The organism is Bradyrhizobium sp. USDA 4504 (genome assembly GCF_054063995.1).
Genome location: NZ_JBSSGV010000001.1, coordinates 7,111,029 through 7,167,833, shown reverse-complemented (window position 1 = coordinate 7,167,833; position 56,805 = coordinate 7,111,029). Strand labels below are relative to the sequence as shown.

Genomic DNA, 56,805 nt, shown 5'->3' with positions numbered 1-56,805 from the left:
ATTGTCAACGGAGGGGATATGCGCGTGAGAGTGACTTTGAGCGCTGCGCTTGCAGCATGCGTCCTTGGGAGCGTTCTTGGGCTGACCGGATCGGCGGCGCTCGCCGACGGCTACAAGAATTGCACCAAGCTCGACAAGGCGTCGTGGAAGCCGGCAAGCGAGGCCGAAGCCAAGGCCAAGGCGCTCGGCTACGAGGTGCGCCGGTCGAAAATCGAGGGCTCCTGCTACGAGGTGTACGGCGTCAAGGAAGGCAAGCTCTACGAGCTATTCTACAGCCCGGAAGACCTCAGCCTGAAGCACACGATCGCGAAGTGAAGCAGGCGCGATGACGGAGGCGGCGCGGGGCGCCCGCGGCGCGACCAGCCTGCAGGTCTGGGACCTGCCGCTACGGCTGTGGCACTGGGCGCTCGCCATCCTCGTCCTGGTCGCTTGGGTGACGCCCAGCACCTATGACCGGCTGCACCGGCTGGCGGGTTATTCGGTGATCGCCCTGCTGGCGTTCCGGCTGATCTGGGGCTTTGCCGGCACGCGCTACGCGCGTTTCGGCAGGCTCGGCGTCCGCCTGCGCGCCGCGCCGCGCTACATCTGGAATCTCCGGCGCGGCATCACCGGGCGCTACATCGGACTCAATCCGGCGGGCACCGTGATGCTGGTGGCGCTGCTGTTCCTGCTTGCGATCTCGACAATCACGGGCGTGATGGAGGTCACCGTGACCTTCTTCGGAGTCTGGTGGGTCGAGGACACCCACGCCTATGCCTCGGATGCGGTCATGGTGCTGGTCGGGCTGCATGTGCTCGGCGTCGTCGTGGTCGGTTTGCTGCAGCGTCAGAACCTGGTGCGCGCGATGTTCACCGGCCGCAAGCAGCTGCGCAATCGTTCTTAAGCTGAAGCCGCAACGGAAGTTTACCTCTCCCCGACGGGGAGAGGTGGACGATCGCGGGCCGAGCCGATCCAAACAACAAACGTCTGATCCCGGTCGGTAGCTACTGCACCGGCGGGTCGCCCGAGGTGCGCTTCTTGGCGAGGTCCATCTCGGTGACCGCGATCAGGATCTCGGCGCGGGTCTTCAGGTCCGGCGCCTCGAGCATCGCCTGCTTCTCGGCGGGACCATAGGGCGACATCATCGCCAGCGCATTGACCAGCGCCTCGTTGGGCGCGGACTCGATACCTTCCCAGTCGACCTTCAGATTGTTGGCTTCCAGGAAATCGGCCAGCACTTCGAGCAGCGCCTTGCGGTCGACGGCCTCCTCACCCTTGCGCGCCGTGAAATCGCCGACGAAGGAGAAGAAGTCGACCTTGCACTGCCGGTACGGCGTCTGCACGGTCAGCTCCTCGACCACCTTGAAGCGCGCGACGCCGGTCAGTTCGAGGATGTAGCGGCCGTCGCCGGATTCGGCGAGCTGGGTGATGCGGCCGACGCAGCCGATCCGGAACAGGACCGGCTTCGCCTCTTTCTGCGAATGCGCCACGTCGGGCTGGATCATGCCGATCAGGCGATGGCCGTCGCGCAGCGCGTCGTCGATCATCGCGAGATATCGCGGCTCGAAGATGTTGAGCGGCATCTGGCCGCGCGGCAGCAGCAACGCGCCGGGCAGCGGGAACACCGGGATCACCTCCGGGAGCTCGCCGGGCCCGCGATATTCGGCATTGATCGGCATCTGCGGTCCCGCTGCTGTGACGGGCGTGCTTTACGAGAACAGGATGGTCGACAACCGCTTGCGCCCCTCGACGGTTGCCTCATCGGTGCCGCCCCACGCCTCGAAGAACTGCACCAGCTGCTTGCGCGCGCCGTCGTCGTTCCACTTGCGGTCACGCCTGACGATGGCGAGCAATTGCTCGGTCGCTTCCGTGCGCTTGCCCATCGCATTGAGCGCGGTGGCGAGATCGAATCGGGCCTGATGATCGAGCGGGTTTGCGGCGACTTTCTGTTCCAGCTCCGCGACCGGGCCGACCGCTTCCGCCTGTTCGGCGAGATCGATCGCCGCCTGCACCGCCTTCACCGCGGCGTCGTTGCGCTTGGATTCCGGAACCATCGCCAGCGTCTGCTTGGCCTGCTCCATCGCACCCGACGTGACGTAGCACTTGGCGAGGCCGGCGAGCGCCGCGATGTTGGTGGCGTCGTGCGCCAGCACCTCGGCATAGATCTGCGCGGCCTGGGCGGCGTCGCCCTCGGCAAGCACGGCGTCGGCCTCGGCCAGGATCTCGGTGAGATTGGGCTCGCCGGCGGCCGGCACGCCCTTGGTGATCTTCTCGATGAAGGCGTTGACCTGGCTCTCGGGCACCGCGCCCATGAAGCCGTCGGCGGGTTGGCCGCCCACGAAGGCGATCACGGCCGGGATCGACTGGACGCCCATCTGGCCTGGGATCTGCGGATGCTCGTCGATGTTCATCTTGACCAGCTTGACCCGGCCCTTGGCGTTACGAACCGCCTTTTCCAGGATCGGCGTGAGCTGGCGGCAGGGACCGCACCACGGCGCCCAGAAGTCGATCATGACCGGCTGACGGCGCGATTCCTCGATGACGTCCTTGACGAAGGTCTGGGTCGTCGTCTCCTTGATCAGATCGGGCGCTGCCTCGGGCGTGGGGCCGCCCTGCTCCATTATCGTCACGTTGTCCTCGCCTGCTTCTGAGGTCGGAAATCCGGTGGGCGTTCTAGCACGCCCGGAACGGCACGTTCAGCCGTTCTGTCAGCTAGAGCATGATCCCGGAAAAGTGGGAACCGGTTTCCGGGATCATGCTCCGTAAATGGCAGTCAGCCAGCAAAATTCAATCGCTTGGCCGCCTGTCCCGTTCCATCGGAGATCGGGTGGGCTGGGTGCCGCGGAACGGCCGATGATGGCGATCCGTCATGACATCAGGGGAGCGCCCGTGGCAAAGGCCTATTACAGCACGGTGTTCGAGCAGCCGGCCGGCGAGGTCTGGAAAATCATCCGCGATTTCAACAATTACCCGGTCTGGGTCCAGGGCGCGGGGGCGAGCCAGATCGAGGACGGCAAATCCGGCGATACCGTCGGGGCCGTGCGCAATGTGCTGTACCGGGGGCGGCGGATCCGGCAGCGGCTGCTCGCGCAGTCCGACGTCGAGCGCTTCCAGACCTACGAATTCGTCGACACCCCGACCCTGCCGGTGACGGATTTCAGTGCGATCCTGCGGGTAACCCCGGTGATCGACGGCGACCGGGCCTTTATCGAATGGTGGGCCGTGTTCGATTGCGACCCGACCCGCCGCGTCGAGCTGACGCGGACGCTGACCGGCTGGTTCGAGACCTGGCTCGAATCGCTCCGGGACGAGATTGCCCTGAGGCCGGTTCCGGCGGAAATCTAAAAAGAAATCGGCGGCGCAGCCGGTTTCGGCCGATTCGGGGTCAATTTTTAGAGAAACCGTGCGATTTCGTGAGGTTCGGACCGCGCTCTTGTGTTGCATTCACAGACAGCTTTTGGCATAGGTCTGCCGTTGCCGGCGAGCGATCGCCGCCATTTCGGATGCGGGTGTAGCTCAGTGGTAGAGCACGACCTTGCCAAGGTCGGGGTCGAGGGTTCGAGCCCCTTCGCCCGCTCCAAAACTTCTCGCTGACCGAGCTGACAGTCTGATGAAGGCCCGCTATTGGCGCGGGCTTTTTGCTGTCCGGCCCGAGGTCGCGTCTCCACGGCGCGATTGCGAGGTCAAGATGCCGCGGCCCGCCGTGGCGGTTTCCGGCCTTTGTTAACCGGCAAACGTTGCATTCTCAAAACTGATAGAAATCTGTGGTTGTGTTGGCGCTGGAATGGTTGCCGCCGGTTTTGCCGGCGCGGCAAGCGCGTGAACGATGTCGATCTGTTGGAAGCCGGCTCCGGGTTAAGTCGCCGCTTGGCTCGCGCAAACGTCGCTGCGCTGGTCGTGCTGGTCGGCGTCTGGACATGTTCGGGCGCATCAGCGCAGCAATTGCCGAGCGACTCGGCGTATGCCCCGGCGCCCAGCTTCTCTCCCATGCCTGGCTTTGGGCCGGCGCCTGACTTCGAGCCGGCCGAACGGCCGCGAGCGCGGGTCTACATCACGACGCGGTCGCACCGGGGCGGCCAGCAAAACTTCTGCGTCAGGACCTGCGACGGCCGCTTCTTTCCGTTGCCGCGCGTCAGCGAGACGGCGGACGTCAAGGCATGCGAGGCGGCCTGTCCCGCCGCCGAGGTGAATCTGTACTCCAGCTCCGATATCGACAGCGCCAGAACCGAAGCCGGCGAGACCTACAAGGCGCTCGCCAATGCATTCCGCTTCCAGCGCGAGATGGTGCCGCAATGCTCGTGCAGCGCCGGCGCGTCCACCGGCCTTTCGCCGATTGCGATCGAGGACGACATGACGCTTCGCACCGGCGACATCATCGTCGCCGATGACGGCTTCAAGATCGCGGCGATCACGAGCGGGCAGCGGCGCAGCGTGTTGTTCAGGCCGCTGTCGAAGGCCAAGGCGCAAGCGCTCGGTCTGGCGCGCCTGTCGTCGCGATAGAGGCGATCACGAGCGTTAGCTTCATTCGAATATCACGCTGCGGTGCAGAATGCCTTGTTATCAGGCAGGCTGCTCAGGAAAATTTCGTCTCAAATATCGTCTCAACTAGTTTTGACGCAGCGCACACCGGCGGACGCGCTTTTCAGCGTCGATGGATGTGCTACCATTTTGCCGTCTGACCTACCTCACAGACCGCCACCATCATCTCTCAGGGCGTTCAAAATCAATAACAGGCAAGCTGCAACGGCTTGCGTAGGGGAGTGACGCGATGAAATCCGCTTTCAATCGATCAATACTTGCGTTCGCGGCGATCGTGCTGCTGGCGGGGACGACCTTCGCCAGTGCGCAGCAACAGACAGACAAGAATCGTGCGCTGAAGAAGTACGAATCGGGCACCAAGGAATTCTGGACCCATCCGCCGGACGACTGGTTCCTCGGCGACGAGACCGAAGCGCAGAAGGGCCTTGCCCCGCCGTCCGGTCCGCCGACCGGTGCGTCGGATTCCGAGCTCGCGACGATGATGAAGAAGATCAAGCTGCCGCCGGGCTTCAAGATCGAGGTCTATGCCTCGAACGTGCTCGCCGCGCGGCAGATGGCCTGGGGTGACAAGGGCACGCTGTTCGTCGGCTCGTTCGGGCTCGGCAACGTCTATGCGATCAAGGACAACAACGGCAAGAAAGAGGTCAAGACCATTCTCAAGGGCCTCAACATGCCGACCGGCCTCGCCTTCCGCGACGGCGCGCTCTACGTCATCGCGGTCGACAAGCTGATCAAGTACGACAACGCCGAAGCCAATCTCGACAATCTCGGCAGCGGCAAGGTGGTGTATGACGACATGCCGTCCTACGCGGCGCATGGCTGGAAATACATCGCCGTCGACAAGGAAGGCTGGTTCTACATTCCGTTCGGACCGCCCTTCAACATCGGCATTCCGCCGACCTCGGTGTCGCAGATCCGCCGCGTCGATCCGAAGACCGGCAACGCGGAAATCTGGGCGCTCGGCGTGCGCAACTCGGTCGGCGGCGACGTCGATCCACGCACCGGCAAGTACTGGTTCACCGAGAATGCCCGCGACTGGATCAGCGACGATCTGCCGAGCGACAAGCTCAACATGATCTCGAAGATCGGCGAGCACTTCGGCTATCCCTATTGCCACCAGGGCAACCTGCCGGACACCAAGTTCGCGATGGGTCACAAGTGCTCGGAGTTCACCCCGCCGGTGTACAATCTCGGTGCGCACGTCGCGCCGCTCGGCATGAAGTTCTATACCGGCAGCCAATTCCCGGCCGAGTACAAGAACAGCATCCTGATCGCCGAGCACGGCTCCTGGAACCGGCATAAGTACCAGGGCGGCCGCATCGTGAAGATCACCGCGAGCCCTGACGGCAAGAACGCCAAGCAGGAGATCTTCGCCGACGGCTGGATCGAGGGTGACCAGGGCTATCTCGGCCGTCCCGCCGACATCCTGCTCGACAAGGATGGCTCGATTCTCGTCGCCGACGACTGGGCCGGTGCGATCTATCGCATCAGCTACAGCAAGAAGTAACGGTTGAAACAATGCGGGGCTGCGGTGGCCGATCAGGCAGCCGCAGCCCCGTTTACGTGGTTCGGCAAGCCCAACGACGGAACAGACTCGTCATGCCCGGACTTGATCCGGGCATCCATCCAAACAAAAACCCTTCTGCAAGCCAGATGGATTACCGGGCCAGGCCCGGCAATGACCCGTGGAGAAAACTGGCAATGCGTGTTGCGTCCTTTGCAATCCTGTTCGCGGCGGTGATCGCAGTTGCGTCGTCCGCCAATGCCGCCGATGTCGCCGCCGGCAAGGCGAAGGCCGAAATCTGCGCCGCTTGCCACGGCGACAACGGCATCTCGCAGACCGAGAACATTCCCTCGCTCGCCGGCCAGCTCGACCAGTACGTTCAATGGCAGCTGGTGTTCTTCCGCGCCGGCGCGCGCAAGAACGAGCAGATGCAGCCGATCGTCGAGCAGCTCAACAACGACGACATCCGCAATCTCGGTGCCTATTTCGCGTCGCTGACGCCGTTCAAGGGCGGCAAGGACGACAATCCGGACTTGTCCGAAAAGGGCAAGCAGGCCGCCGCCGGCCGCCGCTGCGCCTCATGCCATGGCGATACGTTTGCCGGTACCAAGGCGGTGGCCCGCATCGCCGGCCAGCGCGAGGAATATCTCGTCAAGGCGCTGCACGATTACAAGTCGGGCCAGCGCTCCGGCGGCGCCCAGGCCGCGATGGCCGATGTTGCCTATCCGCTGAGCGACGAAGAGATCACCGCGCTCGCGCATTATCTGGCGCATTTGTAGGTACGAAAAATGTGCGTAGCCCGGATGGAGCGCAGCGCAATCCGGGGCGCTCTATCTGCCGCGAGATGATTCCCGGATTTCGTTCCGCTCCATCCGGGCTACAAGATCACCCAGCCCGCTGCTTCTCATACGCCTTGAGATGCGTGTAGGCCGTGCGCAGCTTCGGCACCGGGATCTTGGCGGCGTCGGCGCGCACGATCAGGTCGCCGATCACGTGATCGGCCTCGACCGGCAGCCCCGCCTTGATGTCGCGGAACATCGATGCGGTCATCGGCGAGCCCTCGGTGGTCAGGAGCCCGCGGGTGCGCTGGAAGAACGGTCCGCCCGGGCCATGGCCGGCGTCGGCGGCGATCGCGCTGCATTCGTCGAGGATGCCGAGCAGGAAATCCTTGCCGCCGGGCGCGGCCAGGATGTTGCCGACCGAGGTCCGCATCAGGCTGGTGGAGGCGGCGAGCGAGGCCAGGAACACCCACTTCTCCCACATGTCCTGCATCACATGCTCGCTGGCGTTGGCGCCGTTGATCGCCGAGAAAGTTTCAGCGATCGCGCGCACCCGGTCAGACAGGCCGCCGGCGCGCTCGCCGAAGCCGAGCGACTGCATCGGCTGCAGCTGCACCACCTCGCGCTTCTCGTTCAGCGTCGCCGCGATCGCGCACAGGCCGCCGAGCACATGCTGAGCTCCGAACGTCTTGTCGAGCGTATCGAGATGCAGCATGCCGTTGAGCAGCGGGATGATCGCGGTCTTGTCGCCGACGGCGGGCGCAAAGGACTTGATCGCATCCTCGAGATCGAACGCCTTGCAGCTCAACAGCACGACGTCGAACTTGTCCGACAGCTTGTCGGCCTGCACGGTCGGCGGGTTGTTCAGCGTGACATCGCCGTTCGGGCTCTTGATCACGAGCCCGGCGGAGGCGAGCTCGGAAGCGCGGCGAGGGCGCACCAGGAAAGTGACGTCGCGGCCGGCCTGAAGCATCCGGCCACCGAAATAACCGCCGATCGCACCGGCGCCGACCACGAGAACGCGCATGGGAATTTGTCCTTCTTTGTTGTTGCCCGAGGAGGCGAGCGAATAGGGAGTAGCGAATAGATAAGGATACTGTTCGACTATTCGCTACTCGCTATTGGCCATTCGCTCATCTCACTTTCCCGATACCATTTCCTCGACTTCGCGCAGCTGCTCCTTGCCGAAGAAGATCTCGTTGCCGACGAAAAAGGTCGGCGAGCCGAACGCGCCGCGCTCGACGGCGGATGAGGTATATTCGATCAGCTTGGCCTTCACATCCGCGTCCTGTGCGCGGGCGAACAGTTTCGCGGCGTCAAGGCCGGAGGAGGCGATGGCTTTACCGGCGACCTCAGGATCGTCCATCTTCTTGGGCTCGACCCACATGTGGTGGAAGGCGGCCTCGATATACTTCTCGAACACGCCCTCAAACTGGGCGGCGACCGCCGCGCGCATCAGGTTCAGCGTATTGACCGGGAAAAACGGGTTCCAGGTGTAGGGCTTGACGTTGAAGCGCTTGAGAAAGCGTTCGGTCTCGATCTTCTGAAACTCCGGCTTGTTCCTGACGCCCGCCAGCGTCTCGGCCGGCGACTTGTTGTTGGTGGCCTTGAAGATGCCGCCGAGCAGGATCGGGACATATTCGAACTTGACGCCGGTGCGCTTTTCGATTGCCGGGATTGCTTCATGGCTGAGGAAAGCGTTGGGGCTGCCGAAATCGAACAGGAATTGCGGATTTTGGCTCACGGCGGTCTCTCCCTCGGCCTGTCTAGTTTGGGCTTATTTAGCATGGACCGGCTGTCGCAGGCGCCATCTGTAGAATATGATAGTCATCATGTGAGCCGCGGCGCGCGATGTCAAATCAGCCGCTTGATGGTCTGCTTGCGCCATACCAGGGCGTAATAGGCCATCTGCAGCACGAACATGGTTGCGAAGGTGACGGGATAGGCGATCCAGATGCCGCTGACTCCGATGGAGCGGCTGAGCAGGATCGCGACCGGCACCTCGACCACCGCGATCGCCAGCGTCGAGAGCAACAGCGGCATCCACACCGTGCCGCCGGCGCGCATCGCGCCCGAGAACACCGTCGCCATACCGAACAGCACCATGCTCCACAGCACGATGTACAACAGCTGCTGCGCCAGCCTGAGCACGGCATTGTCGACGATGAAGAAGCCCATCAGCGGCCGCGCGAAGAGATAGCCGAGCACGACCAGCCCGCCGGTCAGCGCGAGATTCATCTCGATCCCGGTCCGGACGATGGCGCCGACCCGGGCGGAATCGCCGCGGCCGATCGCCTGCGCGCCGAAGATCGACACCGATATCGCGATCGAGATCGCCGGAAACTGCACATAGCCGATCACCTGGTTAACCGCGCCATAGGCCGCGGTGGCGTCCGAGCCGAAGCCGTTGACGAGGCCGAGCAGCACCAGTTCGGCGAGCGAGACCACCACCATGCCGATCGCGGTCGGAATGCCGAGCCGCAGCACGATGCGCAGCAGGGCGCCGTTCGGCCGCATCGCGCGCAGGAACGCGGCGTCGAAGGCCAGCGCATGGCGGTGCCGCAGCATATGGACATGCAGCCACAGCAGCGTGACCACGCCCGAGACCGCGGAGGCGACCGCAGCGCTGGCGACGCCGAGCATCGGCAGGCCGAGCCAGCCGCGGATCAGCGCCGGCGTCACCACCAGGCCGATGGCGGTCGAGACCGTCAGCGCGACCAGCGGCGTCACGGTGTCGCCGACGCCGCGCATCATCGCCGTCAGCAGCAGGAATGCGAAGGTTATGGGCATCGTGATCATCATGATCCGCGCATAAGCCACGGCAGCGTCGAGGACGTCGGATGGCGTCGCGAGCGCGATCAAGAGCGGGCGGGCGAACAGGCCGCCTGATATCGCGATCGCCAGCGCGAGCAGCAGCGTCACGGTCATGGTCGTGCCGGCGACCGCTTTCACCCGGTCGGGCTCGCCGGCGCCCCAGGCCTGGCCGATCATGACCGAGGCGCCGGCGCTCAGGCCGATCACGAAGGAAATGAAGAAGAACATCACCGGAAAGAACACCGAGACGGCGGCGAGCGCGTCGACGCCGATCATCTGGCCGAGATAGACGCCGTTGATGGTGCCGAACAGCGACTGCAGCACGTTGCTGAGCAGCATCGGCGCGAGGAAGGCGAGGAAGGCTTTGCGCAGGGAGCGAGGGTTGGACACGTTCAACTTCCAAAAATTGCGACGTCAGGGACGGCGGCGGACGAGGGGCTGCGGTTCAGTTCGATCAGAACCGAATCGCCGGCAGGCCGGGCCGCCATCCATGTCACTCGAAACCAGTCAGTCCGCTTGATCGCTATAGGCGAGCCGGATCGCGTGATCGCGGATGTCGGCCGGCCAGTCCGCGATCAGCGTCGCAAAGCGGCGCCGGTCGTGGGCGAACAGCGCGCGGATCGCATCTTCATAGTTCGGCCGGTTGCCGGCCATGACAGTCATGAAGCGATAGGCGGCGTCCTGCGCGCTGCGCGTGCGATCCTTGTCGCCGCTCGCGCGGCGCGCCTCGTCGACCAGCTTGCGGATCGCAACCGATGCACCGCCCTTCTGCTGCGCGAGCCAATCCCAATGCCGTGGCAACAGCGTGATCTCGCGCGCGACGACGCCAAGCTTCGGACGTCCCGGGCCGCGCGGCGCGGTCGGCGTCGGCTCCTCGTCGCGCGCAGGTGCGGGCTGCGGCAGCCGCGCCAGCACGTCGTCGACCGAGCCGCGGAAATCGATATCGACCAGCGCCGAGGTGCGGCCGTTGAACACCAGGATCGCGGCGTCCTTGCGTTGGTCGAGGTGTTGCTTGGCGGCGCGCGCAACCTCCGGGAGGTCGCCGGCCCCGATGCGGTGCTCGCCTTCGAAGGCGACATAGGCAGGATTCATGGTAGACCTCTCAGATTGCGCGACATACTGCCCGGGTAATTCTTGGCAATCGCGGCGCGTGGATCTCGACTTTCTGGTTTCCCGCTGGCACCAAACGCCGCCCGATTGCGCTGATCTTTCAGAGGATGCCATGCTGACGGTTCATCACCTCAACAATTCCCGCTCGCAGCGCGTGCTGTGGCTGCTCGAGGAATTGGGCGTGCCCTACGAGATCGTGCGCTACCAGCGGCAGCCCGACATGCGGGCGCCGAAGGAGCTGCGCGCGATCCATCCGCTCGGCAAGTCGCCCGTCGTCACCGACAACGGCCACACGATCGCGGAATCCGGCGCGATCCTCGAATACATCATCGCGACCTACGGCAACGGGCGCCTGATCCCGCCGGCCGATACGCCGGAGCGGCTGCGCTACACCTATTGGCTGCACTACGCCGAGGGTTCGGCGATGACGCCGCTGCTGCTGAAGCTCCTGTTCACGCTGATGCCGAAGCGCGCGCCGGCGCTGCTGCGGCCCTTGGTGCGCAAGGTATCCAACACGGCGCTGTCCACGCTGGTCAATCCGCAGCTCAAGCAGCACATGGCCTATTGGGAAGGCGAGCTCGGCAAGAGCGAATGGTTCGCCGGCAGCGAGTTTTCCGGCGGCGACATCCAGATGAGCTTTCCGCTCGAGGCCGCCGCGGCGCGCGGCGGGCTCGAGGACGGCCATCCCAAGTGTGTCGCGTTCCTGGAGCGTATTCACGCCCGCCCGGCCTATGCGCGGGCGCTGGAGAAGGGCGGGCCGTACCAGGTCGGCCGGTAAATTCGCGGTCATCGCGGCAGCTCGACCCGCGGCAGCAGCCGCGAATCCGCCAGCGCCGCGGTGCGGTGTCCGATGCCGGCGAGGTAGGCCTCCGCCACCGCGAAGGCGAGGAACGCGCCACGGCTCTTCTGCCGGATCAGCATCGCGCGGTCCCAGCGCTCGCCCTCGGGCCCGATCAGGAACGGGCGGCCTTCACCCCTGAACAGGATGTCGCCGCCGCTCTTGCGCAGATGCGGGAGCGTGTGCGCGACATAGCGGTCGTAGGCCGCAGCTCCCGCGATCGGCCGCGGCGGGGCGAGCTCCGGGCTTTGCGAATAGTCGGCGATCGCGCGGAAGCGCAGCAAATTGAGCATCACCAGCTCGCCCGCGATCTCGCGCTGGGCAAAGTCGCGCCCGGCGTTCCAGGTCGGCTCGAGATAGCAGGCGGCGGTGTCCATGTCGGTGTCCCATCGAAGGTTGATGGCACTTTTTACCCGGGCATAATTGCTTTGTCAATAATACCCGGATATAAATAGCCCGACAGAACGACAGGAGTCACCATGAAGACCGAGGACCGCAAGCAAGCCATCGCCGACTACAAGAAGCGCGCGAGCGTTGCCGGCGTATTCGCGATCCGCTGCCGCGCGACCGGTGAGGTTTGGGTCGGGCAGGCGCTCGACCTCGACAAGATCGAGAACCGCATCTGGTTCACGCTGCGGATGGGCAGTCATCGCAACGCCGAGCTGCAGCGCGCCTGGTCGGGGCATGGCGCGGACAATCTCTCGCTCGAAACGCTGGAGCGGATCGAGGACGAGGAGCTCGCCTATGTGCGCGACACGCTGCTGAAGGAGCGCGTGCAGCATTGGCGCGCGGAGCTGAATGCGTTCGCGGTGTAGCCTAGTGTGACGGCAGCGGCTGCACGGTGACGCCGGGCGGCGGCACGTCGTCGTCGGGCACGAAGAAGTCCGACATCAGCGGCACCGAGGGATCGACGCGGTAGCGCTCGAAGTCGCGGACGCCATTGGCATAGAGCACCTTGTCGTCGATGCAGAAATGCCCGGTGAATTCGCGCGACGGCCGGGTGATGATCGCGTAGGCCGCATCGCCCATGATCTCGGGCGTGCGGCTCGCGCGCATCATGGCGTCGCCGCCGAGCAGATTGCCGACCGCGGCGGTCGCGATCGTGGTGCGCGGCCACAGCGCGTTGACGGCAATGCCGGCCGATTTCAATTCGCCCGCGAGCCCGAGCACGCACATGCTCATGCCGAACTTCGCCATCGTGTAGGCGGTCGAGTGCTCGAACCATTTCGTCTTCATGTCGAGCGGCGGCGACAGCATCAGGATGTGCGGATTCTCCGCCTTCTTCAGGTGCGGGATGCAGTATTTCGACACCATGAAGGTGCCGCGGGTGTTAATCCCCATCATCAGGTCGAACCGCTTCATGTCGGTCGCCTGCGAATTGGTCAGGCTGATGGCGCTGGCATTGTTGACGCAGACGTCGATGCCGCCGAACTCGGCGACGGTCTGCTCGATCGCCGCCATCACCTGCGCCTCGTCCCTGATGTCGCAGAGCACCGGCAGCGCCTTGCCGCCGGCGGCGCGGACCTCGTCGGCGGCGGTGTAGATCGTGCCCTTCAGCTTCGGATGCGGCTCGGCGGTCTTCGCCGCGATCGCGACATTGGCGCCGTCACGCGCGGCGCGCAGCGCGATCGCCAGCCCGATGCCGCGGCTCGCGCCCGAGATGAACAGCGTCTTGCCTTTGAGCGACGTCATGAGAATGGCCTCCAGTTAGGGACGCACCATTGTCAGGCTCCCTCTCCCCTTGGGGGAGCCCGAGGCGAGCGAAGCTCGCTCTCGAGGTTGGGGTGAGGAGTATCTTTCCGCCTACCCATCCGCATGCAGCACGCGGCCGCGGGTTTCCGGCAGCGCGTAGGCGGCAATGAAGAACACGCCGTAGGCCGCCACCGCGAAGATCGCGATCGCGTTGGCGAGCGTGGTCGTGGTCGACAGCGCGCCGACCAGGAACGGGAACAGCGCGCCGATGCCGCGGCCGAAATTGTAGCAGAAGCCCTGGCCGGAGCCACGCAGCCGGGTCGGATACAGTTCGGTCAGGAACGCGCCCATGCCGGAGAAATAGCCCGAGGCAAAGAAGCCGAGCGGGAAGCCCAGCACCCACAGCACCTCGTTGGACAGCGGCAGCTGGGTGTAGAGCAGCACCACTGCGATCGCGCCGATCGAGAAGATCAGGAACAGGTTGCGCCGGCCAATCCGGTCGGCGAGCCAGGCGCCGACGAGATACCCGATGAAGGAGCCGATGATCAGCGTCGCGAGATAGCCGGTCGAGCCGACCACCGAGAGCTTGCGCTCGGTGGTGAGGAAGCGCGGTACCCAGAAGGTGATGGCGTAATAGCCGCCCTGCATGCCGGTGCCGACCAGGGAGGCCAGCAGCGTGGTCTTCAGGATCGGTCCGTGGAAGATCTCCCACAACGCGGCGGGGCCGCTGCCAGAGGCCTGCGCCTGCGCCATGGTCGCGGCGGAGATTTCCGGCTCGGTGACGTAGCGGCGCAGGTAGAACACGAGCAGCGCCGGCAGTGCGCCGATCACGAACATCCAGCGCCAGGCGTTCTCCGCCGGCAGCACCGAGAACAGGATCGCCTGCGCCAGCACCGCGAGGCCCCAGCCGACCGCCCAGCCCGACTGCACCGAGCCGACCGCACGTCCGCGATACTGCGGCCGGATCGCCTCGCCGATCAGCACCGCGCCGGCGGCCCATTCGCCGCCGAAACCGAGCCCGAGCAGCGCGCGGGCGATCAGGAGCTGATCGAAATTCTGCACCAATGCGCAGACCAGCGAAAAGAACGAGAACCAGACGATGGTGAGCTGCAGTGTCTTCACCCGGCCGATCCGGTCGGACAGATAGCCGCCGAGCCAGCCGCCGACGGCCGAGGCCAGCAGCGTCACGGTGCCCGCGAGGCCGGCGGTGCCGGGGTCAACTTTCCAGAGCGTGATGATGGTGCCGATCACCAGCGGATAGATCATGAAATCCATGCCGTCGAGCGTCCAGCCCGACGCGCAGGCCCAGAACGTGCGCCGCTCCTGCAGGTTCATGTCGCGATAGAAGGCGAGGAGGCTGGTGTCCTCGATCTCTGCGACTTCCATTGACTTGGATTCGGCCGTGCTCATGCGCGTTCCCCGGAGAAATCTTTCACCGGCTGTTTGCGATCCGCGGCCGGAGGTGCGCGGACCGCCAATCTATCGCGATGTTGCAGGCGGGGCAAAGCCGCGTTTGCACGCCTTAGGTGCGGATCATCCTTTAGTACCCCGCGGCCTCCGAGCCGCGCGTGCGCGGATCCGGCGCGCCGAGCAGACCGTTGGTCGTGACGAGGATCGAGTTCGCGGAGGAGTAGCCGAGCGGCTCGACCAACTTGTGGCCCTTGGCCTTCAGCTCGGTCAGCACCCCGTCGGGAAAGCCGCGCTCGATCCGAACCTCGTCGGGCAGCCATTGATGGTGCATGCGGGGCGCGGCGACCGCGGCCGCGATGTCCATCTTGTAGTCGATCACGTCGACGATGATCTGCGTCACGGCGGAGATGATGCGGCTGCCGCCGGGCGAGCCCGTCACCAGCACCGGCTTGCCGTCCTTCAGCACGATGGTCGGCGACATCGACGACAGCGGACGCTTGCCGGGTCCCGGCAGATTGGCCTCGAAGCCGACCAGGCCGAAGGCGTTGGAGGCGCCGGGCGCTGCGGTGAAATCGTCGAGCTCGTTGTTGAGCAGCACGCCGGTGCCGTCGGCGACGAGGCCGACGCCGTACGGGAAGTTCAGCGTATAGGTGTTGCTGACGGCGTTGCCGCCGGCATCGACGACAGAGTAATGCGTGGTGTTGTCGCCTTCGTGCGGCTGCTTGGCGTTGCGCACATCGGTCCAGGGCGTGGCGCGGGCAAGATCGATGGTGGCGCGCTGTTTGGCGGCATAGTCCTTGTCGATCAGCAATTGCGTCGGCGCGTCAACGAAGGCGGGATCGCCGAGATAGCGCGCGCGATCGGCATAGGCCCGCTTCATCGCCTCGATCATCACATGCAGCGAGGCGGCCGAGCCCTGCTTCATGTCGGACATCGGAAAGCCTTCGAGGATGTTGAGGATCTCCAGCAGCACGACGCCGCCGGAGGAGGGCTGCGGCATCGAGACGATGTCGTAGCCGCGATAGCTGCCGCGGATCGGCGTGCGGATCACCGGCTGGTAGGATTTCAGATCCTCGAGCGTAAAGATGCCGCCGGCATTCTTGATGCCGCTGACAAGCTTCTCGGCAACCGGACCTTCGTAGAAGCCGCGCGGGCCCTGTTCGGCAATATCAGTCAATACGCCGGCGAGATCGCCCTGGATCAGGCGGTCGCCCTCGCGCAGCGGCGTGCCGTCGGCGTGCGAGAATGTTTTGGCCGAATTCGGCCAGCGCGACATGCGGCGATACATGTCGTTCAGCGTGTCCGATGTGTCGTCGGTGACGATGAATCCGTCACGCGCGAGATCGATCGCGGGCTTGAGGATCTGCGCCAGCGTGAACTTGCCGGAGCCGTATTTCTCCAGTGCGAGCGCGAGACCCGCGACCGTACCGGGCACGCCGATCGCGAGCGCGGAGTTGCGCGACTTGTCGGGATCGGGCTTGCCGTCGGCGTTCAGGAACATGTCGCGGGTAGCGGCCTGCGGCGCAGTCTCGCGATAGTCGATCGCGACATCCTCATTGCGCCCGGCGAGATGGATCACCATGAAACCGCCGCCGCCGATATTGCCGGCGCGCGGATAGGTCACCGCCATCGCGAAGCCGGTGGCGACCGCGGCGTCGACCGCGTTGCCGCCCTGTCGCAGGATGTCGGCGCCAACTTGCGCAGCCAGCTTCTCCTGCGCCACCACCATGCCGTTTTCGGCGTGAATGCTGCGAATCGTGTCCGCGGCTGAAGGTTCATAGAAGCGGCGCTGGACCTGGCCGAGGGCGGGCGTCGCGATACCAATCACCAGGAGAGCGGCAAACAGCCGTCGCGACATCGTTGCCGTCAGCGCCATCGAAATGTCCTGCCCTGTTCATCGCCGTATCAGTCAAACCGGCCCATGCTATATGGGAGCGGATTGGAGCGGCAAAAGCCTGCCTGTGGTTCGAGTTGGGAATATCTTTCGCGATGACGGCAACAATGCAGACGGGCGCCGGTGACGCGAAGGCCACCACCAAGGTTTATCCTGGCCGCGCCGCCGTCATCAGCTGGATCTTCTTCGACTGGGCTGCGCAGCCATATTTCACGCTGATCACGACCTTCGTGTTCGCGCCTTATTTCGCGCGCTTCGTCGCGCCTGATGCCGCGAGCGGCCAGGCGCTGTGGGGCTTTGCCACCGCGGCGGCCGGACTTGTGATCGCGCTGCTGTCCCCGGTGCTGGGGGCAATCGCCGATGCCAGCGGCCGGCGCAAGCCGTGGATCGCGGGCTTCGGTGCGCTGCTCGTGATTGGCGCCAGCGCGATGTGGATCGGCAAGCCCGGCAATCCCGACATCATCCCGGCGCTGCTGCTCGCCTATGCGATTGCGAGCGTCGGTGTCGAGTTCGCGACCGTGTTCAACAATGCGATGATGCCGACCCTGGTGCCGCCGGACCGGATCGGGCGGCTGTCAGGCACCGGCTGGGCCACCGGCTATGTCGGGGGCATCCTGAGTCTTGTTCTCGTGCTCGGCTTTCTTGCCGCCAATGCCGAGACCGGCCGCACGCTGTTCGGCTTCACGCCGCTGTTCGGTCTCGATCCCGCCATGCATGAAGGCGACCGCATCACCGGTCCGCTGACCGGGTTGTGGTTCATCATCTTCGTGACGCCGATGTTCCTGTTCACGCCGGACTATCCGACGAAGCGCCCGATGCGCGCGGCGCTCGGCGAAGGCCTGCGCGAGCTCAGGCAATCGTTGTCGAGCCTGCCGAAGCAGAAGTCACTGGCGCGCTTCCTGCTGGCGAACATGATCTACACCGACGGGCTGGTCTCGCTGTTTGCGTTCGGCGGCATCTATGCCGCAGGCACGTTCGGCTGGGACACGATCCGGATCGGTACCTTCGGCATCATCCTCGCGGTGGCCGGCACGTTCGGCGGCTGGATCGGTGGCAAGCTCGATGATGCATTCGGACCGAAGCGCGTGATCACCGCCAGCTTGCTGATCCTGCTGTTTGCGATCGTCGTGATCCTCACCGTGAACAAGGATTCCGTCCTGTTCATCCAGGTCGTGCCGCCGGTGCCTGGCGGTCCGTTGTTCGCGGGCGCCGCCGAGCGCGCCTACATCGTGCTGGGCTGCCTGATCGGCGCCACCGGTGCGCCGCTGCAGGCCGCCTCGCGCTCGCTCCTGATCCGCCTCGCGCCGAAGGATCGCATCGCGCAGTATTTTGGCTTGTTCGCGCTTACCGGCAAGGTGACGTCGTTCATCGGCCCGCTCCTGATCGGCGCGATCACCGCGGCGACCGCGAGCCAGAAGGCCGGCATGGCGGTGCTGGTGGCGTTCTTCGTCGCGGGACTGGCGCTATTGGCGAAGGTGCGGGAGTAAACCACCGCCGTCGTCCCGGCGCAGGCCGGGACCCATACCGCGTGATCCATCGAAGGCGCGCTGGGGCTAGTGTCCCGAGTCACAAGTTCGCAATCATAGATTCGCAGTAGATTCGCGTCGCTGTGCCAAGGATGGAGGCAAACAGCGGCGGAGTCTCCAATGGCGGTCCAGCAACTTGCCCCCCTGATATTGAGTGATGATGAGCGGGCTGAACTGACGTCGCTGACGATGCGGCGGAAGACGGCTCAGGCGCTGGCTCTGAGAGCCCGGATCGTGCTGACCTGTGCGGAAGGTGGTCAGAACACGGAAGTGGCGGTCAAGCTCGGGCTGGACCGGCAGACCGTAGGCAAGTGGCGGCGGCGCTTTATGGCACAGCGTGTGGCCGGGCTGCACGACGAGCCGCGTTCCGGCGCGCCGCGCACGATTGACGATGCCCGCATCGAAGCCGTGATCGTGAGGACGTTGGAGAGTTGCCCTGAGAACGCCACTCATTGGAGCTCCCGCGACATGGCCAAGACCAGCGGCCTATCGGTATCGACGGTCCAACGCATCTGGCGGGCCTTCGGGCTCCAGCCGCACCGGATGGAGACGTTCAAGCTCTCGACCGATCCGAACTTCGTGGCCAAAGTGCGCGATGTCGTGGGCCTCTACGTCTCACCACCCGAGCACGCCATCGTTCTGTGTGTGGATGAGAAGTCCCAAATCCAGGCGCTGGACCGCAGCCAGCCGTTGCTGCCGATGCGTCCCGGCCAGGCGGCCCGAAGGAGCCATGACTACAAAAGGCATGGCACCACATCGTTGTTCGCCGCCCTCGATATTGCGACGGGACGGGTCATCGGCAAATGCTACGGGCGCCACCGCACCGCCGAGTTCCGCAAGTTCCTTGACGAGATCGAGGCTGCCGTACCGCGCGAACTCGACGTCCATCTCGTCATGGACAATTACGTCACGCACAAGACCCCAATGATCCGGAGATGGCTCGCCAAAAGGCCGCGTTGGCACGTGCACCTGACCCCGACCAGTTCGTCATGGCTCAACCAAGTCGAGCGCTTCTTCGCGCTCCTCACCGATAAGAAGATCAGGCGCGGCGTCTATCGCAGCGTAGCCGCCCTCAGGGCGGACATCGCCTCGTTCATCGAACGACACAACGCCGATCCAAAACCGTTCCGATGGACCAAATCCGCCGATGATATCCTTGCTTCCATCGAGCGCTTCTGCCGTTACAATGCCCCGGCAAAACAAGCCCCGATGTTGCGAACTTCTGGTTCAGGACACTAGTTGTCCCTCACCAAGCAACATGGGTGGTTATGGGTCCCTGCTTTCGCACTAGCGGGGACGACAGGTTTGTAGCCCGGATGGAGCGAAGCGCAATCCGGGGTCTTTGGTCCGCGGAGAAACCGCCCCGGATTTCGCTACGCTCCATCCGGGCTACAGGTCGTACTCAATGCCGGAAATGCCGCACGCCGGTGAACACCATGGCGATGCCGTGCTCGTCGGCGGCCTTGATCACCTCGTCGTCGCGCATCGAGCCGCCGGGCTGGATCACCGCGGTGGCGCCGGCCTCGATGCAGGCGAGCATGCCGTCGGCGAACGGGAAGAAGGCGTCGGAGGCGACCACCGAACCCTTGGTCAGGGGCTCGGCGAGCTTCAGCTCGGCGGCCGCGTCCAGCGCCTTGCGCGCGGCGATCCGTGCCGAATCGACCCGGCTCATCTGGCCGGCGCCGATGCCGACGGTCGCGAGGTCCTTGGCGTAGATGATGGTGTTCGACTTGACGTGCTTGGCGACGCGGAACGCGAATTTGAGATCGCGCAGCTCGGCGTCGGTCGGCGCACGCTTGGTCGCGACCTTCAGGTTCATGTCCTCGACCACCGCATTGTCGCGGCTCTGCACCAGGAGGCCGCCGGCGACGGTCTTGGCGGTGAGGCCGACCGCGCGCGCGTTCGGCAGGCCGCCGGCGAGCAGCAGGCGCAGATTGCGCCGGCCGGCGATGATCGAGATCGCCTCCTCGGTTGCGTCGGGCGCGATGATCACCTCGGTGAAGATGCCGATGATGGCGCGCGCGGCGTCCGCATCGAGCGTGCGATTGACCGCGATGATGCCGCCATAGGCCGAGGTGGAATCGCAGGCCAGCGCGCGGGCATAGGCGGTGGCGAGATCGGGGCCCTCGGCAACGCCGCAGGGGTTGGCGTGCTTGACGATGACGCAGGCCGCGGTGCGCTGCGGATCGAACTCGCCGACGCATTCATAGGCCGCGTCGGTGTCGTTGATGTTGTTGTAGGACAGTTCCTTGCCTTGCAGCTGGCGTGCGGTCGCAACGCCCGGCCGCTTCTCCGGCGTGGCATAGAACGCTGCGGTCTGGTGCGGGTTCTCGCCATAGCGCAGCGACTGGATCAGCTTGCCGCCGAAGGCGCGGAAATCCGGCGCCTTGGTGTCGAGCTGCACGGCAAACCAGTTCGAGATCGCGGCGTCATAGGCTGCCGTGCGCGCATAGGCCTTGGCGGCGAGCCGCCGGCGCAACTGAAGCGAGGTCGCGCCCTTGTGCGCGGCGAGCTCGTCGAGCACGGCAGAATAGTCGTTCGCCTCGACCACTACGGCGACGTCGTCATGGTTCTTGGCTGCGGCGCGGATCATCGCGGGACCGCCGATGTCGATGTTCTCGATGCACTCCTCGAAGCCGGCGCCTTTGTCGACGGTGGCCTCGAACGGATAGAGGTTGACGACCAAGAGGTCGATCGGCGCGATGCCGTGCGAGGCCATCGCCGCGGTGTGTTCCTTGTTGTCGCGGATCGCGAGCAGGCCGCCATGCACCTTCGGGTGCAGCGTCTTGACCCGGCCATCCATCATCTCCGGAAAACCGGTGAGCTCGGAGACGTCCTTGACCTTCAGCCCGGCCGCCGCGATCGCCTTGGCGGTGCCGCCGGTCGAGACCAGCTCGACGCCATGGTCGGCCAGCGCCTTGGCGAAATCGATCAGTCCGGTCTTGTCGGAAACGGACAACAGAGCGCGGGTCACGCGGCGAAGCTGCTCGGTCATATCGGAAAATCCCTGGCTGTTAAGGCAGCCGGGTAGCATGGTTTTGTGCCGTACGAAACCGGTACATGCGCCTGATTCCCCGCAAATTGAGGGTGGTCCGGTATTCTTTCCCCGTCACGCTGAGGAGCGCGCAGCGCGTCTCGAAGGGTCGACGGCCACCGGCGGGGCCGTGCATCCTTCGAGACGCCGCTTCGCGGCTCCTCAGGATGACGGGTTGGAGGACTCACCCGTCCTACAGCGGCAGTTCCGGCTCGCGGCGGGCGTTGCGGCGCGCGGTGGTGGCGGAGGCCGAGGTCGAGGAGCGCACGAAGCTCCAGCGGATGGTGCCGGCCTGCCTCGCGTCCTGCCGGATCACGATCTGGGAGGTGCGGCGCGGGCCGTCATTGCCGGCCAGGAACACGCTGTCCTCGAGATCGACCTTGTCGTCCATCGCCTCGAAGGTCCAGACGTCGCGGTTGGGCAGCACCAGCATCACGCCGCGGGCATCCGACAGCCGGCTCGCCTTCACCGAGGGATGCAAATGGAAGCGCAGCGCGAAATCGGCCTCGCTGCCCTTGATGCGGCCGCCCGGCGCCGGCGACAGCGAATCTTCGCCCTCCAGCCGCGTGCCGTCCTGCGAGACCATCAGCACACGGCGGTGGATCACGCCGAAGCGCGAGAGATAGCCGTCATGCGAGGCGGTGAGCACGTCGCCGTCGGGAACGGCTTCGCGGTAGCTCTCGACATTGCTCGGACCGCTGGTGATGGGCGCGCCGCGGAGCAGCCGCTTCATCGCCGACAGCTCGACGAACTGGCATGACGAGGCGTCGCGATAGGTCAGCGTCGAATGCGCCGCGGTGGAGCGCGCGAACGGCCGCCAATTGTCGCGGCCTGTGCTTGGCATGCCGCAATTGACGACAATGCGGCTCACCCCGGAGGAGAGCTCGAACGACAGGCAGCCGGCATGCGCGTCCTGGCTGACGCTGGCCGGCGGCGGCGGGCCGGTATCGATGATCAAGGCGGTGTTGCCGGCATCAAGCCGCTGAAAGCCGGTATGCGGCATGCTCGCCATCGGCACGCCGCGGGTGTCGTCATAGGCGAGCAGCGTCGCGACGAGATCGGACGGCGCGGTGCTCATGCCGTTGAACAGCGCGAAGCTGCCGTCGCCGTGCCGGAAGAAGCGCAGCATCGGCATCATGCGGTCGATCGCGTTGAGCAGCGCCGGCGGCGGCGCGATATTCCGTGCGGCAAAGGTCTGCCGCAGCGGCAGGAGATCGCTGAGCAGCTCGACCAGCGCGCCGGGATTGCGCGAGATGTGGCCGCCATCGGGCAGGATCTGGCGCTGCAATTCGTCGGACAGCTTGCGCGTCGCCGATTTGATGTTGCGCGCCTGGTTGGCGAGACAGAGCGAGGCGTAGCACAGCGCGATCAGCACCTGCAGGCGCGGAACGCCGTCATTGTCGAGCGTCGCGTGGCGCAGATAGCGGATCTCGCGCGCCAGCCCGCGCAGATATTTGCGGTAGAATTTTCCGTCGGTGTCGCCGAGCACCAATGGAGCCTGCGACAGCAGCGAGATCACCCGCCGCGCGCGCACATCGGCGCGGCGCTCCAGCGGCCGCTTGCGGGCCTGGTTGGAGATCCAGTCGTCGACCAGCGAACGGGCGTTGGCGCGGGTCAGCGCGGTGTCGGCGGCGCGCAGGTGGCGCAGCCAGCCAAAGCCGAGCAGGGCGGCTTCCCAATCCTCCGACGGTGGCTCGAGATCGAAGATCGAGCGGCCGTGGCAGGTGACGATCTTGCCGGCGAAGACGAATCGTCCGGCATAGATCTCGGCCGCGCGGGTGGCGTCGGCGGTCCGCAGATCGTGCGGGGCGATGACCAGCCGGTCGGTGCGGCCGGGCCAGAGCCGCGACAGCGCAATCGTGCTCCCGCTGGCGCGTGCGAGCATGCTGCGGGCAAAGCGGCCAGCAATCAGCGTCGAGATGCGTCTGCTTTGAGCGACCGACACGCCTAACCTTGCGGGGAGGGAATTTTCAACGAATCCTTATTTAGTCCGGAAACGCGGCCAAGACACCTGCCAAGACACCTGCCCAGGCACCTGCCCAGGCACCCTCTTGATACCGCACGAATCACTTCGAGCTTAGAGGACTGAAGTTTAAAATCAGGATTTAACCAGCCGGGCCGCGTAAAATCCGTCCAGCCCGCCGAGCCGCGGGTCGGCATTGGGCAAATGGCTCGGCAAAGTGCGCAGATCGCCGTCGGCGGTGATGATGTCGTCGAGGCCGGCGACCTCGCTTGTCTCGACCGGCGCACGGCGCAGGCCTGATTCGCTCGCCAGCAGCGCGGCGATCGCGTGCTCGCCTTCCTCCGGCTCCAGCGAGCAGGTGCAGTAGACCAGCGTGCCGCCGGGCTTCAGCAGATTGGCGGCTTTTTGCAGCAGCCGCTTCTGCAGCGCCGACAGCGCGGCGATGTCGCCTTCCTGCCGCAGCCAGGCGACGTCGGGGTGGCGGCGGATGGTTCCCGTCGAGCTGCAGGGCGCATCGACCAGGATACCGTCGAAGCTTGCGGCCTCGGCGGGCCATTCGGCGGCGTCGGCAATGACGGTCTCGGCCTGCAAGGCCAGACGCGTGAGATTGTCGCGCAGCCGCGCCACGCGCGCCGGCGAGCGGTCGACCGCGGTGACGTGCGCGCCGGCCAGCGCGAGCTGGGCGGTCTTGCCGCCGGGCGCGGCGCAGAGATCCGCGACCGCCTTGTCCTTGATGTCGCCGAACAGCCGCACCGGCAGCGCGGCGGCGGCGTCCTGCACCCACCACTGTCCTTCGGCAAAGCCGGGCAGCATCGTGACGGAACCCTGCAGCAGCGTGCGCACGGTTCCCGTCGGCAGCGTCTCGCCGTGCAGGCGGGTCGCCCATTGCGCCGCGTCCGACTTCACCGTCAGATCGAGCGATGGCTCGTGGCCGAGCGCAAGCGCCATGTCGCGCGCGGTAGCTTCGCCGTAATGCGCGTTCCAGCGCGCCAGCATCCATGGCGGCAGGTCCAGGGTCTGCATGCTGATCTCGTCGATCAGGCCCTGGCCCTCGCGCGCGCAGCGGCGCAGCACGGCGTTGATGAGCCCGGCATATTTCGCGGCGCGCCGGTCGGACTGCACCAGCCGCACCGAGAGATCGACCGCGGCATGGTCGGGCACGTCCATCCAGAGAATCTGTGCCGCGCCGATCAGGAGCGCGCTCTGCGCGCGCGGCGCATCGGTCGGGATGCCGCGATCGAGCAGGCGCGACAGCAGATGGCCGAGCGTGCCGAGCTTGCGCAAGATGGTCGACACCAGCCGGCGCATCAGCGCACGGTCGCGATCGGCGAGCGATTTCAGGCCGGGATGCGCGCCGGCGCCGTCGAGCTGGTCGTCGAGCGTGCGGTGCTTGTGCAGCACGCCATCGAGGATGTCGGCCGCGATGCGGCGAGCCGCGAGACCGGGGACTTCGGCAGGTACTGCAAATCTTGAAGGAGGCATGAAGCGGAGATATCTCGAAGGTGCTGAGTTACATTCGGCTCATGCCCATCAACTCCATACCACCTCTGGCATGCGAATATGCCAAATGTAAGAATCGCCTTGCGGGATTTCGTGATCGTGATGTCGTCACTGAGCCAGTACAGAGATACGGAATCCGCAGGCAGAAAGTTTTGCCATGTCTGATAAATCGCCGTTGTCATCGCCGCTGGAGGCCGCGCCGCGCAAGCCGCTGACGCCAGCCGCGCAACGCGCGCTCGCCGAGGCCGCGGCGCGGCGCAGGGCTGCAGAGGAGGCGGCCGCGCAGAACGCGGCGGCGCGGCCGAAGGAGTTCCAGGGTCCGAAGGGGCCGGAACCGACGCGTTACGGCGATTGGGAGACCAAGGGCATCGCCTCGGACTTCTGAGAGCCTTGCCTGACGGCTCGACTCGCGCCAGTCTGGGAAAATGTCCCCATACGAAAGAATAAATGCTTATCGTGGGACGGGACGTCCGCCCTTCCGAAGATCACCTTGGGGCCGCCGCGTCTCGGCGGCGCTGCCATGGGTGTTCGTGCTCGGCATTGCCGTCGGCAGCACGCTGCCGATCCGACAATGGGTGCATCTGCCGCCGCATTGGTCGCTCGGCAGGTCGCGCGACACCGACGTGATCTGGCAGCGGGCCGGCGCGCCCGACATCAGGCACAACGTTGATGTGATCAGGACGATCGACGGCGACACGTTCGAGGCGCGGGTGCATTTCTCGCCGGGCCCGGATCTGTACACGCGAGTCCGGCTGCGCGGCATCGATGCGCCGGAGCTGAAGGCGTCCTGTGCGCGCGAACTGCAGATGGCGCAAGCGGCGACGGTGGCGCTGCGTGACCTGCTCGGCCAGGGCGACGTCGCGATCTACAATGTCGGTCCCGACAAATATCAGGGCCGTGTCGTCGCCGACGTCGCGACCAGGAAGACCGACAACGTCTCGGCCGCGCTGCTCGCGGCCGGTCATGCGCGGGCCTACAATGGCGGGCACCGGTTCGGCTGGTGCGGATATTTCGCGCGCTAGGCGACAGCTCAAACCAGGCTGGGCAAACAAAAGCCGCGCATCTGCGCGGCCTTGCTTTGGACGAGGCGCTGTGCCTGATCAGCGGGTGACGACGACCGTCGTGCCAATCTCGACGCGCGAATAGAGGTCGGTGATGTCGCTGTTGAGCATGCGGATGCAGCCGTAGGAGACGAAACCGCCGACCGAGCCCGGCACGTTGGTGCCGTGGATCGCATATTCACCGCCGGCCAGCGTCATCGCAGCGACGCCCATCGGGTTATGCGGCGAGCCGCCGGCGATCACGTTCGGGATGCTGGGCTTGTCGCGCTTGACCTCGGCGGGCGGCGACCAGGCTGGGTTGCGATATTTGCCGTCGATCTTCGTGGTGCCGGCCCACTGCTTGCCGGACTTGCCGACACCGACCGGATAACGCATCGCGTGGCCGGAATCGAGAATGAGGTAGAGCCGCCGTTCGTTGGTCTTCACTACGATGGTGCCTGGCTCATAGTTGTCGGCGTGTATTCCCACCATTTCCGGCCGGGCTTCGGCCGCCTGCGATATCAAAGCAACCGCACCAAGGGTGGCAGCCAGCGCCACCGCAAACTTCCTCGACATCAACCTCTCCACTTCCCAACAGCTCCCGCAAGGAAGCCAAAAACGAAGATGCAGAGCCCTTGAAAAACCGGGCCTGCCGGTCTCACGCACGCAACATTAACTGCGTGTGTTAACCGGGTGGTTTCACACCGGCCGCGAGACACGTCTTGATGGCGGGAGAGAATGAAAAGTTCGGATTAAAGTAAATGACATGGAAACAACACTTGGCCACAAACGCGCCTCAATCGCGCCTTGCCTATGACAATCCCGTGAAGCGCCCGTTGCAGGAAACGGGAAGGGCCGCGGCGGTGATCGCGCGCGGCCCTTCTTTGGTCTTCTGATCCTTGCTGCTGCTGGCCTTACGCCGGCGCGCCCTTCTTGTTCTGACGGTTCTGCACGAGGTCGTCGACCACGGCCGGATCGGCCAGGGTCGAGGTGTCGCCGAGGCTCGACGACTCGTCCTCGGCGATCTTGCGCAGGATGCGGCGCATGATCTTGCCGGAGCGCGTCTTGGGCAGGCCGGGCGCGAACTGGATCAGGTCCGGCGAGGCGATCGGCCCGATGTCCTTGCGGACCCAGGCGACCAGCTCCTTGCGCAGCGCTTCCGTCGGCTCGGTGCCCTTCATCAGCGTGACATAGGCGTAGATGCCCTGGCCCTTGATGTCGTGCGGATAGCCGACGACCGCGGCCTCCGAGACCGCCTCATGCGCGACCAGCGAGCTCTCGACCTCGGCGGTGCCCATGCGATGGCCGGAGACGTTGATGACGTCGTCGACGCGGCCGGTGATCCAGTAATAGCCGTCGGCATCGCGCCGGCAGCCGTCGCCGGTGAAATACTTGTTCTTGTAGGTCGAGAAATAGGTCTGCTCGAACCGCGCGTGGTCGCCATAGACCGTGCGCATCTGGCCTGGCCATGACCTGGTCAGGCAGAGATTGCCCGAGGTCTCGCCGTCGAGCGTCTTGCCGTCGGCATCGACGATCTCCGGCACCACGCCGAAGAACGGCCGTGTCGCCGAACCGGGCTTCAGCTTGGTCGCGCCGGGCAGCGGCGTGATCAGGATGCCGCCGGTCTCGGTCTGCCACCAGGTGTCGACGATCGGGCAGCGGTCGTCGCCGACCACGCGGTAATACCACTCCCAGGCTTCCGGATTGATCGGCTCGCCGACCGAGCCGAGCAGGCGCAGCGATTTGCGCGAGGTCTTCTTCACCGGTTCGTCGCCACCCTGCATCAGCGCGCGGATCGCGGTCGGCGCGGTGTAGAAGATGTTGACCTTGTGCTTGTCGACCACGTTCCAGAAGCGCGAATTGTCCGGATAGTTCGGCACGCCCTCGAACATCAGCGTGGTCGCGCCGTTACAGAGCGGCCCGTAGAGAATGTAGCTGTGGCCCGTGACCCAGCCGACGTCGGCGGTGCACCAATAGATGTCGCCGTCGTGATAATCGAACACATATTGATGCGTCATCGACGCAAACACGAGGTAGCCGGCCGAGGTGTGCAGCACGCCCTTCGGCGTTCCGGTCGAGCCCGAGGTGTAGAGGATGAACAGCGGGTCCTCGGCGTGCATATGCTCGGCCGGGCATTCCGTCGTCACCATGGCAGCGGCCTCGTGATACCAGAGGTCGCGGGTCGGGTTCATGTCGATCTTGCCGCCGGTGCGCTTCACCACTACGACCCAATCGACGCCGCCGGTCTTGGCGATGGCGGCATCGACATTGGCCTTCAGCGGCACTTTCCTGCCGCCGCGCAGGCCCTCGTCGGCGGTGATCACCACCTTCGAGTCGCAGTCCTTGATGCGCTGCGCGAGGCTGTCCGGCGAGAAACCGCCGAACACCACCGAATGAATGGCGCCGATCCGCGCGCAGGCCAGCATGGCGTAGGCCGCTTCCGGAATCATCGGCAGATAGATCGTGACGCGATCGCCCTTGTTGACGTTCCGCGTGCGCAGGATGTTGGCCATCTTGCAGACTTCGTCGTGCAGCTGGCGGTAGGTGATGTGTTTGGATTCGGAGGGATCGTCGCCCTCCCAGATGATCGCGGTCTGGTCGCCGCGCTTGTCGAGATGGCGGTCGATGCAGTTCCAGGCGACGTTCAGCACGCCATCCTCGAACCATTTGATCGAGATGTTGCCCGGTGCGAAGGAGACGTTCTCGACCTTGGTGAAGGGCTTGATCCAGTCGATCCGCTTGCCGTGCTCGGCCCAGAAGCCGTTCGGGTCCTTGACCGAGTGCGCATACATCTCGCGATATTTGGCGTCATCGATATAGGCGCGCTTGGCCCAGTCGGCCGACACGTCATAGATCTTCTCGGACATCATTTTCCTCCACTCATTGCCGATCGCGCACGACGCGACGGCAAGCCGTCTTGATCATTGCCGCGATTATGCGTTGCCGCATTCCGGCCCGGCAAGGAAAAAGGACTGTCACTTTCGTCGCGTTGAAGCCGCCGGATAGTCCGCCGGCTTCCGCTTGTGATAGGACGGCTTACCGCAACGCATCGACGAGAGAAACCTATGCGCCATCGCTTGCTCGGGGTCACTGGTCTCTTGGTCGTAGTGGTATCGTTCTCTGCGCGTTCGCGTCGCTGCAGTGGTGCCGCGTGCGACGACGATGCGCTGACGCCGATTTTGATCGACGGCTTCGGGCACAATTGAACGAATTGTCGGACGCCGCCGCGATGAGCTGCGTCAACACGTTCGTGACCGAATAATCCTTGATTGCGGCCAGCGGTTGGACCGTCCCGTGGCTGCCGAGCTCGAGCCGCGCCCCGGCGAGAGCGGCGCGCGAAAGGGCAAGGTCGCTGACCTGATCTGGGGGACCGCGGTGGACCTCCGGGCGTTCAAACGCCGGTTTCCGGCACCGCGCTCGCGTCATTTTGTCCGATCCCGGGCAGCCCAAAATCAACGTTAGCGGGCGAATGGCACCCATGAAAGGTAATTTAATACAGTCAATAACTGATTCGCGACTCGCAATGTCGGCCCCGACGCCCTAAATCGCGTTTCCGAGGCCAGACGGCCCACCGGAACGAAGCCCGAAGCAACGGCATTACCGGGAGAACAGCGGAACAAGGCGTCTTGCGAGAGTAATGATGGATCAGCAGAATATCGCGGCTGTGCGGCCCGTTTCCGCCGATCCCGCTGTCGCCTTGGCAAAGGCACTGGGCCAGTGGCCGTCCAAGCCGCCGCGGGCCAGGCTGCAGCCGCCGGCAAAACTCAAGCTCGACGCGCCCGCTGCCATCAGAACGACGGTTGAAGAACTGGCGCGCGATCTGGGCCTGCGGCTCGGCGACCAGAACGAATTGACCATCCGCCGCATCAAGCGCGGCAAGACCTATTCATTCGTCCGTGCCAATGGCTCGCGGGTCCGCGATGCGCGCACCATCCGCCGGCTGCACGCGATGGCGGTCCCGCCGGCCTATCGCCAGGTGCGCTATTCCAGCGATCCGAGCTCGCATCTGCAGGCAGTCGGCCGCGATGCCGCGGGCCGGCTGCAATATCGCTATCACGCTGACTGGGAGAAGGTTCGCGAGCAGCGCAAGGCGCATCGCCTCGCCAAGCTGGTGGCCGCGCTGCCGAAGATCCGGCGCAAGGTCTCGGCGTTTCTGTCCGGCGACGAGCCGACGCGCGAGTTCGCGCTGTCGGCGGTGATCGAACTAATCGCGCGCACCGCGATCCGGCCTGGCAACGAATCCTATGCGCGCCTCAACGGCACCCGCGGCGCCACCACGCTCTTGAAGTCCAACGTCACGCTGGAAGACGACTCCCTGGTGCTGACCTTCAAGGCCAAGGGCGGCAAGGCCGTGCGCAAGGAATGCGATGCGGCCAAGCTGGTGCGTGCGATCGGCATCCTGCGCGGCGTCCCGGGCAAGCGCATGTTTCAGTATTACGACCGCTCCGGCGTGGTACGGGCCGCCTCGACCACGGCGGTGAACGCGTTCCTGCGCGAGATCGCCGGCATCAAGATCTCGCTGAAGGATTTCCGCACCCTGATGGCGTCGGCCGTCGTCGTGGAATCGCTGTCCCGGATCACGCCGGCCACCAGCCAGCGCGGCCGCAAGCGCCAGGTGCTGGATGCGATCCGTGCCGCCGCCGACCAGCTGTCCAACACGCCGGCGATCTGCCGCAAGAGCTATGTCCACGACACCATCGTCACAGCCTTCGAGGACGGCATCCTCGAACGCTTCGCCGCGACGATGGGAGGCTACCGCACCCAGTCCAAGCGCGAGCAATTGCTGGCGCAGGTGGTGATGGCGGCCGGGGCGTAGGTCCCGCAAGCCGTCGTCCCGGCGAAAGCCGGGACCCGTTACCACAGCCGCCTGTGATTAGAATTCGCTGTGGCCCCAGCTCGTTTCAGCAATCGACATTTGGGGTAATGGGTCCCGGCCTTCGCCCGGCCTTCGCGGGGACGACAGTAGAGTTGGACGAGACATCACAGCCCGCCCATCTTGCAGACGTACTTCCACTCCTCCGCGGTCACCGGCTGCACTGAAAGCCGCGAATACTTTACCAGCGCCATGTCGGCGAGCTTCTTGTCCGCCTTGATCGCGGCCATCGTCACCGGCGTCTTCAGCGGCTTGTCGGCCTTGATGTCGACGCAGACGAACTTGCCGGTCTTGTCGGTCGGGTCGGGATAGGCTTCCTTGATGATCTCGGCGATGCCGACGATCTCTTTGCCCTCGTTGGAATGATAGAAGAACGCCTTGTCGCCCTTCTTCATGTTGACGAGATTCTGCCGTGCCGTGAAGTTGCGCACGCCGGTCCAGGCTTCGCCCTTCGCGCCCTTGGCGACCTGATGGTCCCACGACCAGACCGACGGTTCGGATTTCACCAGCCAGTAATTCATCGCAACTCACCCCGTTCGATTGCGCTGCAATCTACAGCGACGCGGATGCCCGCGACAAGCACGGGCATCTGATCCCGGCGCGGCACCTACTGTTTCAAATATCGATCGAAGAACCTGGCGATGTCGGTGAACGTCTCCTTCGTCTCGGGCGCGTCGACGTTGAACTGGTACTGCGCGTGCGACTGCCCCTCATAGACATTGAGATCGGCGATCACGCCGGCGCGGCGCAACTTGCGATGCGTGCGAACCGTGTTGCTGAGGAACAGATCGCGCGTGCCCGATGTCAGGATGGTCGGTGGGAAGCCCTTGAAGTCACCATAGATCGGCGAAATGTAGGGGTTCTTCAGGCTGGTGCCGTTTGCATAAAGCTTCGCCGCGCGGCCGAGCCAGCCGTCCCAGGTCACCAGCACATTGTCGACCCATTCATTGCTCGCGTAGCTGTCGCCGATCTTGTCGATATCGGACCAGGGCGTGCCTGGCGCGATGGCGGCGGGCAGCGGCAGCTTCTCATCCTTCGCCCGCAACACCATCGCAAGCGTCATCGCCCCACCGGTTGAGGTGCCGAAGATGGCCAGCCGGCGGTGCTCGTGCGATTTCAGAACTTCCTTCCAGACCGCCATCGCGTCGTCCATCGCGGCCGGATAGGGGAAGTCCGGCGGCATCCGGTAGTCGACCGAGAGGACCTTGAAGCCGCCAAAGCCGGCCATCATGATGGCTTCCGGCAACGCGGCTTCGCCGGGACCGAACACGTAACCACCGCCATGGACGTGGATCAGCAGGCGTCGCCTGTTCTCGAGCGCGATCTTGTTCGGGGTCACGATGTAGCAGTGCACGCCGGCAAGCCTGGTTTCCTCGACCTTGACGCCGAGCTTCGCCTTCAGCGCCGGAATACCCGCGATCAGAAGCTTGGCGCGGCGATCGATCAACTCCTTCCATTCCGCAGGGGTTTTGGGGTCGGCATTGAAATGCGGCGGATAGGGCGCGCCGATCATTGCCTGCATCTCGGCAGACACGTCGGCGGTTGGATTGCCGATCGATTTGAGTGGCGCGACCCGCTTGCCGTTGTCGGCATTGGCGGCGGCCTCGCTCTTGGCAAGGTCGTCGTAGGTGGCGGCCGTTTGGGCGTGGGCTATGGCGGATGAGGCGGTGAGGGCGACGGCGAGGCTGATCGAAAGGATGGCACGATGCGGTTGACGCATGGGTTTTCCCTTGGGATCCGTTTTTCGATTTGTTGGACCGGGATCCGACGGTTCGCCGCCACGCTAGTATGCCGCGCACGTATCGTGAAGCTCCGCCACGCGCGACCGTGACGTGCGTTACTCCGCCTTGAACGGCCGCGTCAGCAGGCCTTCGATCGCTGCGTCAATGGTCAGCCGGTCGCCCAGGATCGCGGCGACCGCGTTTGACACCGGCATGTCGACCTTCTGCGCGGCGGCGAGCTCGCACAGCACCGGCGCGGTGAACGCGCCTTCGGCGAGCTTGCCGATCGGCGCGGCTTCGCCGCGGCCGAGCGCGAGGCCGAGTGCGAAATTGCGCGATTGCGCGGTCGAGCAACTCAGCAGCAGATCGCCCAATCCCGACAGGCCGGCGAGCGTCTCGGCGCGGGCGCCGCAGGCGCGGCCCAAGCGCGCGAGCTCGCTGAAGCCGCGCGTGGTCAGCGCGGCGAGCGCGGAGGCGCCGAGATTCTTGCCGACCACGATGCCGGCGGCGATCGCCAGCACGTTCTTGGCCGCGCCGCCGATCTCGACGCCACGCACGTCGGTGGTGTGATAGGGCCGGAAGGTCGCCGAGCCGAGCGCCTGGACGAGCGCGCGTGCCAGCGCTTCGTCCCTGGTGGCCAGCGTGACGGCGGTGGGCAGTCCGCGCGCGACGTCGTCGGCAAAGCTCGGCCCCGACAGGATCGCGGGGACCGCGCGCGGCGCGGCTTCCGCGATCACCTCGGTCATGAATTTATGCGTGCCGTGCTCGATGCCCTTGGCGCAGGCGATGACAGGCGTGTCGGGTTTGAGATGCGGCGCAAGATGCCCGACCGCCGCGCGCAGATGCTGCGCCGGTGTCACGGCCAGGATGATGTCAGCGAGTGCCGCGACGGCGATATCCGACGTCACGGCGATGCCGGGATGAAGCTGGACACCAGCCAGCCGCGGATTGACCCGCATCGCCTGGATCTGCGCGGCATGCTCGGCATTGCGCGCATACAGCGTCACCTTGCGCCCGGCGCGCGCCGCGACATCGGCCAATGCCGTGCCCCAGGCACCGGCTCCGATCACGCTCACTGACATATGCGCCGGCATCAGGCGGGCCTGCCTTCGCTCCCTCTCCCCGCTCTTGCGGGGAGAGGGTTGGGGTGAGGGGCTTTATCCGCGAGCGAGCCGAGTGTTGAGACCTGTACCCCCTCACCCGGATTGCTGCGCAATCCGACCTCTCCCCGCAAGCGGGGCGAGATGCGACGGTGCCTGATGCGCGCCCCGTCGTACATTGTTCAATATCCGGCGCGGCTGTTGGCGTGGCCGGCCGGCGCCTTGGCGTTGGCGTCGAGCAGCCAGCGCGCGCGCGGCGGCGCCTCCATCGTGTCGGTGAGGCCAAGCGCCATCCGCTCGGCGCCGGCCCAGGCGATCATCGCGCCATTGTCGGTGCAGAGCGCCGGCGGCGGGATGATCAGCGTGGTCTGCGCCTTCGCCGCAACCTCCTGCAGCGCACTGCGGATCGCATGGTTGGCGGCGACGCCCCCGGCCGCGACCAGCGCGCGCGGCGTGCCGAACCGCTCCTGAAACAGCTTCAGGCCGACGCTCAGCCGGTCCGCGGTCGATTCCAGCACCGCGGCCTGGAAACTCGCGCAGAGATCGCTGACGTCCTGCGGCTCGAGCGGCTCCAGCCGGCTGGCTGCATTGCGCACCGCCGTCTTCAGTCCCGACAGCGAGAAATTCGCATCGGCGCGGCCGAGCATCGGACGTGGAAAGCCAAACCGCGTCGGGTCGCCGCCGGCGGCCGCGCGCTCGACCTCCGGTCCGCCGGGATAGGGCAGCGACAGCATCTTCGCCACCTTGTCGAACGCCTCGCCCATCGCGTCGTCGACCGTGGTGCCGAGCCGCACATATTCACCGACGCCGACCACGGCGACGATCTGGGTGTGTCCGCCCGAGGCCAGGAACAGGCAATAGGGAAATGCCAGCGCGCAGGTCAGCCGCGGCGTCAGCGCGTGCGCCTCGAGATGGTTCACCGCGATCAGGGGCGTATCGTGCACCATCGCGATCGCCTTCGCGGTGGTGAGACCGACGATGACGCCGCCGATCAGGCCGGGGCCCGCGGCTGCCGCGACCGCCGACAATTGTCCGTAGCCGACGCCGGCCTCCTTCATCGCGGAGGCGACGATGCCGTCGAGCAGGTCGACATGGGCGCGCGCCGCGATCTCCGGCACCACGCCGCCGAAGCGGGCGTGCTCGTCGGTCTGCGAGCGCACGACGTTGGAGAGGATTTTCGCCTGCCCGTCAGCCTGGCGCTCGACCACGGCGGCCGCGGTCTCATCGCAGGTGGTCTCGATCCCCAGCACCAGCATCGGCGGTTCGTGTCCCAATTTCGGTCCTTGTGCTACGAGCATGATCCGGACAGGCCGGAACCGGTTTCCGGCAAGATGATGCTCATCAAAATGTCCGCTCCGGGGTAGCATTGCGAGGTCTTAAAGTGCAATCGGTCGCCAACGTCCAATTTATACGGCTGGAGGCCTGAAACCCTGACAATCCTTGTCACACGACCGCATCCGGACAATGACGCGACGCTCGCGACGCTGCGCCAGCGCGGCTTTGACGCCCTGTCGGCGCCGGTGCTGCGCTTCGAGCCGGTGCCGTTCCGCGGCGACGACGGTGCGGATTATGATGCCGTCATCCTGACCAGCGCGAATGCGCTGCGCGCGGTCGACCTCGCTGCCAGCCCCTTGTTGCGGCTGCCGCTGTTTGCGGTCGGGGCACACACCGCCGATGCGGCGCGCGCCGCGGGCTTCGACAAGGTGATGGTGGCGAAGGGCGATGCAGTCTCGCTGCGCAAGCTCGTGCTCGCACGGGTCGACGCCGGCGAACTGCCGGCATCGGCGACGCTGCTCTATCTCGCCGGCGCCGACCTGTCGCGCGATCTTGCGGGCGAGCTCGGCGAGCGCGGGCTCAGCGTCGTCACCCACACCACCTACCGGATGGCGCCGGTGGCCGGCTTCCCGAGGGAGGTCAGCGACGCCTTCATGGCGAACCGGATCACCGCGGTGCTGCACTATTCCCGCCGCAGCGCGCAGGCCTTTCTGGACACGGTCCGCGCCGACGGGATCGAGATCTCGGCGCTCGCCTTGCCGCAATGCTGCATCTCGGCGGCCGTCGCCGCGGTGCTCCATGACGCCGGCGCGACCAAGGTGGTGGTGGCGGCGCGGCCGGACGAAAACGCCCTGCTGGAGGCGCTCAGCCGCACCCTGCGACCGAGACCGGAATAATTCTTTCGTCTGACCATGATGTTAGGCAATGCTCGGTTATTCGGATCGTGCTCTAAGAGCCTGGGCCGATTCTGGTACAATATGCGGCCAATAGTTTTGAGGACCCCCCGCGATGGCTGAAGAAAGGCCAGACGACCCAGGATCTTCGCCGGATTCCCGGCCCAAGCGCGCGCCGCCGACCATCGATCTTCAGGCGACCGAAATCTCCAGCGAACCGTCGAAGGCGGAGGGGGCCGAGGAAGCCGCCAGGGAGACGGACCAGGATGCCGGCAAGGATGCTGCCAAGGCGTCCGCGGACGCGGCGACGCCTGAGGCCGAGCCCCAAGGCGACGCCGCAGCGCAAGCGGAGCCGCAGCCCGAGACCGCCTCCGCGGCGCCGGACGCCGAACCGGCGCGGCCGGTATCGCCCTGGGTGGTGGCTCCGATATCCGGCGCCGTCGCGGCGGCGCTGGTGATCGGGGTTGGCTGGCTGCTCGGCTGGCCCGTCGTGCAGCCGGTTCCGGCGCCGCAACCCAGTGCCGCCATCGACGAGCTCGGCACGCGCCTGAGTGCGCTGGAATCGAAAGCCGGCAGGCCGGTCGCGGCGGCCGCCGATCCCGCGGCGACGGCGCGGCTGGAGGCGCTCGACAAATCGATCGCCGCACTGCGCACCGAACTCGCCGCGACGCGGGCGCAATCCGACAAGCTTGCGGCGGCGGTCAATGACGCGAAAGCCGCGCCGCGCGATGGCGCGGCTGCGGCTGATCTCTCCGGCATCACGGCGCGCATCGAAAAGGTCGAAGGTGCGGTCAAGGCGCAGGGTGCTGCGATCGCGAGGCAGGACGGCAAGATCGCCGACACCAAGGCCGAGGCGAAGGCCGACGATGTGCCGCTGCGCCGCGTCGTCGCGGCATCGCTGCTCGACGTCGCGGTGCGTCACGGCGATCCCTATGCCTCCGCGCTCGAGGCCGCGAAGGCGCTGTCGGACGATGCCGAGGTGCTGAAGCCGCTCGAGACGTTTGCGAGGTCAGGCGTGCCGAGCCCGAACGCGCTGTGCCGCGAGCTGATCGAGATCGTGCCGAAACTTGCGCCGCCTCCGCCGGAGGCTGCGGCGGCCAGCGCCGGGCTGGTCGATCGTCTGAAGGCCGGTGCCTCCACGCTGATCCAGATCGAACGGACCGACGGCACGGGGACCGATCGCGGCAGCATCGTCGCGCGCGTGACATCGGCCGCCCTGCATAATGACCTCGCATTGACCGAGCGTGAATTGAAGTCGCTGCCGCCGGCGGATCGCACGGCGGCGCAAGCCTGGCTCGCCAAGGTGGACGCGCGCCGCGCCGCGCTCGACGCGTCGCGTAAATTTGCCGACAACGCCATGGCGGCGCTCGCCACGGTCAACCAGTAAGCCTTTGCAATAGGTCTTTGATGATCCGGATCATTCTGTTCCTGCTGCTGATCGCGCTCGCTGCAGCGGGTGCGGCCTGGTTGGCCGATCAGCCCGGCGATCTCGTGCTGAACTGGGGCGGCTTGCGCTTCACGTCCAAGCAGCCGATGTATCTGCTCGGCCTCGTCGTCGTCGTCGCGATGGTCGCCGGCGTGATCCTGCGCGGGCTCTGGAAGATTCCCTCGCACATTCGCCGTGGCCGGCGCGAGCGGCGTCACGCCCGCGGCCGCCACGCCATCACGCAAGGCCTGCTTGCGATCGGGCATGGCGATTCTTCGGCGGCGCGCGCGCATGCCGAAGTGGCGCGGCGCCACGCCGGAGGCGATCCGCTGGCACTGCTGCTGCACGCGCAATCGGCGCAGCTCGACGGCGACCGCGACGGCGCGCAGCGCGCCTTCCGTGCCATGGCCGAGCGCGAGGACACGCGGCTGCTTGGATTGCGCGGTCTGTTCATCGAGGCGCAGCGCGCCGACGATCCGGTGGCGGCCGTGATGATCGCCGAGGAAGCGCTGAAGATGTCGCCGTCGTCGTCATGGGCCTCGCATGCGGTGCTCGGCTTCTGCTGCGCCAAGGGCGATTGGGCCGGCGCGCTGTCGATCATCGACAACAACCAGAGTGCCGGATTGATCGACAAGGCGACCTATCGGCGGCAGCGCGGCGTGCTGCTGACGGCGCGTGCGCTGGAGTTCGAGACCGTCGATCGCGACCTGTCGCGCGCGAGCGCGATGGAGGCGGTCAAGCTGGCGCCGACGCTGATCCCGGCCGCCGTGCTCGCGGCGAAGTTCGAGAGCGAGGCGCATCAGGTGCGCCGCGCGATGCGCATCGTCGAGACCGCGTGGCTGGCGCAGCCGCATCCCGATCTCGCCGACGCCTATTCGCATGTGCGGCTCGGCGATTCCGCGCGCCAGCGCCTGGTGCGGGTCGAGACGCTGGCGGCGAAAACGCCTGGACATATCGAGGGCGCGCTGGCGATCGCGCGCGCCGCGATCGACGCCGCCGAGTTCGCCAGGGCGCGCGCGGCGCTGGAGCCGTTTGTCGCGGCGCCGACGCAACGCGTCGCGCTGTTGATGGCCGAGATCGAGCGCACCGAGCATGGCGACAGCGGCCGGGCGCGGGCCTGGACCCTGCGCGCCGTGCGCGCGCTGCACGATCCGGTCTGGACCGCCGACGGTTATGTCTCGGACCGCTGGCGTCCGGTCTCGCCGGTCACCGGCCGGCTCGACGCCTTCCAGTGGCAGACCCCGGTGGCGGCGCTGCCGTCCGACAAGGGCCATGCCATCGAGCCGTCGCCCTTCGAGGAGGCGATGCTGGCGCCGCGCCGGGTCGAGCCGCCAAAGGAAGTCGCCAGCGAGCCGGCGGACGCCAAGCCGGCCGAGCCGGTCGAGGTGAAGCAGGTCGAGGCGAAGCCAGTCGAGCTCAACCCCTTGGAGCCGGCCGCGCCGACGGTGCAGGATAACGCCCCGCTGCCGGCGGCCATCGAGGCCGGGCCCGCCCCGGCCTCGGCCGAACCCGCCGCGCCGGAACCGGCTCCCCCTCCAGCCGCCGAATCGGCGCCCCCGGCGCCGGCCCCCTTGTTCCGGTCCCGGACCGACCTGCCCAAGGCCGCACCGGCGCCCATTCCGGCCGTAATCCCGATCATCCGGGCCCCTGATGACCCCGGGGTCGACGAGGACGGTCCGGTCGACGAATTTGCGGAACAAATCGGCCCGCCCAAGGCCCAGGTGGGCGGTTGGCGCGGATTTCTGTCACGTTTGGGAAGCTAATTCGGGGTTAGGTTAACGGCTGTATGGTTCGATACCCGCGTTGTCCTTGCCAATCGGGGTCATGCCCGATATCAGGTGGCCGCGTGATCCGGCCGTTGCCGAACGGTTCGCCGCAATAGCTCAGTTGGTAGAGCACGTCATTCGTAATGACGGGGTCGGGGGTTCGAGTCCCTCTTGCGGCACCATTTCCCAGCCAGAAGTGAAGCTTGCTCCCAGCGCGCATCAAGGCGCCCGGATACGACTTGCTCAGAGCGTCGAACCCCTCGCTCGCGCCGGTAGACCAAGTTCTAGAGGCGCTATTTCAAGGGGTTGGGCAGATGCTTCCGAAAATCGCCCACGTGATAATCATAGGGCTCTCTGAAGAAGAGCGCGGCAAGCTCGATGAAAGCACCCGCAAGGTACTTCACTTCAGCGATCCTTCCTGGGAATACAAATCGTACGGCTGCGACACCTTGCAGGAAGCCGCGGCGATCGCGAAAGACATGGCGCGAGTCGATATCGTTTATGTTGCGGGGGGAGCTGAGTCCGAATCCATACCGTACGAAAAGTTCGGTCTCGAACTTGACTACGAGATACTAGGGGAGCTGATGGAAAATCATTCCAGCAAGCCGGTGGTCAGCTATGCGAGGCCTGATCGGCCGAACAAGCTCGCAACAGCGATCTTTGCGCTTTGGCGTGACCGCAGCAAGTCAACCTCAGCTTGACGGCATCGATGTTCTTCTCAACCGGGCTCGCTCGGGCCGCCCGCTGAAGCCTAGATCCGCACCCCACACAATCCGCTCATGATCGCGATCGCGACCAGCCCGCCTATCGCGAGCCCGGTTGCCCAGATCCGGTTGGCAACCGCCGTGGCAACGCCGTGCGCGATCAGAACGCCGCGTAATCCCGACGTGAGATGCGCGAGGACGAAGAAGACGCCGAGCGCGTAGTGCGGCACCAGGCGAATGCTCCAGGCGTCGTGGATCAGGCCGGTCGGTGCGCCCGACGCCCAGGCCCAGTTGGTGTCGATGTGGTGCACGGCGCGCGCCGAGACCAATGCGGAATTCAGATGGGTCACGATGAACGCCGCGAGGTAGACGCCGGAGCCGATCTGAAACACGCGGTATGCATCCGCAGGCGCCGGGCTCCAGCGCCAGGCGAGCCGCATCCCGACGGCGACCTGGAACAGCATCAATACGACGAGGATGGGCTCCACCACGGACGACCGATAGACGGTGCGCCCCGCCTTCATCACGGCGGCATGAACATCAGGTCCGAGCCAACCCAGCAGATGATTGGTGAGATGGAATGCGACGTAGAAAAGGATGATCGCTGCGGCGACGCCATGTGTCACGCGCCATTTGGCGATAGAGGGCGCAATCGCGGCTGATGGTGCCGCACGTTGCGCCTGCTCGCCGCCGAAAAGCACATAGAGGCACGCGACGAGCCAACCCGCGACCCAGACAATCTCGTCACTGACAGGGATGTGCAGCAGGCCGAGACCGACGCCGGTTAGCACGAACAAGGGCGGCGCGGCGATGCCGAGGTAGGCGAGGCGCCGGGTGCGCAGCGCGAACGATGACGGTGCGGCCTTGGTCATCCAATGAGCGCAAGCCAGAGCCAGCAAGGGCGCGGCGGTCGCGGCCAACAGGCAAAGCGCCGCCAGGGCCAGTCGCCCAAACGACATCGGACCAGCAGCGGGAGAGACCGCGAGGTGAAATGCATCGAGCAGGAACGGATAGGCCATCGCTCCAGCCGCCGGGATCATCGAACGCAGCTTTTCGGCGGCCGTATTCGCCAAGCCATCGTCGCCCGACCGTACGCGACCTTGTTCGAATGCACTCACAAAACTCTCCAGGGTTCGGGCATCGTGCAAGAGAGGGCCAGACCGACGAATCTATTCCCGAGTCATCGTCGAAGGCGCGGCACACAGGCTGGTGCTGTGGATGCTGGTGTGTACGAGCGCGGCGTTGCGCCGAGACCCTGTTTCAAGGTTCAAAAACTACAGCGATACGGGTCCACCGATAGGACCAAGTTCCAACAATCCGACTGGACCACGCCAAGGCTCTTTTCAGCGTGCCCTAAAATCCAGTTCCAGGATGAAGGCAGATTCGCCTAGCGGATTCACGGGTTGATCTTGTAAGCAGGTTGCCATGCAAAACACGGCCAAATCGCGGGCCGGAAGCGGACAGGGCGAGCGGCCAGATTCGCGGATCGCCGTCTCTGCCTCGAAGCTCGCCACCGCCGATCTCAACAACCTCATGCGGGCACTTGAGATCGATGTCGTCGCGCTCACCGAAATGCTGATTCCATCAGGCCATCGCGCCGAGATGGGGACGATCGATGCACCGGCGGTCCATTACACCATTAGTGGTAGGGGACGAATTTCGATCGGCGATGGGCCTTGGATGTCGCTCGAACCCCATCTCCTCATCATCAAGCCTCCGAGCACCCCGTTCGTAATCGAAGTCGACGGAACCAGCGGCCCGAAGAGGCTCATCTCCCGCGATTGCTGGAAGCAGCATGACAGCGTGTTGCGTATCGCAACACCGACCGAGCAGCCCGAGATCATCCAGATCTGCGGCTTCTTCAACGCATCCTTCGGACAATCCGTCGGGTTGTTTCGCGAATTGCGCGAGCCCGTGATCGAGAAGTTCGAGCCGACGGACAAGATCGACCTGAAGCTTCGCGAAGCGGTCGGGGAGCTTTGCGTGCAGGAAATCGGTATGGGCGCCATGACGGCGTCCCTGCTAAAGCAGGTCATCATCGCTCTGGTGAGGCGGTCGATGAAGTCCTCCCGCAGCTGGACTGATCGGTTTTCGATTCTCGCGGATCGGCAGATCACGCGTGCATTCGGCGATATGGTGGCGCGGCCGGGGGCCGCTCACACGGTTCAGAGCCTTGCGCATAGCGCGGGTCTGAGCCGGTCGGCATTCATGGCGAAGTTCTCGGAGATCTTTGGCCGTTCGCCGATGGCCATCCTTCGGGATCTCAGGATGCGGCAGGCGGCGCTCGATCTCACGACGACATCAGCCCCGGTCGATGTTGTGGCCTACAACGCCGGCTACGAAAGCCGGTCAAGTTTCGTGCGAGCATTCCGCAAAGCCTACAACGTTGATCCTAGCGAGTACCGGCTGCGCGTGAAGAACGCTGGGAGTGATAAGGGCACTTGAGCCAAGTACCGCCTCCGAGGCACCTCTCCCGTCAAGTGTGCGATCTGGATGGGCGTGCCAATAGCGACTCCGCTCATCGATTGAAACTGTTCGTCGGGCTATCAGCGTTGGCTGAACTCGCTGCCCGACCGAAGAAAAAACTGGAAACAGCAAAGGCCGAAAGCAAGCCGCGTGGGCTCGTGCATACCCGACGCTGCGCCCCAACCGGGCTCTTTCCCGTTCCCTAGCCAGATTCGCGCACACTCGGCGCACTGATCCTCGGCGTTGGCGAGCTCTGGAGTCCAGAATGCGTGTGCGCGCGTCCAGGAACGCCCGTCGCGGGTTTCATCGCGCCGGGACCAGTGGCAACGTGGCTTTAGGAAATGCGCCGCGTCGATGGCATCGATTCAATATCCAAGGTCATGGAGCCATCGAGTTTCGCCTTCCGGTTTTCGTTCGTCTGAAAAGGAGTTCGGAAGATGATGAGCTGCCACACTCAGGCAGGTGCACGATGAAGGCAATCGTTGTGACGGACCAAGCGGCGGGAACGGCCGGAATGAAGCTGGTGGAGCGGCCCGAGCCGCAGGCCGCGATAAACGACGTCGTCGTTGAGATTCATGCGGCGGGATTCACCCGGGATGAGCTGACGTGGCCCCCGACTTGGACCGATCGCCGCGAGCGTGACCGAACACCGTCGATCCCTGGCCACGAGTTGGCTGGAGTGGTCACCGCCCTCGGCTATGGCACGGCGGGGCTGTCGGTGGGACAGCGGGTATTCGGTCTCGCGGACTGGTATCGCGACGGCACCTTGGCGGAATATGTGGCCATCGAGGCGCGCAACCTCGCGCCGCTGCCGGGCGATGTCGATTTCACGGTGGGCGCGGCCCTCGTGATGCCAGGCCTTACCGCGTGGCAGGGGCTGTTCGATCACGGCCGGCTTCGGGCGGGGCAGAGCGTCCTCGTGCACGGTGCCGCCGGCGTCGTCGGTTCGATGGCAACCCAGCTCGCACGTGAGGCCGGTGCTTACGTCATCGGTACCGGACGCGCTGCCGGCCGTCAGACGGCTCTCGACTTCGGCGCACAGGAGTTCGTCGACCTCGACAACGACACTCTGGAAGATGTCGGCGGAGTCGATCTGGTGTTCGATGTGCTTGGCGGCGACATCGCGAAGCGGTCCGCGCGCCTGATTCGAGCCGGAGGAACGCTCGTGACCATCGCCGGTCCGACTGAGGCACGGCCCGCTGACGGCCGGACGATAGACTTCGTCGTCGAACCCGATCGCGCCCAACTGAGTGAGATTGTCCGGCGGGCGCGTGACGGACGTGTGCGGACAAACATCGGCAACGTGGCTGCCCTCGACGATGCCGTTGCCGCCTTCAACCCGACCGAGCGGATCAGCGGGAAGACGATCATTCGCGCTCGTCCGTGAGCGGCGCGCGCCTATCGATGAATGCGGCCGGCCCGCTCTCAAAGAGAGCGAAAGCACTCTCGCGCCTCAACCTATCCCTTCACTTATAGGACCAACCATGACCAATGCTGTTATCGAATGTATCCTGAGCCGCAGCTCCACCAAGTATTACGACCCTGCCGCCACCCTGAGCGACGACCAGATCCGAGAGCTCGTGCGAATCGGCACCGCCGCACCGACATCCTTCCACATGCAGAACTGGCGCTTCATCGCCGTGCGCACGCCTGAAGCCAAAGCCCGGCTGAGTCCGATCGCTTGGAATCAACCCACGATCACCGACGCAGCCGTTACCTTCATCGTCTGCGGCAAGTTGGCCGATTCCAGCGTAATACCAGAGCGCCTGGCGCCGCTGGTGGAATCGGGCGTCATGCCGGCGAAGATGGTGCCGGAATGGGAGATCCCGGCGCGCAATCTGTACATGGAGTACCCACAACGCCAGCGCGATGAAGCGCTACGAACCGCCTCCTTCGGCGCGGCAGCGATCATCTATGCGGCCCGCTCGCTAGGCCTGGGTTCGACGCCGATGATCGGTTTCGACGCCGAACCGGTGCACCGCGAGTTCGGATTGGCGAAGGACGAAGTGCCGGTCCTGCTGTTGGCCGTGGGGCCGGAGCGTCCGGGAAACTGGGCGCAGAAGCCGCGCCGTCCGGTGGCCGATGTGCTGGACCTGGTATAATACGATCTACGGAGATTACTGATGGCTCGAAATGCATTGCCAACACCGGCTCAGGTGCCGGCAGCTTCGAAACCGACTCTCGATGGATTCACCAGGAACATCGGGTTCACTCCGAATATGATGACGACCTTCGCGCTGAGCCCGATCGCGTTCAACGCATGGGCTACACTGCTCAGCTCTTTGAGCAAGGCGCTTGACGTGAAGACACGTGACAGCATCGGCCTCGCTGTCTCCGAAGTGAATGGGTGCAACTACTGCCTGACGGTTCACAGCTTTACGGCCGAGCATATGGCCAAGCTGCCGGCTAACGAAATCATTCTCGCTCGGAAGGGTCATGCCAGTGATCCGAAGCGGGACGCCGCTCTCCAGTTTGCGCGCAAAGTCATCACAACCCGCGGCAAGGTCGGTGACGCCGATATGAAAGCCGTCCGGGACGCTGGCTACACAGATGCGAACGTCATGGAGATCGTCGCGCTAGTGGCCATGTACTCCCTGACGAACTTTTTCAATAACGCGTTCGATCCCGAGCAGGATTTTCCTGCCGTTGCGCCAGCTGGCTCGATCTGAACTCTATCCGATCGCATCAGCGTTTCCGAAGATGGTTGGAGGTTTCATGTGATGGGAGCGTGAGACGGGACAATACATCTCGGCCGATCCGAACGCCCGCTGCGCCCGCGCCGGGGCGAAGGTGAGGATGCGCCTGGCCGGCACCATCGAGCAACCCGGTCAACGTTCCGGTGCTCCCGATCCGAACCACGAATGGAAACAAGCCGGTAGATGCTGCGTCGAGGGCCTCAAGCCTTCGCCGTCTTGCAAAAGGAGGGCTCCAGAGGGCTATGGAGTAAAGATAGTTCTCATCTTCACCTGGTGCGGCGCACCAGCCCTCAAACGGTCAGTCTGGAGACGGCATCCGCCAGCTCCTTTGCATGGGGTTGTTTTCGATATTTTGGTTGAGCCGCAGCCACCGGGCGCGATGGTGCCACTCTCGAAGGCGCACGGGCGTTCAACGTCGTCCGGCCGTGTCGGATCAGCAGAGGGTGGCTGCGATCAGAAAGCGAAGCGCCCCTGGATCGGGTCCAGGGGCGCTTTGCGTTGAGAGTGCGTTCGCGGGGTTACTCGGCGACCGTCTGCACGACGTTGCCGATCGGCCGGCCCGTTGCGATCGGCTTCTCGGTCTTCGCCATCATCGCGTCGTATTCGGGCAGCGTCTCGAGCTGGGTCTTGGCCTTCATCCAGACCACCTTGTAGCCGCCGGCCTTGAGCTTGCGGAGCAGCGTCGGCAGCGCCTGCGCGGTGTGCTTCTGCAGGTCGTGCATCAGGATGATGCCCTTGTGCTCCTTGTCGAGCTTGGTCATCACGTTGTTGATCACCTCGTCCGCGCTCTTGGACTTGAAGTCGTTGGAGTCGACGTCGACCGAGAACATCGCGATGTTGCGGGTGCCGAGATAGGCGGTTGTCGCCGGGGTGTGCGCCAGCGCCGGGAAGCGGAAGAACGGAGCAGGGTTCGCGCCCAGCGCCAGCTTGACCGCGCTAAAACCCTTCTCGATCTCGTCCTTGGCCTGCTGCTCGGTCAGCTTCTTGCTGGCGAGATGCGCATGCGACCAGGTATGAGCGCCGATGGTGTGGCCGGCGGCGGCGACCTGGCGCAGGATGTCCGGGTGATAGGTGGTGTGCAGGCCGATCGGGAAGAACACCGCCTTGGTGCATTCGTCAGCCAGCGCCTTGAGCACGGCCGGCGTGGTCGGCCACGGACCGTCGTCGAAGGTCAGCACGACCTCCTTGTCGGTCAGGAAGTCATACTGCTTGTACTGCAGGAAACCGAAGCCCGGGCCGCCATTGGTGTCGACCACGACGGTGCGGCTGATGCCGAGCGCGTCGGGGTTGGCGCATTTGGGCGCGGCCGCGACGGGGGCCGGCGCCGGCGCCGGGGCAGGAGTGGCGGCCGGGGCCGCGGCCTGGGTGGCATCGGCGCGCTTCGACAGCGCGGCGGTCGTCTCGACATCGTCCCTGGCGGCCTGTTTTGCCGCCGCAGGCATCGGATCGGCCTTGGCCGCAGCCGTGGTTTGCGGAGGAGCCGCGTCGGCACGCGGCGAGGAGGTCCAGAACCACACGCCGGCGATCACGATCGCCGTTACAACACTGGCCAGCATCAGGCCCAACGCACTACGCATCGCTACACACTCTCTCGGAACTTAAGGATACGCCACAGCCGTAACGAGCGATTAATGCCAACAAGGTCTTAACGCGATCCCAACAAGGCGCCGGAAGGACAAGAAAAAGCGGGCGTTACCATGCGTGATGACCGTCACAGTCGGTTTCAAGCTTCTTCGCGGCACGGAAACGCTATAGAACCGGCGTCGCATTCCCTGGAGCCGTTTCCGCTCCGATGAAATCGGAACGGGGCTCCGGATTCCTTATTTGACGCGTTGTCTTCACGCGAACCGCACCCCTTCGCGCGAAAACGCTTGAGAGGCTTTGAGAGATGACCCGATTTCTGCTTGCCGTCGTTCCGCTGGTTCTGTTGACGTCGGCCGCCTCGGCGCAGCAGCAGGGGCGCGATGCCTGCTCGCGCGATGCCTCGCGGTTCTGCCGCGCCCATCTCGGCGAGGGCGATCAGGTCGTATTGGCGTGCCTGAAGGAGCATCGCAGCCGCCTCAGCAAGGCCTGCCAGCAGACGCTCGCCGATCACGGGCAGTAGACCCATCAGCTGTCATTCCGGGGCATTGCGGAGCGATGAACCTCAGATGCGCAACTGCGCATCGGGGAATCTCGAGCTGATGATCTCCAGATTCCGGGTTCGCGCTATTCGCGCGCCCCGGAATGACAATGGAGTGACTACGTACTGCTGCCCGCTGCGGTCGCGACCACCGGGATCACCTCCTTGGCGGCGCGGTCCGGGGTCTCGTCCTTCCAGCGCACCGATCCGAACGGACGCTCCAGCATCCGGCGCACGCGGATCGGCTCGGCGCCGATGTGGAAGTCGGCGGCCTTCTGATGCAGTTCGCGCTCGATCTGCGTGGCGCGGTTGCGCTGGCGCAGGAAATCGAGCCAGGTCGGGCAATGATAGCGCTCGGTCCACAATTCGGGATCGGCGATGTCGCGGGCGATCGACCAGCCATAGGCGCCGTTGCGCTGGCGGCTGAGCTGCACGTCCTGCATCACATTGTGGAACGCGCGGGCGTTGTCCTGGGCCACCCGGTATTCGATCTCGACCACCAGCGGGCCGCTGCGCCCGCTCAGTTGCAGCCGCACCTCGGGGTCGGCCAGCGCATCCGTCGCGTCCTCGTTGCGCGCGCCGATCGGCGGCATCCTGAGCCAGATGCCGAGCAGCGGCGACAGCAGCATCAGACCGGCGGAGATCAACAGCGCCATCTCGACGCCGCCGACGTCCGTGATGCGGCCCCAGCACCAGCTGCCGATCGCGATGCCGCCGGCGATCGCGGCCTGGAAGGCCGCCAGCGAACGTCCCGCGACCCAGCGCGGTGCGGAGAGCTGCACGCCGATATTGAACAGCGCGATCGCCAGCATCCACACCGCTCCGGCAACCACCAGCGCGGCGGCGGTGATCACCGGCTGCTTGCTCACGGCAACCGCGGCGATCGCCGCGCCCATCGTCAACGCACAGACGCGGATGGCGGCTTCGCCGCTGAGCCGGCTGCGGATCTCGCTGATGTTGAGCGCGCCGATCACCGCGCCCATGCCGAAGGCGCCGAGCATGATGCCGTAGGTCTGCGCGCCGCCATGCAACAGATCACGCGCCACCAGCGGCATCAGCGCCGAGACCGAGCCGCCGATGATGCCGGTCACCATGGTGCGGGTCAGCACGATCTTGATCGACGGCGAATTGGTGATGTAGCGCACCCCGGAGACGATGGCGCGGTTCAGCCGCTCGCGCGGCAGCCGCGACGGCTCGCTGACGCGATTCCACAGGAACAGCACGACGAGCAGCGGCAGATACAGCACGGCATTGGCGGCGAAGGCGGCCACGGCGCCCGCGGACGCGACCACGATGCCGCCGATCGCCGGACCAAAGCTGCGCGCGATGTTGTAGCTGATGCCGTTCAGCGCGACCGCCGCGGGCAGCGTCTCCGGCGGCACCTGTTCGCTGACCGAGGACTGCCAGGCCGGGCCGAACAGCGCCATGCCGCTGCCGACGACGAAGCACAGCGCGAGCAGGATGTTCGGCGTTACCAGATTGAGCCAGGCCAGCACGGTCAGGCTGGTGGCGCCGGTCAGCGCGATCGCCAGCGACACCAGCGCGACGATGCGGCGGTCGTGCATGTCGGCGATGGCCCCGGCCGGCATCGAGATCAGCATCACCGGCAACATCAAGGCGGTCTGCACCAGCGCGACCTTGTCGGCCTCCGAGGTCATCTGCGTCATCGCCCAGGCCGCGCCGACGCCCTGGATCAGGATGCCTAGATTGGAGAGCAGGCTCGCGAGCCAGATTCGCCTGAAGATTGAATGCCGCAACGGTGCAGTGATACTGTCGGGGCGATCACGCGGTTCGGTCATATCCAGTTCCGGTTGGCCTGCTATGGCTTGTTGGACGATTCCGGCTGCACCAACTGATGCCCGCGAAACGCGTATCCTGTCCAGCGATTACGGCATCCTTGGCGGGGATAGGGTACAGCTAAAGCACTGAAAGACCTGAGGAAGGCCAAGGGCAGGTCAAGGGAAGGTCGGGGGAAGGGGCTAATGGCACTGTCGCGGCGGAGAATATTGCAAGGGGCCGGCGCCCTGTCCCTCTTGGCCAGCCGCCTCGGCGCCCCGGCCTCGGCTCAACCGGCGCCCGCCGGTGACACCCCGCCGATTCTGTTCGTGCACGGCAATGGCGATCACGCCGCGCTCTGGATGACGACGCTGTGGCGGATGGAATGCAACGGGGTGCCGCGCGAGCGCATGGCCGCGATCAATTTCACCGATCCGCTGGCACGCACCGACGACAAGATCGAGCAGGCGAGCCGCTCCTCGACCGAGGACCAGCGCCGCGAGCTCGCCGAGGCGATCAGGGAGCTGAAGCAGAAGACCGGTGCGCCACGGATCGCACTGGTCGGCAGTTCGCGCGGCGGCAATGCGATCCGCAATTACATCAAGAATGGTGGCGGCGGCGACATCAGCCACGCGGTGCTGTGCGGCACGCCCAATCACGGTGTGTATGCGTGGGACGACGGGCTCGGCAACGAGTTCAACGGGCGTGGTCCGTTCCTGCGCGGACTGAACGATGGCGACAGCGAAGTGACTGTCGGCACCCTGTTCCTGACGCTGCGCAGCGACGGCCTCGATAAATATGCGCAGGCCGACGGCCGCTTCGCCGGCAAGCCGGGCACGCCGACCAACGTCACGACGGACGGCCCGGCGCTGAAAGGCGCGACCAATCTGGTGCTTGGCGCGGTCGATCATCGCGAGACCGCCTTTCATCCGCGGGCCTTTCGCGAGATCTACAAATTCATCGCAAGGCACGAGCCGTGGCGGATCGAGATCGTGCCGGAGACCGCGGTGAGGCTGAGCGGCCTCGTCACAGGCATGCCCGGCGGCGTGCCGACCAACCGGCCGGTGCCGGGGGCCACGGTAGATATCTATCATGTCGCGGCGGAGACCGGCGAGCGCATCGGCGGCCCGCTGCACAGCTCGCAGACCGGCGCCGACGGTCGCTGGGGTCCGGCGCAGGTCGACCCGTCGTGGCCGCTCGAATTCGTGCTGACATCACCTGGTACGGCGACGACGCACATCTATCGCTCGCCGTTTCCGCGCTCGTCCGAGATCGTGCATCTGCGCGCGGCGCGGCCGCTGGGACCGGCCGATGCCGGCGCAGGCGCGGTCGTGCTGATGTCGCGGCCGCGCGGCTATTTCGGCCTGCCGCGCGATATCGTGCTGTTCGACGGCAAGGAGCCGGCCGATGTAAAGCCGGGCGTGCCGACCGATTCGGTGACGACGATGCGGCTGGCCGCGGACGATGTCGGCCGTCCGGTCGCCGCGATCTTCAACGGGGAGCGCATCGTGATGCGGGCCTGGCCGGCATCGGAAAATCGGATTGCGGTCGCCGAGCTGACTTATTAGGTCTGGTGGAGGGTCCGCGCGCCTTCTTGGCGCCGGGATCGCATGGCCGGATCGGCCGTCGCGTGAGGCAGGAAGCGAGGACCATGAGCATAGCCGAGGTCTACGATATCACGGTCACGCGGCGGCCCCTGGTCCCGCCGGCCCCGCCGCGCGCGCCGGACGACATGGGCGCGTTCCAGCGCATGCGCGTGATGCGCAACTCGCCGATCGAGACCTGGGGCCAGCGCGCCTATGAGGACGACATTGTCCAGGGCCGTTTTCTCGGCCACTCGAGCTTTATCCTCAACACGCCGGATGCGATCCGCCATGTGCTGGTCGACAATTACGAGAACTACACCCGCACGCCGGCCGGCCTTCGCGTGCTGCGTCCGATGCTCGGCGAGGGGCTATTGATCGCCGAAGGGCGGGCGTGGAAACATCAGCGCCGCACGCTGGCGCCCGCGTTCACGCCGCGCGCGGTGACGACGCTGGTGCCTTACATGATTGCGGCGGTCGACGAGACCATCGCCAAGCTGAAGTCGGCCAGCGGCGGCCCGGTCGATCTGCGCGAGGCGATGCAGCGGATGACGCTGGAGATCGCCGGCCGCACCATGTTCTCGTTCGGCATGGATCGCCACGGCGCCGCGCTGCGGGATTTCGTGATGGAGTATGGCAACACGCTGGCGCGGCCGCACATGCTCGATCTGGTGCTGCCGTTGAACTGGCCGACGCCGCAGGATTTCCGCCGCGCCCGTTTCCGCAAGCGCTGGACCGCGTTCGTCGGCATGCTGATGGCCGAGCGACGTGCGGCCGGCAAGGATGACAACGCGCCGGCCCGCGACCTGTTCGACCTGATGGGCGCCGCGCGTGATCCTGAAACCGGCGAGGCCTTCACCGATGCCCAACTCGGCGACCAGGTCGCCACCATGATCCTGGCCGGCCACGAGACGACTGCGACCGCGCTGTTCTGGGCGCTCTATCTGCTGGCGCTCGATCCCCTGACCCAGGAACAGCTGGCGGCAGAAGTCGGGAGCGCGGCGACGTCTGGCGCGCTCGACATCGAGCGGCTGAAATTCACCCGCGCGGTGATCGACGAAACCATGCGGCTTTATCCGCCGGCGTTCCTGATCGCGCGTGCGGCAGGCGGTCCCGATACCATCGCGGGCCGTCCGGTCAGGAAGGGTGACGTAATCCTGATCGCACCGTGGCTGTTGCACCGGCATGAGAAGCTGTGGCGCGATCCGAACGCGTTCGTGCCGTCGCGTTTCATGACGGGAACGCCGCCCGATCGGTTCGCCTATCTGCCGTTCGGGGTCGGCGCGCGGGTCTGCATCGGGGCGCATTTTGCGTTGGTCGAGGCGACGCTCGCGCTTGCGAAGATTGTCGGCGCATTCCGCGTAGCGCTGGCGGACAAAGATCCGGTGCTGCCGATCGGCGTGGTGACGACACAGCCGAACCGTTCGCCGGTGTTTACGATCAAGCCGCGCTGATCTTGCGCGGCGGTGTCCCAATGCTCATCTAGGGGCTCACCATGAGCGATACGCAGGCCCATTTCGCAGTCCTCAGGCAGACGACCGATCCGGCCGTGGTCGATGCGATGCAGCAGTTGATCGCGGACGGTCATGATCGGGATCTCAACCGTATCAATCTGCTGGATTTCTCGAGCCGCACCGGGCTCGACCAGGAGAAGGTGATCTCCGGTTTCCTGCATGCGTCGCGGCTCGGCCTGTTCGACATGAGCTGGAATGTGCTGTGCCCGGGCTGCGGCGGCGTGCTCGATGCGCATTCGACGCTGAAGTCGTTGCGCCATGACGACTATAATTGTGCGCTGTGCGCGGCCGGATACGAAGCGTCCGTCGACGATCTGGTCGAGGTCGCCTTCACCGTCAGCCCGCGCGTGCGCCGCATCGGCGCGCATGATCCGAATACGCTGCCGATCTGGGAATATGTCCGCCAGATGTTCTGGAGCTCGGGCATCGAGCTCAACGAAGACTCGCTGGAGCGCCTGCTCAAGGAGGTGACGCTGGAATCGCTGGAGTTGCCGGCCGGCGAAAAGGCGCTGCTGTCGCTGCAATTGCCGAAGCAGTTCCTGATCGTGTTCGAGCCGGTGACGCACTCGGCGCATTTCTTCGACGTGCAGGGCGAGCCGACCACCGAGCGCCAGCAATTCTCGATCGTGTTCAACAAGCTGCAGGCGCCGACCGGCACCACAGTGCTGCGGCCGGGGCCGCTCCGGCTGTCGCTGGACAACCAGACCGACACCCGCGTGCTGCCCGCTGTTTGGGTAGCGGCCGATGCGCTGCATGAGCTGCTCGGCAAGCGCAAGCCGATCCTCACCGCGAAGCGGATGCTGTCGAACCAGACCTTCCGTGATGTGTTCAAGGCCGACAACCTCACGGTCGACCAGCGGCTGAAGATCACCGCGCTCACCTTCCTGTTCACCGACCTCAAAGGCTCGACTGCGCTCTATGAACGGGTCGGCGATCTCGCCGCGTTCGATCTGGTGCGCGCGCATTTCCACGCGCTGCTCGAGATCATCGCTTCCGAGCACGGCGCCGTGGTGAAGACGATCGGCGATGCCGTGATGGCGACCTTCATCCGGCCAGAGCATGCATTGTCGGCGGGCCTGCGCATGCGGGCGGCGATGAAGCAGCTCAACACCGCGCGCGGCAAGGAAGATCTGATCGTCAAGATCGGCATCCATGAGGGGCCGTGCCTCGCGGTGACGCTCAACGAGCGGCAGGATTATTTCGGCCAGACCGTGAATATCGCAGCCAGGGTGCAGAGCCTGTCGACGTCGCAGGAAATCCATTTGACCCAGCCGGTGATGGAATCGGCTGAGGTCGCGGGCATCCTCGATCGCGCCGCGATCAAGCCGATCCAGAAGGAAGCGGCACTGCGTGGCATTGCCGACAAGCTCGTGGTGTACGAGATACCGTAGTTGAGCACATCGTCATTCCGGGATGGTCCGTCAGGACCAGACCTCAGATGCGCAATTGCGCATCGGGGAATCTCGAGATTCCGGGTTCGATGCTTCGCATCGCCCCGGAATGACTCAATCCATGTTGCCGAAACGTAATGTCGCAGCGGGAACCTGCGCGGATTGCACCGGTTCTGTTTCCACGCCATATAGATTTCAACGGAGCGGGATCCGGAAAAACTTGATAGCCGGATAGATCGCGCTCAAATCAGGCAGACTTCATTCCACAGAGAGAACGATGCTCGACGGACTTCGCCAATTCATTGCCGATATCGTTTCCCCCGACGCCCAGGCCGACCGCACCTTCGATGACGGCGACTATCGCCTGGCGGCGACGGCGCTGCTGGTGCATGTCGTCTCGCTGGATGGCGAGCCGACGCCTGCCGAGACGCGCAAGCTGCACGGCCTGATCGAGAGCCGTTTCCAACTCGATCGCGGCGCGGCCGACAAGCTGATCGCCTCTGCCATGCGCGTCGAGGGCGAGGCCGTCGATCTCTATCACTTTACCAGTGTGATCATGCGCTCGGTGAACGAGGAGGGACGCCTGCGCATCGTCGAGATGATGTGGGAGCTGGTCTATGCCGACGGTCAGGTCAGCGAGTTCGAGGACAATGTGGTCTGGCGCGCCGCCGATCTGCTCGGCATTTCCTCGCGCGACCGCATCGATCTCAAGCATCGGGTTGCCGAGAAGCAGGCGGCGCTGCCAAAGGGCCCCTGGGGCACGGCGGACGCCGCAATCTGACGCGATTGCCCGCGCCGGCGGACGCATCGTCACCGGTATCAGGGATGACGAAATTTTAATGTCCGCCGCGATTGTGGGCGATCCGACTGAAAATCTGGCGTTTCACCACAAAACCAGTACCTCGCCGCTGTCCACAAGCTTACACACGGCTTGCGTCCCACCGCATGCCTATGCTCTCGTCGGCTTGTTGGGGACCTCACTAGAATTTGCAGTAAGAGTTTGAAACGTGACCGAGCGTGTGACGCTGATAACCGGGGCATCGGCGGGCATAGGCACCGAACTGGCGCGCGTGTTTGCATCGAATGGTCACCGTGTGGCGCTGGTGGCGCGGCGCGCCGACCGCCTGAAGGCGCTCGCCGACGAACTCGGGGCCAAGGGCGGCGCAGCGCCGATTGTGATCCCCTGTGATCTCCAGCACGCCGATGCGGGCGACCGGATCGCGCAGGCCCTGACCGACGCCGGGGTCGAGGTCGAATTTCTCGTCAATAATGCCGGCTTCGGCCTGTTCGGCCGCGCCATCGAGCGCGACCGCGCCGAGCAGCTCAACATCATCAATGTCAATATCCGCGCGCTGACCGATCTGACGCTGCGCTTTGCCGACCAGCTGATCCGCAACCGCGGCGGCATCCTCAATCTCGGCTCGATCGCCGGATTTCTGCCAGGCCCCGGCATGGCCGTGTACTACGCCAGCAAGGCCTATGTGTTGTCGTTTACCGAGGCGTTGCGCTGTGAGCTGGCGCCGCAGGGCGTGCGTGTCACCGTGTGTTGCCCGGGCCCGGTACCATCGGAGTTTCAGGATCGCGCCGGATTTGCCCCTGGATTCGATTCCGCCATCCTCAACGTTTCACCGGAAGAGGTGGCCCGTCAGGCCTATCGCGGGTTGATGGCCAACAAGCGCGCGGTGCTGCCCGGCACCTTCATCAAGCTGGTGCCGTTCCTGCTCCGGCTGTTTCCGCGCGACTTCATCCTGACGGCGGTCGGCGGATTCCAGCTCCGCAAGCGCTAGCTGCCCTGGAAAGCCCACTCGTTGCCGCTAAGGCTGTTTCTGGCCCGCGATTTGCTTCGCCTGGCTGTGCGCAAACTCACACGATGTTAACGACCACTTAGCTATGATCGCGCCTTACGTGCCGAAACTTTAAGCAGAGGCAATGTCGTTCCGGACTGACCAGAGCCGTGTCGTGGTGCCCTTCGCCAGCCGAAGGCCGGCCGCGGTCACGCCCAGAGATCAGGTCTTGGATCAGATCTCGGCTCAGGTCTCGTTGCGGCCGGTGCTGATCGTGCTGCATCAGGAGACATCGACTCCCGGCCGGATCGGCAACGCCCTGCGCGCGCTGGGCTACCGCCTCGACATCCGCCGCCCGCGCTTCGGCGACGCGCTGCCCGAAACGCTCGATGCGCATGCCGGCGCGGTGATCTTCGGCGGTCCGATGAGCGCCAATGACGGCGACGACTACGTGCGGCGCGAGATCGACTGGATCGCCGTTCCGCTGCGCGAGCAGCGTCCGTTCCTGGGCATCTGCCTCGGCGCGCAGATGCTGGCGCGGCAGCTCGGCGCCGAGGTCGCGCCGCATCCGCAAGGCCGTGTCGAGGTCGGCTATTATCCGGTCAGGCCGACCGAGGCGGGCCGCGCGCTCTGCCCGGGCTGGCCGGCGCGGGTCTATCACTGGCACGGCGAGGGATTTCAATTGCCGGCCGGCGCCGACCTGCTCGCGGCGGGCGACGATTTCCCGGTGCAGGCGTTCCAGTTCGGCAACGCCTTCGGCCTGCAATTCCATCCCGACGTGACCTACGCGATGATGCATCGCTGGACCACGCGCGGTTGTGCACGGATGGATTCGCCGGGCGCACAACCGGGTCATCTGCACTTCGCCGAGCGTGCTGTGCACGATGCCGCCGAGCGCGCGTGGCTGAAGCATTTCATCGACGGCTGGATCGCGCGCGTGCCGCGACGGCAGCTGCTGCAGGCCGCGGAATAGCCGCCACGCGGAATTTCGCGCCGGCTTTTCATTCTGGTGAATGTGCTACTGTCGGTCGCCGCGCGCAGGCCGCATCGCCGCGCGTATCAATAACGACAAGGCACAGGGAGATCGCCGTGAGCTACGAGCACATCCTCTATGAGGTCAGCGACAGGATCGCGACCATCACGCTCAATCGCCCCGATCGCATGAATGCGTGGACCGCGATCATGGAGCGCGACGTGCGCCACGCGATGGAGGCGGCGGCCGACGACGACAACGTTCGCGTCATCGTGCTGACCGGCGCGGGCCGCGGCTTCTGCGCCGGCGCCGACATGGACGCGCTGAAGGGAATCGATCCCAACGAGGTCAGGCGCGGCGAGAACATCCCGTTCGACATGAACCGCCGCGCCGACTGGCAGACGCGCTACGCCTACTACCCCGCGATCAGGAAGCCCGTGATCGCGATGCTCAACGGCGCCACCGCCGGCATCGGCCTGGTCCACGCGCTCTATTGCGATTTGCGCTTCGCCGCTGACACCGCGGTGTTCACCACCGCCTTCGCGCGGCGCGGCCTGATCGCCGAACACGGCATCAGCTGGATGCTGCCGCGCATCGTCGGCCACGCCAACGCGCTCGATCTGTTGATGTCGGCGCGGCGGGTGTCGGCGGAGGAGGCGCTGCGCATCGGCCTCGTCAACCGGCTTTCCTCGCCGGAGAAGCTGCGCGAGGAGACCTATGCCTACGCCCGCGACCTCGCCGATTTCGTCTCGCCGAGCGCGATCGCTGTGATCAAGCGCCAGATCTACGACGTGCCGTTCCAGACGCTCGCCGAAGCCACCATCGATGCCAACCGCGAGATGCAGATCGCGCTGAAGGGCAATGATTTCAGGGAAGGCGTCGCGAGCTTTGTGGAGAAGCGGCCGCCAAGGTTTACGGGGACGTGAGGGGGCTAACGGACAAAGTCCGTCTTCGCCCTTTGGGCTTCGCCGGACACCACGCTTCGCCCTCCAGGCTCCTGCGCGGCTGCGCCACGCGTAGCCCGAAGGGCGAAGCGTGGTGGAGCCAGGCGGGATCGAACCGCCGACCTCGTCATTGCGAACGACGCGCTCTCCCAGCTGAGCTATGGCCCCATCGCGGC

Annotated in this window: 51 protein-coding genes and 3 tRNA genes; 31 read left to right on the top strand and 23 right to left on the bottom strand. The window is 65.4% G+C overall.

Annotation, left to right across the window (positions count from 1 at the left end; genetic code table 11):
- Positions 1–18 precede the first annotated feature (18 nt).
- Both ACVMB1_RS33580 and ACVMB1_RS33575 read left to right on the top strand, forming a co-directional pair.
- On the top strand, positions 19–315 hold the full coding sequence (locus tag ACVMB1_RS33580) for a PepSY domain-containing protein (protein ID WP_141339861.1): 297 nt from the start codon (positions 19–21) through the stop codon (positions 313–315).
- A 10-nt stretch (positions 316–325) separates the two neighbouring features.
- Entirely contained in the window at positions 326–883 is a 558-nt protein-coding gene (locus ACVMB1_RS33575) for a cytochrome b/b6 domain-containing protein (protein ID WP_076833632.1), read from the top strand.
- A gap of 100 nt (positions 884–983) precedes the next feature.
- Here the strand turns inward: ACVMB1_RS33575 and ACVMB1_RS33570 are convergent, their stop codons facing one another.
- Together ACVMB1_RS33570 and trxA are read right to left on the bottom strand one after the other, a co-directional pair.
- The gene (locus tag ACVMB1_RS33570) at positions 984–1,658 is read right to left on the bottom strand and encodes an LON peptidase substrate-binding domain-containing protein (protein WP_076833630.1); all 675 of its coding nucleotides are present in this window, start codon (positions 1,656–1,658) and stop codon (positions 984–986) included.
- A 30-nt stretch (positions 1,659–1,688) separates the two neighbouring features.
- Positions 1,689–2,609 carry a thioredoxin gene (trxA, locus tag ACVMB1_RS33565; RefSeq protein WP_076833629.1) on the bottom strand — a complete coding sequence of 307 codons (921 nt, stop codon included), beginning with the start codon at positions 2,607–2,609 and terminating at the stop codon, positions 1,689–1,691.
- Positions 2,610–2,832: 223 nt separating this feature from the next.
- On the opposite strand from trxA, the gene ACVMB1_RS33560 reads away from it, so the two are divergent.
- From ACVMB1_RS33560 to ACVMB1_RS33540, 5 genes are all read left to right on the top strand, one after another.
- Entirely contained in the window at positions 2,833–3,324 is a 492-nt protein-coding gene (locus ACVMB1_RS33560) for an SRPBCC family protein (protein WP_083715192.1), read from the top strand.
- 160 nt (positions 3,325–3,484) lie between these two features.
- Positions 3,485–3,559, top strand: a tRNA-Gly gene (locus ACVMB1_RS33555).
- Positions 3,560–3,846: 287 nt separating this feature from the next.
- On the top strand, positions 3,847–4,479 hold the full coding sequence (locus tag ACVMB1_RS33550; RefSeq protein ID WP_076833627.1) for a DUF2865 domain-containing protein: 633 nt from the start codon (positions 3,847–3,849) through the stop codon (positions 4,477–4,479).
- 268 nt (positions 4,480–4,747) lie between these two features.
- Positions 4,748–6,025, top strand: a complete 1,278-nt coding sequence (locus ACVMB1_RS33545; protein ID WP_076833625.1) for a PQQ-dependent sugar dehydrogenase — start codon at positions 4,748–4,750, stop codon at positions 6,023–6,025.
- Positions 6,026–6,219: 194 nt separating this feature from the next.
- Positions 6,220–6,801 carry a c-type cytochrome gene (locus ACVMB1_RS33540; RefSeq protein WP_076833623.1) on the top strand — a complete coding sequence of 194 codons (582 nt, stop codon included), beginning with the start codon at positions 6,220–6,222 and terminating at the stop codon, positions 6,799–6,801.
- Positions 6,802–6,907: 106 nt separating this feature from the next.
- Here the strand turns inward: ACVMB1_RS33540 and panE are convergent, their stop codons facing one another.
- From panE to ACVMB1_RS33520, 4 genes are all read right to left on the bottom strand, one after another.
- Positions 6,908–7,828, bottom strand: a complete 921-nt coding sequence (gene panE, locus ACVMB1_RS33535; RefSeq protein WP_076833621.1) for a 2-dehydropantoate 2-reductase — start codon at positions 7,826–7,828, stop codon at positions 6,908–6,910.
- A gap of 111 nt (positions 7,829–7,939) precedes the next feature.
- Positions 7,940–8,545, bottom strand: a complete 606-nt coding sequence (locus ACVMB1_RS33530) for a 2-hydroxychromene-2-carboxylate isomerase (protein WP_057021342.1) — start codon at positions 8,543–8,545, stop codon at positions 7,940–7,942.
- Positions 8,546–8,655: 110 nt separating this feature from the next.
- Positions 8,656–10,005 carry an MATE family efflux transporter gene (locus ACVMB1_RS33525; protein ID WP_200844512.1) on the bottom strand — a complete coding sequence of 450 codons (1,350 nt, stop codon included), beginning with the start codon at positions 10,003–10,005 and terminating at the stop codon, positions 8,656–8,658.
- A 117-nt stretch (positions 10,006–10,122) separates the two neighbouring features.
- Positions 10,123–10,707 carry a DUF2239 family protein gene (locus ACVMB1_RS33520; protein ID WP_057021341.1) on the bottom strand — a complete coding sequence of 195 codons (585 nt, stop codon included), beginning with the start codon at positions 10,705–10,707 and terminating at the stop codon, positions 10,123–10,125.
- A 130-nt stretch (positions 10,708–10,837) separates the two neighbouring features.
- Between ACVMB1_RS33520 and ACVMB1_RS33515 the strand changes: the two genes are divergently transcribed.
- Entirely contained in the window at positions 10,838–11,503 is a 666-nt protein-coding gene (locus ACVMB1_RS33515) for a glutathione S-transferase family protein (protein WP_456849676.1), read from the top strand.
- 8 nt (positions 11,504–11,511) lie between these two features.
- Here the strand turns inward: ACVMB1_RS33515 and ACVMB1_RS33510 are convergent, their stop codons facing one another.
- Positions 11,512–11,940 carry a DUF1330 domain-containing protein gene (locus ACVMB1_RS33510; protein ID WP_076833617.1) on the bottom strand — a complete coding sequence of 143 codons (429 nt, stop codon included), beginning with the start codon at positions 11,938–11,940 and terminating at the stop codon, positions 11,512–11,514.
- A gap of 102 nt (positions 11,941–12,042) precedes the next feature.
- Here ACVMB1_RS33510 and ACVMB1_RS33505 point away from each other — a divergent pair, with 102 nt between their 5' ends.
- Positions 12,043–12,378, top strand: a complete 336-nt coding sequence (locus tag ACVMB1_RS33505) for a GIY-YIG nuclease family protein (RefSeq protein WP_057021339.1) — start codon at positions 12,043–12,045, stop codon at positions 12,376–12,378.
- A gap of 1 nt (position 12,379) precedes the next feature.
- Here the strand turns inward: ACVMB1_RS33505 and ACVMB1_RS33500 are convergent, their stop codons facing one another.
- The 3 genes from ACVMB1_RS33500 to ggt form a co-directional block, all read right to left on the bottom strand.
- Complete coding sequence (locus tag ACVMB1_RS33500) at positions 12,380–13,255, bottom strand: SDR family oxidoreductase (protein ID WP_076833615.1); 876 nt, start codon at positions 13,253–13,255, stop codon at positions 12,380–12,382.
- A gap of 111 nt (positions 13,256–13,366) precedes the next feature.
- Entirely contained in the window at positions 13,367–14,665 is a 1,299-nt protein-coding gene (locus tag ACVMB1_RS33495) for an MFS transporter (protein WP_076833613.1), read from the bottom strand.
- A 130-nt stretch (positions 14,666–14,795) separates the two neighbouring features.
- Positions 14,796–16,541 (bottom strand): gamma-glutamyltransferase, encoded by a 1,746-nt coding sequence (gene ggt, locus ACVMB1_RS33490; protein ID WP_076833610.1) that lies wholly within the window; start codon positions 16,539–16,541, stop codon positions 14,796–14,798.
- 125 nt (positions 16,542–16,666) lie between these two features.
- Here ggt and ACVMB1_RS33485 point away from each other — a divergent pair, with 125 nt between their 5' ends.
- Together ACVMB1_RS33485 and ACVMB1_RS33480 are read left to right on the top strand one after the other, a co-directional pair.
- Positions 16,667–18,046: an MFS transporter gene (locus tag ACVMB1_RS33485; protein WP_076833609.1), complete on the top strand. Its 1,380-nt coding sequence runs from the start codon at positions 16,667–16,669 to the stop codon at positions 18,044–18,046.
- A 159-nt stretch (positions 18,047–18,205) separates the two neighbouring features.
- Positions 18,206–19,324, top strand: a complete 1,119-nt coding sequence (locus ACVMB1_RS33480; RefSeq protein ID WP_141343495.1) for an IS630 family transposase — start codon at positions 18,206–18,208, stop codon at positions 19,322–19,324.
- Positions 19,325–19,487: 163 nt separating this feature from the next.
- On the opposite strand, the gene purH is transcribed toward ACVMB1_RS33480, so the two are convergent.
- From purH to ACVMB1_RS33465, 3 genes are all read right to left on the bottom strand, one after another.
- Entirely contained in the window at positions 19,488–21,080 is a 1,593-nt protein-coding gene (gene purH, locus ACVMB1_RS33475) for a bifunctional phosphoribosylaminoimidazolecarboxamide formyltransferase/IMP cyclohydrolase (RefSeq protein WP_057021334.1), read from the bottom strand.
- Positions 21,081–21,312: 232 nt separating this feature from the next.
- Complete coding sequence (locus tag ACVMB1_RS33470; RefSeq protein ID WP_076835003.1) at positions 21,313–23,064, bottom strand: heparinase II/III family protein; 1,752 nt, start codon at positions 23,062–23,064, stop codon at positions 21,313–21,315.
- A 153-nt stretch (positions 23,065–23,217) separates the two neighbouring features.
- The gene (locus tag ACVMB1_RS33465; RefSeq protein WP_076835002.1) at positions 23,218–24,564 is read right to left on the bottom strand and encodes an RsmB/NOP family class I SAM-dependent RNA methyltransferase; all 1,347 of its coding nucleotides are present in this window, start codon (positions 24,562–24,564) and stop codon (positions 23,218–23,220) included.
- A 175-nt stretch (positions 24,565–24,739) separates the two neighbouring features.
- Here ACVMB1_RS33465 and ACVMB1_RS33460 point away from each other — a divergent pair, with 175 nt between their 5' ends.
- Complete coding sequence (locus tag ACVMB1_RS33460) at positions 24,740–24,967, top strand: DUF1674 domain-containing protein (RefSeq protein WP_057021331.1); 228 nt, start codon at positions 24,740–24,742, stop codon at positions 24,965–24,967.
- A gap of 40 nt (positions 24,968–25,007) precedes the next feature.
- Positions 25,008–25,604, top strand: coding sequence for a thermonuclease family protein (locus tag ACVMB1_RS33455; protein WP_210262897.1), 597 nt, complete (start codon positions 25,008–25,010; stop codon positions 25,602–25,604).
- A gap of 78 nt (positions 25,605–25,682) precedes the next feature.
- Here ACVMB1_RS33455 and ACVMB1_RS33450 read toward each other — a convergent pair whose 3' ends face one another.
- Both ACVMB1_RS33450 and acs read right to left on the bottom strand, forming a co-directional pair.
- On the bottom strand, positions 25,683–26,198 hold the full coding sequence (locus tag ACVMB1_RS33450) for a L,D-transpeptidase (RefSeq protein ID WP_076835001.1): 516 nt from the start codon (positions 26,196–26,198) through the stop codon (positions 25,683–25,685).
- A 338-nt stretch (positions 26,199–26,536) separates the two neighbouring features.
- Positions 26,537–28,489, bottom strand: coding sequence for an acetate--CoA ligase (gene acs / locus ACVMB1_RS33445; RefSeq protein WP_076835006.1), 1,953 nt, complete (start codon positions 28,487–28,489; stop codon positions 26,537–26,539).
- Positions 28,490–29,259: 770 nt separating this feature from the next.
- On the opposite strand from acs, the gene ACVMB1_RS33440 reads away from it, so the two are divergent.
- Entirely contained in the window at positions 29,260–30,438 is a 1,179-nt protein-coding gene (locus tag ACVMB1_RS33440) for a DNA topoisomerase IB (RefSeq protein ID WP_076835000.1), read from the top strand.
- Positions 30,439–30,602: 164 nt separating this feature from the next.
- Here ACVMB1_RS33440 and ACVMB1_RS33435 read toward each other — a convergent pair whose 3' ends face one another.
- From ACVMB1_RS33435 to tsaD, 4 genes are all read right to left on the bottom strand, one after another.
- Positions 30,603–31,016 (bottom strand): EVE domain-containing protein, encoded by a 414-nt coding sequence (locus tag ACVMB1_RS33435; RefSeq protein ID WP_057021328.1) that lies wholly within the window; start codon positions 31,014–31,016, stop codon positions 30,603–30,605.
- 86 nt (positions 31,017–31,102) lie between these two features.
- Positions 31,103–32,215, bottom strand: a complete 1,113-nt coding sequence (locus ACVMB1_RS33430) for an alpha/beta hydrolase (protein ID WP_076834999.1) — start codon at positions 32,213–32,215, stop codon at positions 31,103–31,105.
- A 117-nt stretch (positions 32,216–32,332) separates the two neighbouring features.
- Positions 32,333–33,310, bottom strand: a complete 978-nt coding sequence (locus ACVMB1_RS33425) for an NAD(P)H-dependent glycerol-3-phosphate dehydrogenase (RefSeq protein ID WP_076834998.1) — start codon at positions 33,308–33,310, stop codon at positions 32,333–32,335.
- Between the two features lie 188 nt (positions 33,311–33,498).
- Positions 33,499–34,572, bottom strand: coding sequence for a tRNA (adenosine(37)-N6)-threonylcarbamoyltransferase complex transferase subunit TsaD (gene tsaD, locus ACVMB1_RS33420; RefSeq protein WP_076834997.1), 1,074 nt, complete (start codon positions 34,570–34,572; stop codon positions 33,499–33,501).
- Positions 34,573–34,746: 174 nt separating this feature from the next.
- On the opposite strand from tsaD, the gene ACVMB1_RS33415 reads away from it, so the two are divergent.
- The 5 genes from ACVMB1_RS33415 to ACVMB1_RS33395 all read left to right on the top strand — a co-directional run bounded on the left by ACVMB1_RS33415 (position 34,747) and on the right by ACVMB1_RS33395 (position 39,377).
- A complete protein-coding gene (locus ACVMB1_RS33415; protein ID WP_076834996.1) occupies positions 34,747–35,487 on the top strand; it encodes a uroporphyrinogen-III synthase in 741 nt (246 codons plus the stop codon).
- A 112-nt stretch (positions 35,488–35,599) separates the two neighbouring features.
- Complete coding sequence (locus tag ACVMB1_RS33410) at positions 35,600–36,871, top strand: COG4223 family protein (RefSeq protein ID WP_076834995.1); 1,272 nt, start codon at positions 35,600–35,602, stop codon at positions 36,869–36,871.
- Between the two features lie 20 nt (positions 36,872–36,891).
- Positions 36,892–38,673: a heme biosynthesis protein HemY gene (locus tag ACVMB1_RS33405; protein ID WP_076834994.1), complete on the top strand. Its 1,782-nt coding sequence runs from the start codon at positions 36,892–36,894 to the stop codon at positions 38,671–38,673.
- Positions 38,674–38,782: 109 nt separating this feature from the next.
- Positions 38,783–38,858, top strand: a tRNA-Thr gene (locus ACVMB1_RS33400).
- 132 nt (positions 38,859–38,990) lie between these two features.
- A complete protein-coding gene (locus ACVMB1_RS33395) occupies positions 38,991–39,377 on the top strand; it encodes a hypothetical protein (protein ID WP_141341231.1) in 387 nt (128 codons plus the stop codon).
- A 50-nt stretch (positions 39,378–39,427) separates the two neighbouring features.
- On the opposite strand, the gene ACVMB1_RS33390 is transcribed toward ACVMB1_RS33395, so the two are convergent.
- The gene (locus ACVMB1_RS33390) at positions 39,428–40,453 is read right to left on the bottom strand and encodes a hypothetical protein (RefSeq protein ID WP_076834992.1); all 1,026 of its coding nucleotides are present in this window, start codon (positions 40,451–40,453) and stop codon (positions 39,428–39,430) included.
- Positions 40,454–40,805: 352 nt separating this feature from the next.
- Between ACVMB1_RS33390 and ACVMB1_RS33385 the strand changes: the two genes are divergently transcribed.
- The 4 genes from ACVMB1_RS33385 (at position 40,806) to ACVMB1_RS33370 (ending at position 44,515) form a co-directional block, all read left to right on the top strand.
- Positions 40,806–41,825, top strand: a complete 1,020-nt coding sequence (locus tag ACVMB1_RS33385) for a helix-turn-helix transcriptional regulator (protein ID WP_076834991.1) — start codon at positions 40,806–40,808, stop codon at positions 41,823–41,825.
- A 490-nt stretch (positions 41,826–42,315) separates the two neighbouring features.
- Positions 42,316–43,233 (top strand): NADP-dependent oxidoreductase, encoded by a 918-nt coding sequence (locus ACVMB1_RS33380; protein WP_076834990.1) that lies wholly within the window; start codon positions 42,316–42,318, stop codon positions 43,231–43,233.
- A 97-nt stretch (positions 43,234–43,330) separates the two neighbouring features.
- The gene (locus tag ACVMB1_RS33375; RefSeq protein WP_141341232.1) at positions 43,331–43,948 is read left to right on the top strand and encodes a nitroreductase family protein; all 618 of its coding nucleotides are present in this window, start codon (positions 43,331–43,333) and stop codon (positions 43,946–43,948) included.
- Positions 43,949–43,969: 21 nt separating this feature from the next.
- The gene (locus ACVMB1_RS33370) at positions 43,970–44,515 is read left to right on the top strand and encodes a carboxymuconolactone decarboxylase family protein (RefSeq protein WP_076834988.1); all 546 of its coding nucleotides are present in this window, start codon (positions 43,970–43,972) and stop codon (positions 44,513–44,515) included.
- Between the two features lie 545 nt (positions 44,516–45,060).
- Here ACVMB1_RS33370 and ACVMB1_RS33365 read toward each other — a convergent pair.
- Entirely contained in the window at positions 45,061–46,119 is a 1,059-nt protein-coding gene (locus ACVMB1_RS33365) for a polysaccharide deacetylase family protein (protein ID WP_076834987.1), read from the bottom strand.
- A 311-nt stretch (positions 46,120–46,430) separates the two neighbouring features.
- Here ACVMB1_RS33365 and ACVMB1_RS33360 point away from each other — a divergent pair, with 311 nt between their 5' ends.
- Complete coding sequence (locus ACVMB1_RS33360; RefSeq protein WP_076834986.1) at positions 46,431–46,646, top strand: hypothetical protein; 216 nt, start codon at positions 46,431–46,433, stop codon at positions 46,644–46,646.
- A gap of 137 nt (positions 46,647–46,783) precedes the next feature.
- Here the strand turns inward: ACVMB1_RS33360 and ACVMB1_RS33355 are convergent, their stop codons facing one another.
- On the bottom strand, positions 46,784–48,463 hold the full coding sequence (locus ACVMB1_RS33355) for an MFS transporter (RefSeq protein WP_076834985.1): 1,680 nt from the start codon (positions 48,461–48,463) through the stop codon (positions 46,784–46,786).
- Between the two features lie 183 nt (positions 48,464–48,646).
- Here ACVMB1_RS33355 and ACVMB1_RS33350 point away from each other — a divergent pair, with 183 nt between their 5' ends.
- From ACVMB1_RS33350 to ACVMB1_RS33320, 7 genes are all read left to right on the top strand, one after another.
- Positions 48,647–50,008 (top strand): hydrolase, encoded by a 1,362-nt coding sequence (locus ACVMB1_RS33350; RefSeq protein WP_076834984.1) that lies wholly within the window; start codon positions 48,647–48,649, stop codon positions 50,006–50,008.
- An 83-nt stretch (positions 50,009–50,091) separates the two neighbouring features.
- A complete protein-coding gene (locus tag ACVMB1_RS33345; protein WP_076835005.1) occupies positions 50,092–51,477 on the top strand; it encodes a cytochrome P450 in 1,386 nt (461 codons plus the stop codon).
- 41 nt (positions 51,478–51,518) lie between these two features.
- A complete protein-coding gene (locus ACVMB1_RS33340; RefSeq protein ID WP_076834983.1) occupies positions 51,519–52,928 on the top strand; it encodes an adenylate/guanylate cyclase domain-containing protein in 1,410 nt (469 codons plus the stop codon).
- A 277-nt stretch (positions 52,929–53,205) separates the two neighbouring features.
- Positions 53,206–53,709 carry a tellurite resistance TerB family protein gene (locus ACVMB1_RS33335; RefSeq protein WP_016847256.1) on the top strand — a complete coding sequence of 168 codons (504 nt, stop codon included), beginning with the start codon at positions 53,206–53,208 and terminating at the stop codon, positions 53,707–53,709.
- Positions 53,710–53,935: 226 nt separating this feature from the next.
- Positions 53,936–54,715 carry an SDR family NAD(P)-dependent oxidoreductase gene (locus ACVMB1_RS33330; RefSeq protein ID WP_076834982.1) on the top strand — a complete coding sequence of 260 codons (780 nt, stop codon included), beginning with the start codon at positions 53,936–53,938 and terminating at the stop codon, positions 54,713–54,715.
- 142 nt (positions 54,716–54,857) lie between these two features.
- Positions 54,858–55,685 carry a glutamine amidotransferase gene (locus tag ACVMB1_RS33325; RefSeq protein ID WP_076834981.1) on the top strand — a complete coding sequence of 276 codons (828 nt, stop codon included), beginning with the start codon at positions 54,858–54,860 and terminating at the stop codon, positions 55,683–55,685.
- Positions 55,686–55,801: 116 nt separating this feature from the next.
- Positions 55,802–56,611, top strand: a complete 810-nt coding sequence (locus ACVMB1_RS33320; protein WP_076834980.1) for an enoyl-CoA hydratase — start codon at positions 55,802–55,804, stop codon at positions 56,609–56,611.
- A 110-nt stretch (positions 56,612–56,721) separates the two neighbouring features.
- Here the strand turns inward: ACVMB1_RS33320 and ACVMB1_RS33315 are convergent.
- Positions 56,722–56,797, bottom strand: a tRNA-Ala gene (locus ACVMB1_RS33315).
- Positions 56,798–56,805: the final 8 nt, after the last annotated feature.

Bases quoted from the DNA above. Each gene is read 5' to 3' on its own strand.
- ACVMB1_RS33580 (WP_141339861.1), top strand. From the start codon at position 19: ATGCGCGTGAGAGTGACTTTGAGCGCTGCGCTTGCAGCATGCGTCCTT.
- ACVMB1_RS33575 (WP_076833632.1), top strand. From the start codon at position 326: ATGACGGAGGCGGCGCGGGGCGCCCGCGGCGCGACCAGCCTGCAGGTC.
- ACVMB1_RS33570 (WP_076833630.1), bottom strand. From the start codon at position 1,658: ATGCCGATCAATGCCGAATATCGCGGGCCCGGCGAGCTCCCGGAGGTG.
- ACVMB1_RS33560 (WP_083715192.1), top strand. From the start codon at position 2,833: ATGATGGCGATCCGTCATGACATCAGGGGAGCGCCCGTGGCAAAGGCC.
- ACVMB1_RS33545 (WP_076833625.1), top strand. From the start codon at position 4,748: ATGAAATCCGCTTTCAATCGATCAATACTTGCGTTCGCGGCGATCGTG.
- ACVMB1_RS33540 (WP_076833623.1), top strand. From the start codon at position 6,220: ATGCGTGTTGCGTCCTTTGCAATCCTGTTCGCGGCGGTGATCGCAGTT.
- panE (WP_076833621.1), bottom strand. From the start codon at position 7,828: ATGCGCGTTCTCGTGGTCGGCGCCGGTGCGATCGGCGGTTATTTCGGT.
- ACVMB1_RS33520 (WP_057021341.1), bottom strand. From the start codon at position 10,707: ATGAATCCTGCCTATGTCGCCTTCGAAGGCGAGCACCGCATCGGGGCC.
- ACVMB1_RS33515 (WP_456849676.1), top strand. From the start codon at position 10,838: ATGCTGACGGTTCATCACCTCAACAATTCCCGCTCGCAGCGCGTGCTG.
- ACVMB1_RS33510 (WP_076833617.1), bottom strand. From the start codon at position 11,940: ATGGACACCGCCGCCTGCTATCTCGAGCCGACCTGGAACGCCGGGCGC.
- ACVMB1_RS33505 (WP_057021339.1), top strand. From the start codon at position 12,043: ATGAAGACCGAGGACCGCAAGCAAGCCATCGCCGACTACAAGAAGCGC.
- ACVMB1_RS33500 (WP_076833615.1), bottom strand. From the start codon at position 13,255: ATGACGTCGCTCAAAGGCAAGACGCTGTTCATCTCGGGCGCGAGCCGC.
- ACVMB1_RS33495 (WP_076833613.1), bottom strand. From the start codon at position 14,665: ATGAGCACGGCCGAATCCAAGTCAATGGAAGTCGCAGAGATCGAGGAC.
- ggt (WP_076833610.1), bottom strand. From the start codon at position 16,541: ATGGCGCTGACGGCAACGATGTCGCGACGGCTGTTTGCCGCTCTCCTG.
- ACVMB1_RS33485 (WP_076833609.1), top strand. From the start codon at position 16,667: ATGCAGACGGGCGCCGGTGACGCGAAGGCCACCACCAAGGTTTATCCT.
- ACVMB1_RS33480 (WP_141343495.1), top strand. From the start codon at position 18,206: ATGGCGGTCCAGCAACTTGCCCCCCTGATATTGAGTGATGATGAGCGG.
- purH (WP_057021334.1), bottom strand. From the start codon at position 21,080: ATGACCGAGCAGCTTCGCCGCGTGACCCGCGCTCTGTTGTCCGTTTCC.
- ACVMB1_RS33465 (WP_076835002.1), bottom strand. From the start codon at position 24,564: ATGCCTCCTTCAAGATTTGCAGTACCTGCCGAAGTCCCCGGTCTCGCG.
- ACVMB1_RS33460 (WP_057021331.1), top strand. From the start codon at position 24,740: ATGTCTGATAAATCGCCGTTGTCATCGCCGCTGGAGGCCGCGCCGCGC.
- ACVMB1_RS33455 (WP_210262897.1), top strand. From the start codon at position 25,008: ATGTCCCCATACGAAAGAATAAATGCTTATCGTGGGACGGGACGTCCG.
- ACVMB1_RS33450 (WP_076835001.1), bottom strand. From the start codon at position 26,198: ATGTCGAGGAAGTTTGCGGTGGCGCTGGCTGCCACCCTTGGTGCGGTT.
- acs (WP_076835006.1), bottom strand. From the start codon at position 28,489: ATGTCCGAGAAGATCTATGACGTGTCGGCCGACTGGGCCAAGCGCGCC.
- ACVMB1_RS33440 (WP_076835000.1), top strand. From the start codon at position 29,260: ATGATGGATCAGCAGAATATCGCGGCTGTGCGGCCCGTTTCCGCCGAT.
- ACVMB1_RS33435 (WP_057021328.1), bottom strand. From the start codon at position 31,016: ATGAATTACTGGCTGGTGAAATCCGAACCGTCGGTCTGGTCGTGGGAC.
- ACVMB1_RS33430 (WP_076834999.1), bottom strand. From the start codon at position 32,215: ATGCGTCAACCGCATCGTGCCATCCTTTCGATCAGCCTCGCCGTCGCC.
- ACVMB1_RS33425 (WP_076834998.1), bottom strand. From the start codon at position 33,310: ATGCCGGCGCATATGTCAGTGAGCGTGATCGGAGCCGGTGCCTGGGGC.
- tsaD (WP_076834997.1), bottom strand. From the start codon at position 34,572: ATGCTGGTGCTGGGGATCGAGACCACCTGCGATGAGACCGCGGCCGCC.
- ACVMB1_RS33410 (WP_076834995.1), top strand. From the start codon at position 35,600: ATGGCTGAAGAAAGGCCAGACGACCCAGGATCTTCGCCGGATTCCCGG.
- ACVMB1_RS33405 (WP_076834994.1), top strand. From the start codon at position 36,892: ATGATCCGGATCATTCTGTTCCTGCTGCTGATCGCGCTCGCTGCAGCG.
- ACVMB1_RS33395 (WP_141341231.1), top strand. From the start codon at position 38,991: ATGCTTCCGAAAATCGCCCACGTGATAATCATAGGGCTCTCTGAAGAA.
- ACVMB1_RS33385 (WP_076834991.1), top strand. From the start codon at position 40,806: ATGCAAAACACGGCCAAATCGCGGGCCGGAAGCGGACAGGGCGAGCGG.
- ACVMB1_RS33380 (WP_076834990.1), top strand. From the start codon at position 42,316: ATGAAGGCAATCGTTGTGACGGACCAAGCGGCGGGAACGGCCGGAATG.
- ACVMB1_RS33375 (WP_141341232.1), top strand. From the start codon at position 43,331: ATGACCAATGCTGTTATCGAATGTATCCTGAGCCGCAGCTCCACCAAG.
- ACVMB1_RS33370 (WP_076834988.1), top strand. From the start codon at position 43,970: ATGGCTCGAAATGCATTGCCAACACCGGCTCAGGTGCCGGCAGCTTCG.
- ACVMB1_RS33365 (WP_076834987.1), bottom strand. From the start codon at position 46,119: ATGCGTAGTGCGTTGGGCCTGATGCTGGCCAGTGTTGTAACGGCGATC.
- ACVMB1_RS33360 (WP_076834986.1), top strand. From the start codon at position 46,431: ATGACCCGATTTCTGCTTGCCGTCGTTCCGCTGGTTCTGTTGACGTCG.
- ACVMB1_RS33355 (WP_076834985.1), bottom strand. From the start codon at position 48,463: ATGACCGAACCGCGTGATCGCCCCGACAGTATCACTGCACCGTTGCGG.
- ACVMB1_RS33350 (WP_076834984.1), top strand. From the start codon at position 48,647: ATGGCACTGTCGCGGCGGAGAATATTGCAAGGGGCCGGCGCCCTGTCC.
- ACVMB1_RS33345 (WP_076835005.1), top strand. From the start codon at position 50,092: ATGAGCATAGCCGAGGTCTACGATATCACGGTCACGCGGCGGCCCCTG.
- ACVMB1_RS33340 (WP_076834983.1), top strand. From the start codon at position 51,519: ATGAGCGATACGCAGGCCCATTTCGCAGTCCTCAGGCAGACGACCGAT.
- ACVMB1_RS33335 (WP_016847256.1), top strand. From the start codon at position 53,206: ATGCTCGACGGACTTCGCCAATTCATTGCCGATATCGTTTCCCCCGAC.
- ACVMB1_RS33325 (WP_076834981.1), top strand. From the start codon at position 54,858: ATGTCGTTCCGGACTGACCAGAGCCGTGTCGTGGTGCCCTTCGCCAGC.